Annotated in this window: 52 protein-coding genes; 18 read left to right on the forward strand and 34 right to left on the reverse strand. The window is 69.0% G+C overall.

Annotation, left to right across the window (positions count from 1 at the left end; all coding sequences use genetic code 11):
- Positions 1-317 precede the first annotated feature (317 nt).
- From purF to H7F49_RS11090, 3 genes are all read left to right on the forward strand, one after another.
- The gene (purF, locus tag H7F49_RS11080) at positions 318-1,808 is read left to right on the forward strand and encodes an amidophosphoribosyltransferase (RefSeq protein ID WP_235982094.1); all 1,491 of its coding nucleotides are present in this window, start codon (positions 318-320) and stop codon (positions 1,806-1,808) included.
- Positions 1,809-1,812: 4 nt separating this feature from the next.
- Positions 1,813-2,535 (forward strand): SDR family NAD(P)-dependent oxidoreductase, encoded by a 723-nt coding sequence (locus tag H7F49_RS11085; RefSeq protein ID WP_185683671.1) that lies wholly within the window; start codon positions 1,813-1,815, stop codon positions 2,533-2,535.
- Between the two features lie 91 nt (positions 2,536-2,626).
- On the forward strand, positions 2,627-2,980 hold the full coding sequence (locus H7F49_RS11090) for a PilZ domain-containing protein (protein WP_185683672.1): 354 nt from the start codon (positions 2,627-2,629) through the stop codon (positions 2,978-2,980).
- A 376-nt stretch (positions 2,981-3,356) separates the two neighbouring features.
- Here H7F49_RS11090 and H7F49_RS11095 read toward each other — a convergent pair whose 3' ends face one another.
- The 3 genes from H7F49_RS11095 to H7F49_RS11105 form a co-directional block, all read right to left on the reverse strand.
- Positions 3,357-4,727 (reverse strand): cryptochrome/photolyase family protein, encoded by a 1,371-nt coding sequence (locus tag H7F49_RS11095; protein ID WP_185683673.1) that lies wholly within the window; start codon positions 4,725-4,727, stop codon positions 3,357-3,359.
- Positions 4,728-4,808: 81 nt separating this feature from the next.
- Entirely contained in the window at positions 4,809-5,864 is a 1,056-nt protein-coding gene (locus tag H7F49_RS11100) for a 2-oxoacid:ferredoxin oxidoreductase subunit beta (protein WP_185683674.1), read from the reverse strand.
- An 11-nt stretch (positions 5,865-5,875) separates the two neighbouring features.
- On the reverse strand, positions 5,876-7,762 hold the full coding sequence (locus H7F49_RS11105) for a 2-oxoacid:acceptor oxidoreductase subunit alpha (protein WP_185683675.1): 1,887 nt from the start codon (positions 7,760-7,762) through the stop codon (positions 5,876-5,878).
- 285 nt (positions 7,763-8,047) lie between these two features.
- On the opposite strand from H7F49_RS11105, the gene H7F49_RS11110 reads away from it, so the two are divergent.
- Entirely contained in the window at positions 8,048-8,542 is a 495-nt protein-coding gene (locus H7F49_RS11110) for an RNA pyrophosphohydrolase (protein ID WP_185683676.1), read from the forward strand.
- Between the two features lie 7 nt (positions 8,543-8,549).
- On the opposite strand, the gene H7F49_RS11115 is transcribed toward H7F49_RS11110, so the two are convergent.
- The 5 genes from H7F49_RS11115 to H7F49_RS11135 form a co-directional block, all read right to left on the reverse strand.
- A complete protein-coding gene (locus H7F49_RS11115) occupies positions 8,550-9,053 on the reverse strand; it encodes a tetratricopeptide repeat protein (protein WP_235982095.1) in 504 nt (167 codons plus the stop codon).
- An 84-nt stretch (positions 9,054-9,137) separates the two neighbouring features.
- On the reverse strand, positions 9,138-10,310 hold the full coding sequence (locus H7F49_RS11120; RefSeq protein ID WP_185683678.1) for an RsmB/NOP family class I SAM-dependent RNA methyltransferase: 1,173 nt from the start codon (positions 10,308-10,310) through the stop codon (positions 9,138-9,140).
- Between the two features lie 174 nt (positions 10,311-10,484).
- Positions 10,485-11,942 carry an IMP dehydrogenase gene (gene guaB, locus H7F49_RS11125; protein ID WP_185683721.1) on the reverse strand — a complete coding sequence of 486 codons (1,458 nt, stop codon included), beginning with the start codon at positions 11,940-11,942 and terminating at the stop codon, positions 10,485-10,487.
- A 149-nt stretch (positions 11,943-12,091) separates the two neighbouring features.
- Entirely contained in the window at positions 12,092-13,603 is a 1,512-nt protein-coding gene (locus tag H7F49_RS11130; protein ID WP_235982096.1) for a M20/M25/M40 family metallo-hydrolase, read from the reverse strand.
- Between the two features lie 176 nt (positions 13,604-13,779).
- Positions 13,780-14,535: a 3-hydroxybutyrate dehydrogenase gene (locus H7F49_RS11135; RefSeq protein ID WP_185683679.1), complete on the reverse strand. Its 756-nt coding sequence runs from the start codon at positions 14,533-14,535 to the stop codon at positions 13,780-13,782.
- Between the two features lie 119 nt (positions 14,536-14,654).
- On the opposite strand from H7F49_RS11135, the gene ypfJ reads away from it, so the two are divergent.
- Both ypfJ and H7F49_RS11145 read left to right on the forward strand, forming a co-directional pair.
- The gene (gene ypfJ, locus H7F49_RS11140; RefSeq protein WP_185683680.1) at positions 14,655-15,599 is read left to right on the forward strand and encodes a KPN_02809 family neutral zinc metallopeptidase; all 945 of its coding nucleotides are present in this window, start codon (positions 14,655-14,657) and stop codon (positions 15,597-15,599) included.
- Positions 15,600-15,658: 59 nt separating this feature from the next.
- A complete protein-coding gene (locus H7F49_RS11145; RefSeq protein ID WP_185683681.1) occupies positions 15,659-16,255 on the forward strand; it encodes a hypothetical protein in 597 nt (198 codons plus the stop codon).
- Positions 16,256-16,610: 355 nt separating this feature from the next.
- Here the strand turns inward: H7F49_RS11145 and H7F49_RS11150 are convergent, their stop codons facing one another.
- The 6 genes from H7F49_RS11150 to sdhC form a co-directional block, all read right to left on the reverse strand.
- A complete protein-coding gene (locus tag H7F49_RS11150; protein WP_185683682.1) occupies positions 16,611-18,131 on the reverse strand; it encodes a M48 family metalloprotease in 1,521 nt (506 codons plus the stop codon).
- A gap of 200 nt (positions 18,132-18,331) precedes the next feature.
- A complete protein-coding gene (locus tag H7F49_RS11155; protein ID WP_185683683.1) occupies positions 18,332-20,524 on the reverse strand; it encodes a xanthine dehydrogenase family protein molybdopterin-binding subunit in 2,193 nt (730 codons plus the stop codon).
- Complete coding sequence (locus tag H7F49_RS11160; protein WP_185683684.1) at positions 20,524-21,036, reverse strand: (2Fe-2S)-binding protein; 513 nt, start codon at positions 21,034-21,036, stop codon at positions 20,524-20,526. Before H7F49_RS11160 ends, H7F49_RS11155 begins: the two co-directional genes overlap by 1 nt.
- 155 nt (positions 21,037-21,191) lie before the next feature.
- On the reverse strand, positions 21,192-23,000 hold the full coding sequence (gene sdhA, locus H7F49_RS11165) for a succinate dehydrogenase flavoprotein subunit (RefSeq protein WP_185683685.1): 1,809 nt from the start codon (positions 22,998-23,000) through the stop codon (positions 21,192-21,194).
- A 2-nt stretch (positions 23,001-23,002) separates the two neighbouring features.
- Positions 23,003-23,383: a succinate dehydrogenase, hydrophobic membrane anchor protein gene (gene sdhD, locus H7F49_RS11170; RefSeq protein ID WP_185683686.1), complete on the reverse strand. Its 381-nt coding sequence runs from the start codon at positions 23,381-23,383 to the stop codon at positions 23,003-23,005.
- 11 nt (positions 23,384-23,394) lie between these two features.
- Positions 23,395-23,799: a succinate dehydrogenase, cytochrome b556 subunit gene (gene sdhC, locus H7F49_RS11175; protein WP_185683687.1), complete on the reverse strand. Its 405-nt coding sequence runs from the start codon at positions 23,797-23,799 to the stop codon at positions 23,395-23,397.
- Positions 23,800-23,973: 174 nt separating this feature from the next.
- On the opposite strand from sdhC, the gene bla reads away from it, so the two are divergent.
- The 3 genes from bla to H7F49_RS11190 all read left to right on the forward strand — a co-directional run bounded on the left by bla (position 23,974) and on the right by H7F49_RS11190 (position 27,363).
- The gene (gene bla, locus H7F49_RS11180) at positions 23,974-24,858 is read left to right on the forward strand and encodes a subclass B3 metallo-beta-lactamase (RefSeq protein WP_185683688.1); all 885 of its coding nucleotides are present in this window, start codon (positions 23,974-23,976) and stop codon (positions 24,856-24,858) included.
- A complete protein-coding gene (locus H7F49_RS11185; protein ID WP_185683689.1) occupies positions 24,855-25,778 on the forward strand; it encodes a 50S ribosomal protein L11 methyltransferase in 924 nt (307 codons plus the stop codon). Before bla ends, H7F49_RS11185 begins: the two co-directional genes overlap by 4 nt.
- A gap of 172 nt (positions 25,779-25,950) precedes the next feature.
- Positions 25,951-27,363 (forward strand): methyl-accepting chemotaxis protein, encoded by a 1,413-nt coding sequence (locus H7F49_RS11190; RefSeq protein WP_185683690.1) that lies wholly within the window; start codon positions 25,951-25,953, stop codon positions 27,361-27,363.
- On the opposite strand, the gene H7F49_RS11195 is transcribed toward H7F49_RS11190, so the two are convergent.
- The 13 genes from H7F49_RS11195 to H7F49_RS11255 all read right to left on the reverse strand — a co-directional run bounded on the left by H7F49_RS11195 (position 27,360) and on the right by H7F49_RS11255 (position 41,107).
- Positions 27,360-28,727 (reverse strand): amino acid permease, encoded by a 1,368-nt coding sequence (locus tag H7F49_RS11195; protein ID WP_185683691.1) that lies wholly within the window; start codon positions 28,725-28,727, stop codon positions 27,360-27,362. The genes H7F49_RS11190 and H7F49_RS11195 overlap by 4 nt on opposite strands.
- A gap of 139 nt (positions 28,728-28,866) precedes the next feature.
- Positions 28,867-29,589, reverse strand: coding sequence for a class I SAM-dependent methyltransferase (locus H7F49_RS11200; protein WP_235982097.1), 723 nt, complete (start codon positions 29,587-29,589; stop codon positions 28,867-28,869).
- Between the two features lie 28 nt (positions 29,590-29,617).
- Positions 29,618-31,801, reverse strand: a complete 2,184-nt coding sequence (ligA, locus tag H7F49_RS11205; RefSeq protein WP_185683724.1) for an NAD-dependent DNA ligase LigA — start codon at positions 31,799-31,801, stop codon at positions 29,618-29,620.
- A gap of 11 nt (positions 31,802-31,812) precedes the next feature.
- Positions 31,813-32,490, reverse strand: coding sequence for a GNAT family N-acetyltransferase (locus H7F49_RS11210; protein ID WP_185683692.1), 678 nt, complete (start codon positions 32,488-32,490; stop codon positions 31,813-31,815).
- 3 nt (positions 32,491-32,493) lie between these two features.
- Positions 32,494-34,158 (reverse strand): DNA repair protein RecN, encoded by a 1,665-nt coding sequence (gene recN, locus H7F49_RS11215; RefSeq protein WP_185683693.1) that lies wholly within the window; start codon positions 34,156-34,158, stop codon positions 32,494-32,496.
- 305 nt (positions 34,159-34,463) lie between these two features.
- Positions 34,464-35,009: a F0F1 ATP synthase subunit B family protein gene (locus H7F49_RS11220; protein WP_185683694.1), complete on the reverse strand. Its 546-nt coding sequence runs from the start codon at positions 35,007-35,009 to the stop codon at positions 34,464-34,466.
- Positions 35,002-35,493, reverse strand: a complete 492-nt coding sequence (locus H7F49_RS11225) for a F0F1 ATP synthase subunit B family protein (RefSeq protein ID WP_185683695.1) — start codon at positions 35,491-35,493, stop codon at positions 35,002-35,004. Before H7F49_RS11225 ends, H7F49_RS11220 begins: the two co-directional genes overlap by 8 nt.
- 92 nt (positions 35,494-35,585) lie before the next feature.
- The gene (locus H7F49_RS11230; protein ID WP_185677931.1) at positions 35,586-35,813 is read right to left on the reverse strand and encodes a F0F1 ATP synthase subunit C; all 228 of its coding nucleotides are present in this window, start codon (positions 35,811-35,813) and stop codon (positions 35,586-35,588) included.
- Between the two features lie 47 nt (positions 35,814-35,860).
- Positions 35,861-36,643, reverse strand: coding sequence for a F0F1 ATP synthase subunit A (locus H7F49_RS11235; protein WP_185683696.1), 783 nt, complete (start codon positions 36,641-36,643; stop codon positions 35,861-35,863).
- Positions 36,644-36,686: 43 nt separating this feature from the next.
- Positions 36,687-37,007, reverse strand: coding sequence for an AtpZ/AtpI family protein (locus H7F49_RS11240; RefSeq protein ID WP_328806684.1), 321 nt, complete (start codon positions 37,005-37,007; stop codon positions 36,687-36,689).
- A gap of 208 nt (positions 37,008-37,215) precedes the next feature.
- On the reverse strand, positions 37,216-37,614 hold the full coding sequence (locus tag H7F49_RS11245) for a YdbL family protein (protein WP_185683725.1): 399 nt from the start codon (positions 37,612-37,614) through the stop codon (positions 37,216-37,218).
- A 2-nt stretch (positions 37,615-37,616) separates the two neighbouring features.
- Complete coding sequence (locus H7F49_RS11250; RefSeq protein WP_235982099.1) at positions 37,617-37,874, reverse strand: YnbE family lipoprotein; 258 nt, start codon at positions 37,872-37,874, stop codon at positions 37,617-37,619.
- Between the two features lie 11 nt (positions 37,875-37,885).
- A complete protein-coding gene (locus H7F49_RS11255; protein ID WP_185683698.1) occupies positions 37,886-41,107 on the reverse strand; it encodes an intermembrane phospholipid transport protein YdbH family protein in 3,222 nt (1,073 codons plus the stop codon).
- Between the two features lie 91 nt (positions 41,108-41,198).
- On the opposite strand from H7F49_RS11255, the gene radC reads away from it, so the two are divergent.
- The 3 genes from radC (at position 41,199) to purB (ending at position 44,082) form a co-directional block, all read left to right on the forward strand.
- A complete protein-coding gene (gene radC, locus H7F49_RS11260) occupies positions 41,199-41,906 on the forward strand; it encodes a RadC family protein (RefSeq protein ID WP_185683727.1) in 708 nt (235 codons plus the stop codon).
- Between the two features lie 33 nt (positions 41,907-41,939).
- The gene (locus tag H7F49_RS11265; RefSeq protein ID WP_185683699.1) at positions 41,940-42,671 is read left to right on the forward strand and encodes an NRDE family protein; all 732 of its coding nucleotides are present in this window, start codon (positions 41,940-41,942) and stop codon (positions 42,669-42,671) included.
- 97 nt (positions 42,672-42,768) lie between these two features.
- On the forward strand, positions 42,769-44,082 hold the full coding sequence (gene purB / locus H7F49_RS11270; RefSeq protein WP_185683700.1) for an adenylosuccinate lyase: 1,314 nt from the start codon (positions 42,769-42,771) through the stop codon (positions 44,080-44,082).
- Positions 44,083-44,104: 22 nt separating this feature from the next.
- Here purB and H7F49_RS11275 read toward each other — a convergent pair whose 3' ends face one another.
- The 7 genes from H7F49_RS11275 to H7F49_RS11305 all read right to left on the reverse strand — a co-directional run bounded on the left by H7F49_RS11275 (position 44,105) and on the right by H7F49_RS11305 (position 52,700).
- Positions 44,105-45,457: an alginate export family protein gene (locus H7F49_RS11275; RefSeq protein WP_214647771.1), complete on the reverse strand. Its 1,353-nt coding sequence runs from the start codon at positions 45,455-45,457 to the stop codon at positions 44,105-44,107.
- A gap of 97 nt (positions 45,458-45,554) precedes the next feature.
- Positions 45,555-48,062, reverse strand: coding sequence for a TonB-dependent receptor (locus H7F49_RS11280; RefSeq protein ID WP_185683701.1), 2,508 nt, complete (start codon positions 48,060-48,062; stop codon positions 45,555-45,557).
- A 124-nt stretch (positions 48,063-48,186) separates the two neighbouring features.
- Positions 48,187-48,375: a YezD family protein gene (locus H7F49_RS11285; RefSeq protein ID WP_185683702.1), complete on the reverse strand. Its 189-nt coding sequence runs from the start codon at positions 48,373-48,375 to the stop codon at positions 48,187-48,189.
- 95 nt (positions 48,376-48,470) lie between these two features.
- Positions 48,471-48,926 (reverse strand): RrF2 family transcriptional regulator, encoded by a 456-nt coding sequence (locus H7F49_RS11290; protein ID WP_185683703.1) that lies wholly within the window; start codon positions 48,924-48,926, stop codon positions 48,471-48,473.
- Positions 48,927-48,983: 57 nt separating this feature from the next.
- A complete protein-coding gene (locus H7F49_RS11295; RefSeq protein WP_185683704.1) occupies positions 48,984-49,781 on the reverse strand; it encodes an outer membrane protein assembly factor BamD in 798 nt (265 codons plus the stop codon).
- Between the two features lie 64 nt (positions 49,782-49,845).
- A complete protein-coding gene (locus tag H7F49_RS11300; RefSeq protein ID WP_328806685.1) occupies positions 49,846-50,565 on the reverse strand; it encodes a DUF3142 domain-containing protein in 720 nt (239 codons plus the stop codon).
- Complete coding sequence (locus H7F49_RS11305; RefSeq protein ID WP_185683705.1) at positions 50,562-52,700, reverse strand: hypothetical protein; 2,139 nt, start codon at positions 52,698-52,700, stop codon at positions 50,562-50,564. The genes H7F49_RS11300 and H7F49_RS11305 overlap by 4 nt, the downstream gene beginning before the upstream one ends.
- Before the next feature lie 464 nt (positions 52,701-53,164).
- Here H7F49_RS11305 and H7F49_RS11310 point away from each other — a divergent pair, with 464 nt between their 5' ends.
- The 6 genes from H7F49_RS11310 (at position 53,165) to H7F49_RS11335 (ending at position 56,384) form a co-directional block, all read left to right on the forward strand.
- The gene (locus H7F49_RS11310) at positions 53,165-54,595 is read left to right on the forward strand and encodes a hypothetical protein (RefSeq protein ID WP_185683706.1); all 1,431 of its coding nucleotides are present in this window, start codon (positions 53,165-53,167) and stop codon (positions 54,593-54,595) included.
- Positions 54,596-54,606: 11 nt separating this feature from the next.
- The gene (locus H7F49_RS11315; RefSeq protein ID WP_185683707.1) at positions 54,607-54,972 is read left to right on the forward strand and encodes a bleomycin resistance protein; all 366 of its coding nucleotides are present in this window, start codon (positions 54,607-54,609) and stop codon (positions 54,970-54,972) included.
- Between the two features lie 349 nt (positions 54,973-55,321).
- Positions 55,322-55,474, forward strand: a complete 153-nt coding sequence (locus H7F49_RS11320; RefSeq protein ID WP_185683708.1) for a hypothetical protein — start codon at positions 55,322-55,324, stop codon at positions 55,472-55,474.
- 17 nt (positions 55,475-55,491) lie between these two features.
- Positions 55,492-55,692, forward strand: coding sequence for a hypothetical protein (locus H7F49_RS11325; protein WP_185683709.1), 201 nt, complete (start codon positions 55,492-55,494; stop codon positions 55,690-55,692).
- A gap of 213 nt (positions 55,693-55,905) precedes the next feature.
- Complete coding sequence (locus tag H7F49_RS11330) at positions 55,906-56,112, forward strand: cold-shock protein (RefSeq protein WP_185683710.1); 207 nt, start codon at positions 55,906-55,908, stop codon at positions 56,110-56,112.
- A gap of 68 nt (positions 56,113-56,180) precedes the next feature.
- Positions 56,181-56,384 (forward strand): hypothetical protein, encoded by a 204-nt coding sequence (locus H7F49_RS11335; RefSeq protein WP_185683711.1) that lies wholly within the window; start codon positions 56,181-56,183, stop codon positions 56,382-56,384.
- The last annotated feature ends 40 nt before the right edge of the window (positions 56,385-56,424 follow it).

Raw genomic sequence — 56,424 nt, forward strand, 5'->3', positions numbered from 1 at the left:
TTCCGGGGTGGGTGGCCACCCACCCCGGAACTTCATCGCTTCCACCAAAACGAGACACTCTCGTCCAGATACAAGGGGGCCGGTTGCTGTCCCCCTCCACCCCGCTGCCTGCGGCAGCGCGGTCCCCCTCCCCCGTTGTGCTTCGCAAAACGGGGGAGGATCTCAACGTCCGCTCTCAGGCCAAACCCGACCTCCCCGCTTCGTCCCCGCAAATGGCGGAAACCGGCCCCACCAACCCTTGCCTTTCGCGGCGTTAGGAGCCAAATGCGCGCGCAACTTGGGGACGCTTCGCAGGCCCCGGCGCCGGACCAGACTTCATGACCATGATCGACAGCTCTTCCGATGCGACCCCGTGGGACATCGACGCCGACAAGCTGGGCGAGGAGTGCGGCATCTTCGGGGTGATCGGCACCCGCGACGCCGCCCCGATGACCGCGCTGGGGCTCCATGCCCTGCAGCACCGCGGGCAGGAGGCGGTCGGCATCACCAGCTTCGACGGGCAGGAATTCTATTCCCGCCGCGGGATCGGCCATGTCGCCGCCAACTTCTCCAGCGCCGAGGCCCTGGCCGAACTGCCCGGGATCATGGCGGCGGGCCACGTGCGCTATTCCACCACCGGCGGTTCGGGGCTGCGCAACGTCCAGCCACTGTTCGCCGATCTGGCCTCGGGCGGCTTCGCCATCGCGCACAACGGCAACATCTCGAACGCGATGCACCTGAAACGCGATCTGGTGCAGAAGGGGGCGATCTTCCAGTCGACCTCGGACACCGAGGTGATCATCCACCTCGTCGCGACCAGCCGCTATCCCACCCTGCTCGACCGCTTCGTCGATGCCCTGCGGCTGGTCGAAGGCGCCTATGCCCTGATCTGCATGACCCCGGCGGGCATGATCGCCTGCCGCGATCCCATCGGCATCCGCCCGCTGGTGATGGGTCGCCTGGGCCCCAAGGGCAAGGGCGGCGCCACGGTCTTCGCCAGCGAGACGGTCGCGCTCGACGTGGTCGGGGCCGAATTCGTCCGCGAGATCGAGCCGGGCGAACTGGTCGAGGTCGATCTGGACGGCAAGGTCCGCTCGCACCGCCCCTTCGGCAATCCCTCGGCGCGGCCCTGCATCTTCGAGCACGTCTATTTCAGCCGTCCGGATTCGCGGATGGGCGGCCAGTCGGTCTATCAGGTGCGTAAGGCGATCGGCCGCGAGCTGGCGCGCGAATCGCTGGCCGATGCGGACATGGTGATCCCCGTGCCCGACAGCGGCGTGCCCGCCGCGCTGGGCTATGCCCAGGAATCGGGCCTGCCCTTCGAACTGGGCATCATCCGCTCGCACTATGTGGGGCGCACCTTCATCCAGCCGTCGGACGGCGCGCGCCATGCCGACGTCAAGCGCAAGCACAACGCCAACCGCGCGATCGTGGAGGGCAAGCGGATCGTCCTGATCGACGATTCGATCGTGCGCGGCACCACCAGCCTCAAGATCGTGCAGATGATGCGCGAGGCCGGCGCGGCCGAGGTGCACATGCGCATCGCCAGCCCGCCGACCGAGCATTCGTGCTTCTATGGCGTCGACACGCCGGAACGGTCCAAGCTGCTGGCCGCGCGGATGGACGTGAAGGCGATGGGCGAATTCATCCAGGCCGACAGTCTGGCCTTCGTGTCGATTGACGGGCTGTACCGGGCGGTCGGCCTGGCTGGCCGTGACAATGCCTGCCCGCAATTCTGCGATGCCTGCTTCAGCGGCGAGTATCCGACGCGGCTGACCGATCTGGCCGAGCGCGAAGGCCTGACCAAGCCGGTCGAGAAGGTCGCCTGAACCGATGACCGCTGCGGACAAGCCCTTCGCCGGGCAGCTTGCCCTTGTCACCGGCGCCAGCAAGGGCATCGGCGCCGCCACGGCCGAGGCCCTGGCGGCGGCCGGGGCCCATGTGATCCTGACCGCGCGCGACACCAAGGCGCTGGAGGCGGTCGAGGACCGCATTCACGCCGCCGGCGGCACCGCCACGATCGCCCCGGTGGACCTGGCCGAGGCCGACGGGATCGCCCGGCTGGCGACCGCCATCCGCAGCCGCTGGACCACGCTCGACATCCTGGTGATCAACGCCGCGATCCTGCCGCAGCTCACCGCGGTGACCCAGATCGACCAGCCCAGCCTGAACAAGGCGCTGACGGTCAACGTCCTCGCCACCCAGGCCCTGCTCGCCCACTTCGATCCGATGCTGCGCACCAGCACGAACGCGCGGGTGATCGGGCTGACCAGCACCGTCGCCACTGATCCGCGCGCCTATTGGGGGGCCTATGCCAGCACCAAGGCAGCCTTTGAGGTGCTGCTCGATTGCTACGCGCAGGAGGTGCGCAACATCTCCAAGGTCCGGGTGACCATCGTCAATCCGGGCGCGACCCGCACCGCCATGCGGGCGCGAGCCTACCCCGGTGAGGACCCGGCTTCGCTGAAGGGACCGGAAGTGGTCGCCGATCGGCTCGTGGCGCTGCTGGGCGAGGACTTCGCCAGCCCCTACCGCGAGACCATTAACCGCGCCTGACAAGCCTTTCGCAACCCACAAGTGTCACTTTTCATTCGGAAAACCCGGATGGAGGGAGGAACGCCCGGGGCTGTCAGGAAGGACCATGCGCATGACCGGCATTCCCCGCGACGTTCCCTATGACAAGGCCGCCCAGGAAGACCGCTGCTCGCCCCGGGCCAGGGTCGGTATTCCTGCCACGCTCCGCGCGTCCGGCGGGCGATCCTTCCACACCGTCGTTCATGACCTGTCGCTCGCCGGGTTCTGTGCCTCGGCAGTGAACCGGCTGGCGCCCGACACGATCTGCTGGATCACCCTGCCAGGCCTGCAATCGCTGCAATCGCGCGTGATCTGGTGGGACGCCAGCCTGGTCGGCTGCGCGTTCGAGACGCTGCTCAGCCCCTTCGTGCTCGAAAACATCGTCGCGCGCTGGCAACACGAGACCACCTTCCGCAGCGCGGTGTGATCGGGCTGAGCGGACGGCGGGGCCTGGTCCGGATCGGGTGGGGAGTGGGCGTTGGCCTGCGGCTGCGGATAGAAGGGCCAATAACCCTGCCCTATTTCCCCCAACCCCGCTCAGGCTGAGCGGGGTTGGGTGCGGAACCAGAGCGGTATTTCAAGTCCGACTTTGAACGCCAGCGGTCATTGGGGCTGGTCCACCCCGCCTCTGTCCCCGTCATCCCAGCAAAGGCTGGGATCTCTCTCCGGATAGCGCGGCTTCGAAAACGCACATGCCGCGGGAGCACAATCGCCAGAGATGCCAGCCTGCGCTGGCATGACGGGACGCGGGCGCAAAACGCCGTACCAAGCCCCCCGGTCGGGCGGCTCCCGTCAAGAGCCGCTCACTCCCCCTTGATCGCCGCGAAGGCCGCCAGTGCCCGGGCGCGACCCTCCGCATGAGCGATGATCGGGCGCGGATAGCGCGGCGGCCGGCGGACCGGATCGTGGATCTCGGCATCGGACAGGCCGGCCAGTTCGGGGACCCAGCGCCGGATGTAGTCGGCCGCCTCGAACTTGGCCGACTGGGTGAGCGGCGCCATGATCCGCACGAACATGTTGGCGTCCACCCCGCTGCCCGCGCTCCACTGCCAGTTGACGCTGTTCTGGGCATAGTCGGCATCGACCAGGGTGTCCCAGAACCACTGCTCGCCGCGCCGCCAGTCGATCAGCAGGTGCTTGATCAGGAACGAAGCCACGATCATCCGGACGCGGTTGTGCATCCAGCCGGTGTGCCACAGCTCGCGCATGCCGGCATCGACGATCGGGTAGCCCGTCTGCCCGCGCTGCCAGGCGATCAGGTCCGCCTCCGCCTCGGGCCCGGTGCGCCAGGCCAGGGCATCGAACTGGGCCTTGCCGTTGCGGCCACCATAGGCGGGGAACTGCAGGATGATGTTCTGGGCATAGTCGCGCCAGCCCAGCTCGCCCAGGAAGGTGTCGACCGATCCGCCCTGATCGGCCACGGCATGCCAGACCTGCGCGGGAGAGACTTCTCCGAAATGGAGGTGGGGTGAGAGCATCGCCGTGCCGGGCAGGGCCGGCAGGTTGCGGCGCTGTTCGTAGCGCTGCGCCCGCACGACGAACTGCGCGAGTCGCGCTCGCCCCCCCTCCTCGCCCGGCGACCACGTGTCGCTCAGGCCGCCGGACCAGTCGGGACGGGTGGGTCGGAGCTTCCAGTCCTCGAGCCGTTCGCTGGCGGGCCAGTAGGCCGGAGCCTCGAGCCTGGCGGGCGGAGCCAGCGGTGTCGGCGGCGGCAAGTGCTGCTGCAGCGCGCGCCAGAACGGGGTGTAGATCTTGTAGAGCCCCCCGCTTCCGGTGGTCACCGTGCCCGGCGGGGCGAGATAGTTGCCGTGGTGCAACTGCAGGTCGAACTGCTGCTCCACCGCCCGCTCGGCGTTGCGCCACCAGGGCTCGTAATGATGCAGGGCATGGACCGTGCGCGCGCCCGTCTCGCGCCGGATCGCCGCGAGCTCCTCGTGGCAGCGGCCCCGCCGCAGGATCAGCCGCGATCCGAGCGCCTGCAGGTCGGCCGCCAGGCTGGCCAGGCTGTGGTGCAGCCACCAGCGCGATGCGGCGCCCATCCGGCGGTGCTGGGCAATCTCGTCATCGAGGACATAGACCGGGATGACCGGCCCCTTCCGGGCAGCGGCAAGGAAAGCCGCCTGGTCGGCCAGGCGCAGATCGCGTCGGAGCCAAACGATTGAAGGCGTAGTCATCGCGTCCGGGTACCGAAACGGTTGCGCGGATTGCCAGCGGGTTTCTCCGGACCTGCCCCAAGAGACAGGTCCGGCCCGGGCTTACGCCGGATCGCCCGCGGTGCCGCTGACGGTCCAGGTCTGCCCCTTGGCCAGGAGCTTGCCGAGATCGGCCGCCTTGCCCTCGCGCGCCTGACGGTCCTGGCCCAGAACGGCGTCCTCATAGGTCGGCCGCGGATCGTCGTAGAGCACGCCCAGAGCCATCGGGAAGGGTCCGAACGGCATTTCGACCAGCATGTGGGCGATCGCCTTGTTGCGCACGTTGTGGACGATCACCCCGGCACCCTGCCAGTCACCATCGACCACATCGACAACCTTGAGCATCAGGGTTTCGAGATCGAGCGCGATCCCCTTGATCCCGCCCGACTTCTCCGATCCGAACAGCATCGGCTCGCCGTCCTTCAGCCACAACTGGCTCTGCTCGGCCCCCTTGGGCGCGGCGAAGTCGTCGAACCGGTCCTTGTTGTAGACGATGCAGTTCTGGAAGATCTCGATGAAGGCCGCGCCCTTGTGGGCATGGGCGGCCTTGAGCACGCTCGGCAGTTCCTTCGACACGTCGAAGCCGCGGGCGATGAACCGCGCCCCCGAACCCAGCGCGAAGGCGCAGGGCAGCGCCGGGTGGTCGACCGAGCCCATCGGGGTCGACGGGCTGGACGTGCCCTCACGGCTGGTCGGCGAGTACTGGCCCTTGGTCAGGCCGTAGATCTCGTTGTTGAACAGCATGATCTGGCAGTTCAGGTTTCGGCGCAGCAGGTGCATGGTGTGGTTGCCGCCGATCGACATGCCATCCCCGTCACCGGTCACCAGCCAGACATCGAGGTCCGGATTGGCCAGCTTGATCCCCGTCGCCACGGCCGGCGCGCGGCCGTGGATCGTGTGGAAGCCATAGCTTTCGATGTAGTAGGGGAAGCGGCTGGAGCAGCCGATGCCCGAAACGAACACGGTGTTGCTGGGGTCGGCGCCCAGCTCAGGCAGGGTGCGCTGCACCGCCTTGAGGATCGCATAGTCGCCGCAACCCGGGCACCAGCGCACCTCCTGGTCGGTCTCCCAGTCCTTCAGCGTGGTCTGGACCTTCGAGATGGGGGTCATGTCGTTCATGGTTGTTTCCCTCAGGCCAGCGCGGTTTCGATCGCGGCTTCGATTTCCGCGATGGTGAACGGCTGGCCGCTGGTCTTGGTCAGCGGCCGGGCATCGACCAGGAACTGGTCGCGCAGCACGGTCTTGAACTGGCCGGTGTTCATCTCGGGCACGAGCACCTTGTCATAGCCCTTGAGCAGATCGCCCAGGTTGGCGGGCATCGGCCAGATGTGGCGGACGTGGACATGGCTGACATCCAGCCCCTTGGCCCGCGCCCGGCGCACCGCCTGGATGATCGGCCCATAGGTCGATCCCCAGCCGACCACGGCGAGCTTGCCGCCCGCCTCGCCCAGAGTGACCTCCTGCGCCGGGATGCTCGCGGCGACGCCATCGACCTTCGCCTTGCGGGCATCGGTCTGCAACTGGTGCGTGGCCGGCGAGTAATCCAGATCCCCCGTGTCGGGCGCCTTCTCGATCCCGCCGATGCGGTGCATCAGACCCGCGGTGCCGGGCTTGATCCACGGCCGCACGCCGCGTTCGTCACGCTTGTAGGGCAGGACCTTGCCCCCCGCCGGATTGTTGTTTTCCTTCAGGAACGTGGCCGGAAACGGCGTGAAGCCGTCGGGGCTCGGGACCTGCCACGGCTCGGCGGCATTGGCGATGTAGCCATCGGTCAGCAGGATGACCGGGGTCATGTACTGGACCGCGATGCGGCAGGCCTCGATCGCGCATTCGAAGGCGTCGGCCGGGCTGCGCGCGGCAATCACCGGCAGCGGCGCGTCGCCGTTGCGACCATAGACCGCCTGGTAGAGGTCCGACTGCTCGGTCTTGGTCGGCAGCCCGGTGGACGGACCGCCACGCTGCGAATTGACGATGACCAGCGGCAGCTCGGTCATGATGGCCAGGCCCATCGCCTCGCCCTTGAGCGCGATGCCCGGGCCCGACGACGAGGTGACCCCCAGTTGCCCGGCATAGGACGCGCCAATCGCCGCGCAGATCGCCGCGATCTCGTCCTCGGCCTGGAAGGTGGTGACGCCAAACTCCTTGAGCTTGGCAAGGTTGTGGAGGATCGCCGAGGCCGGCGTGATCGGATAGCCGCCGAAGAACATCGGCAGGTCGGCCAGTTGCGCCCCCGCGACCAGGCCCAGGCTGACCGCCTCGGCGCCGGTGACGGTGCGGTACAGCCCGGCCGGGGTCGGCACGGGATCGAGGTGCAGCTTCTTCAGCGGCCCGGCCAGCTCGGCGGTCTCGCCATAGGCATGACCGGCGTTCAGCGCGGCGATGTTGGCATCGGCCAGCACCGGGTTCTTGCGGAACTTGTCCTTCAGCCATTCGACCAGCGGCGCACGGTCACGGTCGAACATCCACAGCGCCAGGCCGAGGGTCCACATGTTCTTGCAGCGCAGGGCTTCCTTGTTGCCCAGGCCAAACGGCTTGACCGATTCGAGCGTCAGCGCGCTGATGTCGAAGGCCATCAGGTCCCACTTCGCCAGGCTGCCGTCCTCGAGCGGGTTGACCTCGTACTTGGCCTTCTCGAGGTTGCGCTTGGTGAACTCGCCGCTGTCGGCAATGATCAGGCCGCCCGGCTTGAGCGCCTGGACATTGGTCTTCAGCGCGGCCGGATTCATCGCCACCAGCACGTCGGGCGCATCGCCGGCGGTATCGATAGTGGTCGACCCGAAGTTGATCTGGAAGGCCGAGACCCCGAACAGCGTGCCTTGCGGGGCGCGGATTTCCGCCGGAAAATCGGGAAAAGTGGCCAGATCGTTGCCGGCCAGCGCGGTGGACAGGGTGAACTGCCCGCCGGTGAGCTGCATGCCGTCGCCCGAGTCGCCGGCAAAACGCACGACGACCGCTTCGGGGGTGGCGCCATCACCCGGCCGCTGGGTGGAGTTCGGTTCGGCCAAAACAGTTGCCATTCTTGTCCTCGCAGGGGGCAATTCCCCCGATATTGCGCCTGGTTCCGGGCCCGGCTCTCGATCGTGTCGCCCTAAGCCACCGGCTCGCGCGGGCCGCAATCCAGAAAAACGTCAGGCCCACAAACCGATGCTTTCAGCCAAAGGCCGTCGCATTCGCCTAGTCAAGCCCGGAGCGTGACGGTAACGCGCATTCATGCCCCCGCACCCGGCCTATCTTGGGCCGCGTGGCGCGGAATCAAGGAACGGGCCCGACGAAGGCCCGGCCAAGCGAGAACAGGACCGCAGATGAACGATTTTTCCGCCCTGCCCTATCGTCCCTGCGTGGGCGTGATGCTGGTCAACCACACCGGGCAGGTCTTCGTCGGCAAGCGGATCGACACACGGCCCGGCACCTCCGAAGGCGACGCCTGGCAAATGCCCCAGGGCGGGATCGACGATGGCGAGGATCTGCGAACCGCCGCGCTGCGCGAGCTGTTCGAGGAAACCGGCGTCGGCGAGAGCCTCGTCACGATCATCGCCCAGACCCGCGAGGAGCTGCTTTACGACTTGCCCGACGAGCTGATGGGCAAACTGTGGGGCGGCCGCTTCCGGGGGCAGCGCCAGCACTGGGTGCTGGCCCGCTTCACCGGAAGCGATGCCGATATCGATCTGGAAGCCCACGATCCGCCGGAGTTCCGGGAGTGGAAATGGGTGGCGGCCGAACAGTTGCCCGACCTCATCGTGCCCTTCAAGAAGCGCGTCTATCGCGCTGTTGTTGAAGAGTTTCGTGAACTGATCTGAGCCGAACTCAGTTGGTCACGGTCGGGCTGGGCTTGATCGCCTCGGCCGAGACCACCTGGGCGGCACCGGCCTTGGCGATCAGACCGGCCAGCTCGCGCGTTTCCGGGCAGGCATCGCCGCACAGGCCCTGCAGCCGGGTCAGATTGCGCTTGGCCTTCTCGATCGCGCCCTTTTCCACCAGGGCGGCACCCTCACCGGAAATGGCGGTCAGGTTCTGGGGGTCGCGCTCCAGCGCCTCGCGATAGTAATGCAGCGCCTTGCCCTGCAGTCCCTGCCGCCGGGTGGCTTCGGCCAGGTCCAGCGTGATTGCCGTGGCACCCGGCTGGATCGCCAGCGCCGATTCGAAGGCATCGATCGCCGCGTTGGGATTGCCTCCGGCAAGGGCCGCCCGGCCCTGCGACACCAGCGCCGCGGCCCGCGGATCGAGCGGTTGCGGCGGCGCGGAATGGCCCACGCTGGCCGACAGGGCCAGCGCCAGGGACAGGGCAACACCGGCCGGGGCAAAGCGCATCAGATCCTCCCGCAAGTCCATCACGATGCCGCCAATCCCCCCGCGATCGCTACGGGAACAGACATGCTCATGAGCGGCTGCGTATCATAGCCGTTCCAGCCTTGCGACGAAAAACCCGTCGGTCCCGTCATGGTACGGCGTCAGCCGCACCCCGTCGCCGCGCGGGCGTCCGGCCCCCAGCGCCAGCGGCGCCGCGCGCCAGCCGGGATGGCGCACCAGAAAGCCCGAAACCTGATCGGCGCCCTCGGCATCGAGCAGCGAGCAGACCACGTGGATCAGCCGTCCCCCCGGCCGCACCAGCGCCGCGGCGACATCCAGCAGCCGGGCCTGCAGCACGGTCAGCCGCGCCAGTTCCCGCTCGTCCAACCGCCAGCGCGCTTCGGGATTGCGACGCCAGGTGCCGGTGCCGGAACAGGGGGCATCGACCAGCACGGCATCGGCCCGGCCCGCCCAGTCGGCGAGGGCCGCCGCCTCGCGCCCGCCATCGAGCAGCCGCGTGGTGGCGATGGTCACCCCGGCCCGCTCTGCCCGCGGCGGCAGGCGCGACAAGCGGGCGCGGTCGGCATCGCAGGCCAGCAGCGTGCCGCGATTGTCCATGGCCGCCGCCAGCGCCAGGGTCTTGCCGCCCGCCCCTGCGCAAAGATCGACCACGGCCTCGCCCGGCTGCGCTCCAACCGCGGCGCAGACCAGCTGCGAACCGGCATCCTGCACCTCGATCGCACCGGCCAGATAGGCTTGCCATTGTTCCACCGGGGTGCCGGGGGGAAAGCGGCGGGCGAAAGGGGCCGGAGTCGGCTCGCCGGGTTCGGGCAGCTCGGCCAGGGCCGCCTTGAGCCCGTTGATGCGGATGTCGAGCGGGGCGCGGTCCAGCAGGGCCCGCAGCTCGGGACCGTCCAGCCCGCTTGCGGTCAGGGCCTGCTCCAGCCAGACCGGAGCGACCCCGGCCGGGGCCACCGGATCGTCGGCAGCGATCGGCGCCGGGGCGTGGCGTGAGCCGTCGAACAGGATCGCCAGCGCGGGATCGTCCTGCGCCAGCCGCAGGACCGCGGCACGGCCGCTGGCGGGGATGTCTCCGCAGGCGCGAATCGCATCGTAGACGATGGCCCGGACCGCCCGCCGATCGCTGCTGCCGGCAAAGCGCCGGGTGCGGAACCATTCGGTGAACAGCCGGTCGGCCGGAGCGCCCTTGGTCCGCGCCGCGGCGATCACCGCATCGAGGATCTCGATCGCGGCCTGGACGCGCGCCTGCGGGGTCATGACGCGGCCCGCCGGAGCGCACAGGTCACAAGCAATGGGGATTGAACCATACCTGACCTCGTTCGTGTCGAGCAAAGTCGAGACAGGCCGCCCATCCGTGTCTCGACTTCGCTCGACACGAACGGATGCAGGGAAGCGCAACGGCCATTCAGGCCGTCGGCGACTCCCCCGATCTCACCCCACCTTGTAGTTCGGCGCCTCGCGGGTGATCGTCACGTCGTGGACGTGGCTTTCCTTGAGGCCGGCGTTGGTGATCCGCACGAAGCGGGCCTTGGTGCGCAGTTCGTCGATCGTGGCGCAGCCGGTGTAGCCCATGGCCGCCTTCACCCCGCCGACCAGTTGGTGGATCACGTCCTTGGCCGGCCCCTTGTAGGGCACCTGCCCCTCGATCCCCTCGGGGACCAGCTTCATCTGGTCCTTGATGTCCTGCTGGAAGTAGCGGTCCGCCGATCCGCGCGCCATCGCGCCGACCGACCCCATCCCGCGATAGGCCTTGTAGGCGCGGCCCTGGTACAGGAAGGTCTCACCCGGGGCTTCCTCGGTCCCGGCCAGCATCGAGCCGACCATGACCGACGAGGCGCCGGCGGCCAGAGCCTTGGCGGCATCGCCCGAGGTGCGCAGCCCGCCGTCGCCGATCACCGGCACCCCCCGCTCGGCCGCGGCCTCGGCCGCTTCCATGATCGCGGTAAGCTGCGGCACGCCGACGCCCGCGACGATCCGGGTGGTGCAGATCGAGCCCGGCCCGATCCCCACCTTCACGCCATCGGCCCCGGCATCGATCAGCGCGCGGGTGGCCTCGGCCGTCGCCACGTTGCCGGCGATCACCTGGGCCGAGTTGGACAGGCGCTTGACCCGCTCGACCGCCCGGGCGACGTCGCGGTTGTGGCCGTGGGCGGTGTCGATGATCACCACGTCGCATTCGGCGGCCAGCAGCGCCTCGGTGCGGGCATAGCCCTTGTCGCCCACGGTGGTCGCCGCGGCGACGCGCAGGCGGCCGGCGCCATCCTTGGTGGCATTGGGATAGGTGACCGCCTTTTCGATGTCCTTGACCGTGATCAGGCCGACGCAGGAATAGCTGTCATCCACGACCAGCAGCTTTTCGATCCGCCGCTGGTGCAGCAGGCGGCGCGCCTCGTCCTGGCTCACCCCGGCCTTGACCGTGGCCAGGTTCTCGCTGGTCATCAGTTCGCGCACCGGCTGCGACGGATTGTCGGCGAAGCGCACGTCGCGGTTGGTCAGGATGCCGCACAGCCGCCCGTTCTCCTCAACCACGGGAATCCCGCTGATGCGGTGCGCCTGCATGATCGCGCGGGCCTCGCCCAGGGTGGCCGAGGGGGCGATGGTGATCGGATTGACCACCATGCCGCTTTCGAAGCGCTTGACGGCGCGGACCGCGGCGCACTGTTCCTCGACCGACAGGTTGCGGTGGAGCACGCCGATGCCGCCGAGCTGCGCCATGACGATCGCCATGTCGGCCTCGGTCACGGTGTCCATCGCCGAGGAGATCACCGGAATGTTGAGCGCGATCTCGCGGGTCAGGCGCGTCCGGGTGTCGGCCATCGAGGGCAGGATGTCGGATTCCGCCGGACGCAGCAGCACGTCGTCGAAGGTGAGGCCGAGGGGAATGTCGATCAGTGCCACGGGATGCCTGCCAGTCTAGAGGGCCTGTTTCGGAGCCGCCCGGGGCCCCTGGGGTCGATTGTGGCGGCCCATGTAACCGCACGGGTGGCCGGGCACAAGGCGGTTGCCGACGGTTTCGGTCGCCCCTTGAGGCACGCCGCTCAACGCGCCAGAGGCACCCGGCGCGGGTCGGCGAACCACTTGCCCAGCGCGACCAGGAAGCTGACGTCCTCGGCCGCGCCGCCCAGCTCCAGCCCGGGCTTCACCACGTCGCTCGGCCGGTGATAATCGCTGTCGAAGAACCGCTCGAGCAGGGTCAGGTCGCCATAGGCGCTGGTCACCATCACGGCGGGCACGTCATGCTGGAGCAGCATCCAGCCGTCCTGGCGCTTGACGTAATCGTTGGCCTGGCTGCCGGCCACGACTGTCCGACGGTTCGCCTTGGCCACGGCCAGGATCTGCGGATCGAGCGGGGTCATCCCCCGGCCCACGATCGCGAGGGGAGTCCCCGCCGGAGCGATCGCGACCGAATCGATGTTGAAGGCAGCCACCACCTGCTTGAGCGGCAGGGGGGGATTCTCCATCAGCGCCGCCGCGCCCAGCAGGCCCAGCTCCTCGGCCGTGGTCGCGACGAAGTAGATGTCCCGCTCCGGTTGCGGGGCCCGGCTCAGCCGCCTGGCCACCTCGGTCAGCGCCGCCACGCCGCTGGCGTTGTCGACGGCCCCGTTGCAGATGGCATGTTCGGCCGGAGGCGAGGCGCATTTGCCGAAGTGATCCCAATGCGCCAGGAACATCACCGCTCCGCTGTCCGGCCGGCGCCCTTCCAGCTTGCCGATCAGGTTGTGGGTGCGGATGGTGGTCTCGCGGGTGGTGGCCTCCATCGTCGCCAGCAGATCGAGCGGGCGCGGGACGAAGGCCGGATCAGCCGCCGCCGCCTTGAGCGCGGCCAGATTGGTCCCACTGCCCAGCAGCAGGCGATCGAAGCTGTCGGCGCCGATGAAGGCCTCCAGGTCCCCTCCCGGCATATCGCTCGCCAGGGCATAGCCGGAGCGCCGGCGCCGGGCCGCAACCTGGTCGAGCGTCCGATCGCTGTCGAGCACGGTCAGCACCGCGGCGGCGCCCGCCTTGAGCAGGGCGTTCTGACGGTCGCTGTCGCGCTGCCCGCCATCGAGCAGCACGGCGACCCGTCCGGCCAGTTCGTTGCGCCCCAGCCGGTCGGTGCGGATGCCAGCGCCGACGAACAGCATCGGGGCGTTCTCGATCAGTGCCCGCTTGCCCGAGGTCAGCGTCAGCACCGCCCCGGGCGGCACATAGAGCCGCTTGCCCTTGCGCGCGAAGACGGCGGCGGAGGCGGCCGGTTCGCGGGCCACCAGGGTCACCGGCGCGAACCACGGGTGCCCGGGATCGTTGGTGCCGGACACCAGGCCGATGTCGAACCATTGCTTGCCCAGGTAACGCAGCGTCTTGGCCTCGCCCTCGGTGCCGGGTTCACGGCCCTCGAACTCGTCGCTGGCAAGAACGCGGATATGGGCCAGGAGCGCCGCCTCGAGCGCCGTGTCACGGCGCGGCGGGGGCGCGGCCGCAGCGAATTCAGGCGCAGGGGCCAGGATCAGGGCGGCCGCCAGCACGCCCCACCGGGCCACACGCTTCATCGCTGCACCCACACGCTTCATCGCCCCTTTTGTGAACGACAACGCTTTGGGGGACAAGGTTTCCCCCAGAAAATGCGCAACCGTTGCATCAAAGTGACGCCTGCCCCTGCGGACAGGGTTGAGGGTCCGATCAGCCCCGGAGAACAGCGCGTGCGGAGGGGTGGTCGGGGCGGTGCCCGTTGGTCATTGGCTGTCGGTCATTGGGCCGTCCAGCCCCCGTCCATCGAGATGTTCGATCCGGTGATCTGCTGCGCCGCATCGCGGCACAGGAACACCGCCAGTTCGCCCAGATCGGACGGCTTGGCGAAGTCCTTGGTGGGCTGGCGTTCCAGCAGGACCTCGCTGATCACCTGCTCGCGCGTCATGTTGCGGGCGGCCATCGTATCGGGAATCTGGTTCTCCACCAGCGGGGTCCAGACATAGCCCGGGCTGATGCAGTTCGCGGTGATCCTGGTCAGCGCCAGTTCGAGCGCCAGGGTCTTGGTCAGGCCCGCCAGACCGTGCTTGGCCGCGACATAGGCCGACTTGTAGGGCGATGCGGTCAGCGAGTGGGCGCTGGCGATGTTGATGATCCGTCCCCAGTTCTGCGCCTTCATGTGCGGGATCGCCAGGCGGCAGGCATCGAAGGCGGCGGTCAGGTTCAGCGCGATGATCTGGTCCCACTTGGCCACCGGGAAGTCCTCGACCGGGGCGACGTGCTGCATCCCGGCATTGTTGACCAGGATGTCGACCGCGCCGGCGGCCGCCATCATCGCTTCGACCCCGGACCGCTGCGACAGGTCGGCGGCGACGTGGCTGGCCTGCAGTTCGTCGCACAACTGCGCGATCAGCTCGGGCGCGCCGAACCCCGACAGCACCACATCCGCCCCCTCCGCGCGCAGGGCGCGGGCAATGGCCAGGCCGATGCCCGAAGTGGATCCGGTGACAAGGGCCCGCTTGCCGGCAAGAAACATGATCGACTCCCGTACGTTGATCGGCCAAGCTGGCCGGGTGGTGAGCGGCAACTGGAGGCCATCTGGACCGCGGCGGGCCGCCCTGTCCAGCACGATGTTGCGCTGCAACGAGGGGAACGATGAGGCTCGACGATTTCGATCCGGACGCCATCGACGTGGAGGATCAGCGCGGCGGCAATTTCGGCGGTATGGGGGGCGGACTGCCCCTGGGCATCGGCGGTGGCCAGCTGGGCTGTGGCACCCTGGTGATCGTGGTGATCGCGGCGCTGGTGTTCGGGGTGAACCCGCTGCAACTGGTGGGTTCGCTGGACCAGGGTGGCGGTACCCAGGTGGGCGGTGCGCTGCCCGGGCAGGTGGCCGGACAGCAGGGCCTGCCGGGCGAAACCCGCCGGGCCGGAACCACCGTCACCGAAATATGCTCGGTCGACGAGGCCAGCCGCGACAGCTGCCAGGCGCTGAGCTCGCTCAACAAGACCTGGGAACCGATCTTTCGCGCCGGGAACCTGCCGTTCCAGCGGCCCCGGCTGGTGTTCTATTCGCAGAACGGCCGATCGGGCTGCGGCGCGGCGCAGAGCGCGATGGGGCCGTTCTATTGCCCATCCGACAACGGCATCTACCTCGACACCGATTTCTACCGCGAGCTGGAGCAGCGCTTCGGGGCCAGCGGGGACTTCGCGCGCGACTATGTGATCGCCCATGAGTACGGCCACCACATCCAGAACCTCCTGGGTCTGTCGGAGCAGGTCCACCGGCTGCAGCAGCGCGCCGGTGACGAGGCCACGGCCAACCGCCTGTCGGTCCGGCTCGAACTGCAGGCCGATTGCTACGCCGGGGTCTGGGCGGCGAAGAACGCCAGCCGGATCGAGCCGGGCGACTTGCAGGAAGGCCTGACCGCGGCGCACCAGATCGGCGACGACACCCTGATGAAGGGCGCAGGGCGGCGGCCGATGGAGGACGCCTTCACCCACGGATCGAGCGCGCAACGCATGGAATGGCTGAAGCGCGGGATCGAATCCGGCAACGAAGATGCCTGCGACACCTTCGCCGACCTGAAGCGGCGGTAGGGCGGAACCGTCCCCGCGATCGAACGTAGCCCTCGCGCGGCCAGTCGAAAGGGACAGAGATGCAACGAGGATGGCTGATCGGACTGGCCCTGGCAGTGCTCTCCAGCCCGCCGCTGCACGCGCAGGACACCGCGCCCGGCAAGGCGCCCGAACAGGACGACAGGCCCTCCCGTCCGGTGACCGACCGCGATCCCAACGCGGTCGACGTGATGGCCACCCCGGTCAGCGACCTCAATCTGCGCAAGGGCGAAATCCCGCCGATCCTGCTCGCCGCCCAGGAGGCCCCCTACTCGCTGGCAGGCTTGCGCCATTGCGCCGAACTCGGCGCCGAGGTCCGCCGCTTCGATGCGGTGCTGGGCGATGACTTCGACGTGGCCGAAGCGGCCAACCGCAAGCTCAGCGCGGGCAAGGTCGCCCAGTCGGTGGTCGGCTCGTTCATCCCCTTCCGCGGCCTGATCCGCGAGATATCGGGTGCGAACGAGAGCGAACGGCGCCTGCAGTACGCGATCTATGCCGGGAGCGCCCGGCGGGCATTCCTCAAGGGCGTGGGATTGCAGCGGGGTTGCCCATGGCCCGCCCGCCCCGCGACGCCAGCCGTGATCGCGCGGGTCCGGGCTGCGGCCGAGGCGGCGAAGGACAAGCCCAAGACGCCCTGAACGTCGAGGGCGCATCAGGGGTTGGTGGACCACCGACAAGGGTGGGGAGAGGCCATGGGGCCCACGGGGACCCGGCCTGCCAGGCCCGTGCTGACCCGTAGAAGATCATCGTCGTCCCGGGCTTGACCCGGGACAGGGCTGTTCTTTCCCCACCGTTGCCCCGCAAGCCCTGCCCCGGCTCAAGGCCGGGGCGACGATAGAAGGGCGTAGCCTGATGTCCGTGTAGGGTGGGGAGCTGCCGTTCTTCGATCCTCCCCTGTTTCATCCGCAGGATGCAACGGGGGAGGATCGGAAGGTCCAAAATCATTCAAAAAGCCGCCGTTGGAACTGCCCCCCGCCCCTTTTCGGGACCCCGTCAGTACTTGCCCGGGGCGCCCCAGACCACCAGCTTGACCCGTCGGCCCGCCGGCAGGGTGGTGACCCCGGCGGGGATGCCGTTGAGCACGCGGAAGCGGTCCTCGCGCGCATCGTCGAACGCCATGCGGGCGGAGAGCGACCCGACCGTGTCCGCCTTGCCCACCGTGACGACCTGGATCACCCGCGGACGCACCGCGGCCGCTTCGGCGGCGGTCATCCGGCGAAAGCTCTGCACCAGCGGCGCCAGGTTGCCGAGACCCGCCCCGCGCGGCGCGATCACGGTGAAGGTGTAGGCCGTGTTGGCCGAGGCGGCGATCGCGACCACCGTCGCGTCGACCGCCTGATTGCCCGAACTGGCCCCCAGGGTGGCGGTGGCGGCGGTCATGCCGTTGATGGTGGTGCGCTGCGGGGTGACGTTGACCCGGGCATTGGCCTGCCCGGTCAGCGCCGCGAACCCCTTGGTCACCAGGGCATCGAGGTTGCCATCGAAGCGTCCGCCGGTGAAGCTGGCCTGGCCGCCCTGCCCGGTGGTGGGGGTGATGGTCACGGCCTCGGCCCCGTTGTTCATGCCGTAGCCGACCGGGGCGGTGAACTGGATGCGATCCGCCGGATAGCGGAACACCTGGCCTTCGATCACGCCCTGGGCCGGGTCGTCACCATAGATCATGCCATTGAGCGCCAGCAGGAAGGCATCGCCATTGCGCAGCCCCCCGCTGGCCGTCTGCTGCCGCGCCCGCTGGAGCGACCGGGCGACGCGCGCGGCGGGATCGGGGTGGGACATGGCCCAACCGGGAGTGGTCCGGCTCTGCCCGGTGAGCCGGGCGTCGAGGCTGGTCTGGGCCGCCAGCGAGGCGAGGATGTCCGAGCTTGCCGTGGCGTCGTACCCGGCCTTGCGGGCGTAAACCACGCCGAGATCATCGGCCTCGAACTCGTCCTGCCGCGAATGGGACATGACATTGCCGACCACCAGCCGCTGGATGCCGACCTGCCCCAGTTGCCCGCCGATCTGGCCGAGCGCACCGTTGCCCAGCACCGCCCCGAGCAGCGTCTGCCCCAGGGTGCCGAGCAGCACGCTGCGTTGGGTCACCTTCTGGCGCCGGTCGGTGTGGCGGGCCGCGATGTGGCCGGTCTCGTGCCCCAGCACGAAGGCCAGCTCGGCCTCGTTGTTCATCAGCGCCAGCAGCCCGCGCGTGGTGTAGACATAGCCGCCCGGGACGGCAAAGGCGTTGGGCACGCCCGAATTGAGCAGCTTGAAGCTGAAATCGCGTTCCACCCCGGCAATGCCGGACTGCTGCGCCACCTTCAGCCCGATCTGCTTGACCAACTGGGCCTGCGGACCGGAATAGGGCCCGCCGTATTCCGCGGTCAGGTCCGGATCGGCCTGGGCCCCGGTCTGCTTGTCCGCCGCGGAAATCGACTGCGGCCCGGGGACGGCAATGGTGCCGCCCGACGACTGGGCCATGGCGGGGGCTGCCAGGGCCAGGGCCGCAACGGCCGCGAGCCAGGTGGGGTGCTTCATCCTCGTCTTCTCCCCGACAGAGCCCGGATGCCGGGCCTTTGGCGGGAATATAGGCAGGGGTCCGGCCGGTTCCACTCAAATTCGCGGAGACATTTCGATCCGCCGGGGAGCACAGGCGCTCCCCATCCCTCGTCATGCCAGCGCAGGCGGGCATGACGGGGATCGAGCATGGCAGGCTCAGTACCCGGCCAGATTGAGGGCTAGGCTTTGGCCTGATCCCGGATCGGCAGGGTGCGGACGCGCTTGCCGGTCAGAGCGAACAGGGCGTTGACCAGGGCCGGAGTGGCCGGAGGCACGCCCGGCTCGCCGATCCCGCCCATCGGGGCTCCGCTTTCGATAAAGTGGACATCGATCACGGTTGGCGCCTCGGCCAGGCGCAGGATCGGGTAGTCGGCAAAGTTCGACTGCACCACCGCGCCCTTGTCGAGCGTGATCTCCTCGGCGATCGCGGTCGACAGCGCCTGGATGATCCCGCCCTGGATCTGCGCCTCGGCGTTGCGGGGGTTTACCGTGGTCCCGCAATCGACCACCGCCGTGACCTTGCGGACCAGCGGCAGACCATCCTCGCGCAGCCCGGCCTCGACCACTTCCGCCACGATCGTGCCGAAGCACTCGACCAGGGCGATGCCGCGTGCCGTCCCGGCCGGCAGCGGCGATCCCCAGCCGGCGCGGCGGGCCGCCTCATCCAGCACCTTCGCCTGGCGCGATCCATCGGCCAGGTGCTTGCGGCGGAAGCGGTAGGGGTCCTCACCGGCGGCATGGGCCAGCTCATCCATGAAGCTTTCGGTCCAGTAGCCGAACTGGTTCGAATTGACCGAGCGGAACGGGCCGTCGATCTGGTTGGTCTTGTACTTGAAGTGGCGCCGTTCGGTCGCTGGAACCTGATAGACGAACCCCACCTCGCCCTCGACGTTTTCGCCCTGGACATAGTCGGTGCGCAACGCCGCGATGCGGCCATCCTTCAGCGCCGCGGTCAACCGGGCCGAGGACTGGACGCGGTACGAGCCGTGCTGCAGCTCCTGCTCGCGGCTCCAGATGAGCTTGACCGGCCACGGGCACTGGCTCGCCACCTTCACCACCTGGTCGATGATCTCGCACTGGTCCGGAAAGCGCCGGCCGAAGCCGCCGCCCATGATCGTGGTGTGGACGGTCACGGCCTCTTCCGGCAGCCCGGCCGCCTTCGCCGCCATCTGCCGGGTGCGGAGCGGGTCCTGCAGCCCGGCCCAGATGTCCAGCCGATCGCCCTGGCGGTGCGCAGTCAGCGCAAACGGCTCCATCATCGCGTGGTGCAGGTAGGGCACGCGATAGTCGGCGGTGATGACCTTGGCCGCCTTGTCCTCAAGCGCGGCGGCAACATCCCCGGCCTTGCTGACCTTGTCGGGCTTGTTCGCGTCGCGCAGCCGATCCTGGGCGGCGAAAATCCCCGGCGAGTTGAGCCCGCCATGACCGCCATCGGAAAACTGGGGAGCCAGCGCGCGGACGCCCTTCAGCGCGGGCCAGTAGCCCTTGCCGACCACCACCACGGCATCGTCCAGCCGGATGACCTTTTCCACCCCGGCCACGGCCAGCGCGGGCTTGTCATCCACCCCGGTCAGCTTGCCGCCCCGCACCGGGGCCATGGCCAGGGTCGCGACCCGCATGTCCGGGAGCTTCACGTCCATGCCATAGACCGCCGATCCGTCGACCTTGCCCGGAATGTCGCGCCGCGGCGGGGACTGGCCCACCGCCTTGCCGGCGCGGGCCGGCAGGGGTTCCGGTTCGGACCACAGCGTCCGCTGCGCCGCAGCCTCGGCGATCTCGCCGATCCGCAGCGACCGGCCGCTGGCCGCATGGCTGGCGCGCCCGCCGGCCAGGACGATGTCGCCTTCGCCCACCTTGAGCCGTTCGGCCGCCTCTTCGATCAGGAGCTTGCGGGCCCCGGCCGCGGCACGGGCCAGGGTCAGCCGGCCGGTGAAGCGGATCGCCGATGATCCGCCGGTCATCTGCATTGGCATCGCCCGCGCCGCGAAACCGAGCAGCGAGGCCGGGAGCGACTTGAAGATCGCTCCGAACGCGTCGGCCCCGAACCCCTCGATGATCCCCGGATTGGCGAAACCGGGCATGGCCGGCGCCTGCTCGACCACCACCTGGGCCGGATCGATGCCAAGCTCCTCGGCCACGATCTGGGCCTGGGCCGTGTGCGAGCCCTGGCCGAAGTCGATGGTCGGCGAATAGAGCGTCACCGTATCGTCGGGCGCGATCTTGAGGAAGGCGGCAAAGCCCCCTTCCCCGGGCTTGACCGTGGCGCTTTGCGCATCGGCCAGGGCCTTGCTGCCGCTCCACTTGAGCCCGAACACACCGGCTCCGGCCAGGGCCATCGAGCCGAACAGGAAAACCCTGCGCTTGATCCCCATCACGCGGCTCCCTGGGCTTGTGCGGCCGGCTGGCCGGGCGCAGCCTGATTTGTGGCGGCCTGAATCGTGGCGGCATGGATCGCAGCGCGGATCCGGGGATAGGTGCCGCAGCGGCAGATGTTGGTCATGGCCTCGTCGATCTGGGCATCGCTGGGCTTGCCGGTGCGGCCAATCAGGGCCACTGCCGCCATGATCTGGCCGGACTGGCAATAGCCGCACTGCGGCACCTGCTGGTCGATCCAGGCCTGCTGGACCGCATGGAGCGTGCCGTCCGCGCCTTTGAGCCCTTCGATCGTGGTGATCGCCTTGCCGGCCGCATCTCCGATCGGCAGCGAGCACGAGCGGACCGGTTCGCCATCGACATGCATCGTGCAGGCCCCGCAGGCCGCGATTCCGCAGCCGAACTTGCTGCCCGTCAGCCCAAGCTCCTCGCGCACCGCCCACAGCAGCGGCGTATCCGGCTCACCCTGGAACGTGACCTTGCGGCCGTTGACCGTCGCTTCGATCGGCATGCCGGCATTCCCCTCCACGCAGGCCTTAAGCGGCCCGTTGACTGACCCTAGGACATGGGCAGGGAACGGAGCAAGTGACCATGCAGGCGGCCGATACGACAAAGGGCCGGAGCGTCGCCGCCCCGGCCCTTGTTGATTGTCCTGTGCGGACGGCGTCAGTACACGCGCTTCTTCGGCTTGATGTACTCGACATCGTCGGTCAGCGTGAACTCGTGGACCGGGCGATAATCGATCTTTACCGCGCCGCCCTGGCCGCCCCAGCCTTCGAACCAGGTGGCGGTGTGCTTCATCCACTCGGCATCGTTGCGGTCGGGGAAGTCCTCGTGCGCATGGGCGCCGCGGCTTTCCTTGCGGTTGTGCGCGCTGTGCAGGGTCACGGTCGCCTGGCTGATCAGGTTGTCGAGCTCGAGCGTCTCGATCAGGTCCGAGTTCCAGATCAGCGAGCGGTCGGTCACCTTGATGTCCTGCATCCGCTGATAGGTCTGGGCCAGCTTGTCCTTGCCCTCGGCCATCAGCTCGTCGGTGCGGAACACGGCGGCGTGGAGGCTCATCGTGCGCTGCATCTCGGTGCGGATTTCGGCGGTCGACGAGCCCCCCTTGGCGTGGCGGAAGTGATCCAGCCGCGACAGGGCCATATCCGCCGAGTCCTTGGGCAGTTCGTTGTGCGCGGTGCCCGGCTTGATGATCTCCTTCAGGCGATGCCCGGCGGCGCGGCCGAACACCACAAGGTCGATCAGCGAGTTCGAGCCCAGGCGGTTGGCGCCATGGACCGACACGCAGGCTGCCTCGCCCACCGCGAACAGGCCGGGGACGACCGTTTCCGGATTGCCGTCGGCCCCGATGGTCACGACCTCGCCCATGTAGTTCGTGGGGATGCCGCCCATGTTGTAGTGGACGGTCGGCACCACCGGCAGCGGCTGGCGGGTCAGGTCCACGCCGGCGAAGATCTTGCCGCTTTCGGTGATGCCCGGCAGACGCTCGGCCAGCACCTTGGGATCGATGTGATCGAGGTGCAGGAAGATGTGGTCCTTGTGCGGGCCGACGCCGCGGCCTTCGCGGATTTCCATCGCCATCGAGCGCGAGACGACGTCGCGGCTGGCGAGATCCTTGGCCGAGGGGGCATAGCGCTCCATGAAGCGCTCGCCCTCGGAGTTGGTCAGATAACCGCCCTCGCCGCGCGCACCTTCGGTGATCAGCACGCCCGCGCCGTAGATCCCGGTCGGGTGGAACTGCACGAACTCCATGTCCTGCAGCGGCAGGCCGGCGCGCAGCACCATGCCGCCACCGTCGCCGGTGCAGGTGTGGGCCGAAGTGGCGGTGTAGTAGCAGCGGCCATAGCCGCCGGTCGCCAGGACCACGGCGTGCGACTTGAAGCGGTGGATCGAGCCGTCATCGAGGCAGATCGCGATCACGCCGCGGCACTGGCCGTTTTCCATGATCAGGTCGATCGCGAAGTATTCGATGAAGAAGTCCGCCGCGTACTTCAGGCTCTGCTGGTACAGGGCGTGCAGCATGGCATGGCCGGTGCGGTCGGCCGCGGCGCAGGTGCGCTGCACCGGCGGGCCTTCGCCCATGTTCTGCATGTGGCCGCCGAACGGACGCTGGTAGATCGTGCCATCGGCGTTGCGGCTGAACGGCACGCCGGCATGCTCCAGCTCGTAGACCGCCTGGGGCGCCTCGCGCACCATGTATTCGATCGCGTCCTGGTCACCCAGCCAGTCCGACCCCTTGACGGTGTCGTACATGTGCCAGGTCCAGTGGTCCGGCGTGTTGTTGCACAGCGAGGCGGCGATCCCGCCCTGCGCCGCGACCGTGTGCGAGCGGGTCGGGAACACCTTGGTGATGCAGGCGGTCCGCAGTCCGGCCTCGGCCGAGCCCATGGTGGCGCGCAGGCCCGAACCGCCGGCGCCGACGACCACCGTGTCATAGGTGTGGTCGATGATCTTGTAGGCAGGGGCGGTCATTATCAGGCTCCGAGCGCGAGACGGACGATGGAGAGGACGCCGAAGGCGGCACCGGCGAAGGCGGCCAGATCGAGCGCCAGCAGGAAGATCAGCTTGCTGCCGTGTTCGTGCTGGTAATCCTCGATGACCACCCGCAGGCCGGCGCGGGCGTGCCAGAAGTTGACGATCACGAACAGGACCATGGCGGTTGCCGGGACGGGCTTGGAAATCCAGGCCTTGACCGTCAGGTAGTTGTAGGCGGGCAGCAGCAGCAGCGAGACGAGCAGATAGATCGAGACGAGCAGGCTGGCGAGGCCGGTGAAGCGTTCCTGCAGCCAGGTGCTCGCGCCGCTGTGCGCCGAGCCCAGGCCGCGGACGCGGCCGATCGAGGTTCCGTTACCCATGACGAGGTTCCTTAGCGCGCGAGGATGATGGCCCAGGTGCCGATGGTCAGCAGGATCGAGAAGACGATCGTCAGGACCGACCAGCGGGCGTTGGTCTCCAGCTCGTACCCCGCGCCGATGTCGAGCACATAGTGGCGAAGGCCGGTGGCGGTGTGCTGCCAGAAGGCCCAGGTCAGACCGATCAGCACGAGCTGGCCGACCGGGTGGACCATGCATTTGACGAACTGGGCATAGGTCTCGGGCCCGCTGGCCAGAGCGCCGAGCCAGTAAAGCAGGACGGCCAGGCCGAGGAGCGACAGGCCGGATCCGGTGACGCGGTGCAGGATCGAGACGAGCATTGCCGGGCCCCAGCGCCAGATCTGCAGGTGGGGCGAAAGCGGACGGTTGCGGGTGCCAACCTTGTTCGCACTGGCCATCTTCGCGGTATTCCTCAAGTTGTTCCGGCTTTTCGCCGGTGACAGGCGGTGGGCTGCCCCCGTCCGCGCGTTCCCCCTTAGTGATTCCGCGCTGCGGTGCAAGCACAAGCGGCGGTCACCCGTACCAATGCGCAGGTGCTTTGCCTTGCGCCCGCTTGGCCCTATGGACAAGCCATGCCCCTGCCTTTCGCAACTCTCCCTGTCCTGCTGCTTGCCGCCACGCCCGTCGCTCCTGCCGCTCCCGTTCCGCCCACGGTCCCGCAAGCCTGCGCCGGCCGCGATGGCTGGAGCGAACCCACTGTGCCGCAAAGGATTTTCGCGAATGTCTGGTATGTCGGAACCTGCGGCATCAGCGCGATCCTGATCACCTCGGCCCAGGGCCATGTGGTGATCGACGGTGGTCCGCGCGATGCTGGCGGGCTGATTGCCGCCAGCATCGTCAAGGCCGGTTTCCGCCTCGGCGATGTCCGCTGGATCCTGTCCAGCCACGAACACCATGATCACGCCGGCGGGATTGCCGAACTGCAGCGCCTGACCGGAGCGAAAGTGGCCGCGACCGCGCCCAACGCCGCGGTGCTCGAAACCGGGGTCCCGGCTCCCCAGGATCCCCAGTCCGGCGATCTCACGCCTTTCCCGGCGGTACGGGTCCGCCGGGTGCTGCGCGATGGCGAGGTGCTGCATCTGGGTCCGATCGCGATCAAGGCCCATGCCACGCCGGGTCATTCCCCCGGTTCGACCAGTTGGACCTGGCGCGCCTGCGAGGGGCGGACCTGCCATGCCATGGCCTATGCCGATTCCATTTCGGCGGTGGCCGCCCCGGGTTACCGCTTCACCGATCATCCCGACTATGTCGCCGGCTTCCGCAAGGCGCTCGCCCGGGTCGCCTCGCTGCCCTGCGATCTGGTGATCACCCCTCACCCGTCGGCCAGCAACCTGTTCGACCGGCTGGCCGGCAAGGCCCCGCTGGCCGAAACCGGCGCTTGTCGACGCTATGCCTCGCAGGGGTTTGCCGGGCTCCAGGCCCGACTCGCCAGCGAAGCCAAGGAGGCCCGCCCGTGAGCTGGAAGATCACCGCGTTCGCTCCGCGACCCGTGGTCGAGGCGGCCCTGATCGCGCACGAGGACGTGTTCGACTGGGACCCCGATATCGTCATTTCCGGCAGCGAAGTGGCCGAGGACCAGCCCGAGGACTGGCGTCTGGAGGCCTGGCTGCCCCGCCGGCCGACCCGGGCGGACCGCGCCGCGGTGGCCGGCCTCTTCGCGGGCGATGTCCCTGACCTGACCGTCGAGAAGCTGCCCGAGACCGACTGGCTCACCCTGTCGCAGCAAGGGGTTCAGCCGATCCGCGCCGGCCGGTTCCACGTCCACACCCCCGAACATCCCGCTGCGGACGAACCGGGGCTGCGCGATTTTGTCATTCCCGCCAGCCAGGCCTTCGGGACCGGCCAGCATGCCACCACCTCGGGCTGCCTGACCATGCTGACCGAAATGCGGCGGCGCGGCGTGATCGTGCGCAATTGCGCCGATATCGGCACCGGCACCGGCCTGCTGGCCTTTGCCGCGCTGGACCTCTGGCCGCGGGCCCTGGCCACCGCCAGCGACATCGACCACGTCTGCACCGGCGTGGTGATCGACAACGCGGGCGCCAACGGCGTGCCGCTCGGCGCCGGGTCGGGCCAGCTGACGATGCTGATCGCGGATGGCATGGATCACCCCTTGCTGACTGCGCGGGGCCCCTATGACCTGATCATCGCCAATATCCTGGCCGGGCCGCTGATCAGCCTGGCGCCCGACTTCGGCCGGCACCTCGTCCCTGGCGGCCACCTGTTGCTGGCCGGCCTGCTCGAAACGCAGGAAGCCCAGGTCCGCTCGGCCTGCCGGGCCGCCGGACTGCGCCTGGCCGCACGGCTGGTCCGGGGCGACTGGTCGATCCTGTGGCTGCGCAAGCGGACCGACTGGCGCAGGCCGAGGGGGCGATAGCCTGCGATCCGGGCAACCGCCGCGTCCACTTTCGGCGACCACCCTGCCTCAACGGGCATGTTGACAAAATCAATTTCGGGAAACGCCGCTTAGGGCGTTCTGCATAGAGTCGGTGCAACCGAATGCATTGATTCTCAACCTAGAGCGGCCTCGTCCAAAAAGGAAGTTGGCGATGCTGCGGTGGTTCGAACGCGATGCTCCGATCCGGGTGAAGTTCCGGTTCATGCTGGCGGTTCACGGCAGTCTGTCCGCCCTGGGCCTGCTGGCCACCGTGGCCGCCGCGCGATCACCCGGAGCTCTGTGGCCCATCGGGGTCTCGGCCCTGGTCCTGCTGGCGACGCTCACCCTGGTTCCGCTGTTCAGCCGCCTTGTCTGCACGCCCTATGTGGACACGGTGGTCCGCATGGAGGCTCTGGCCGGGGGCGACATCGACAGCCCGGTGCTTTACACCCAGCATCACGATTGCGTCGGCCGAATGACCAAGGCCATGGCCGTGTTTGCGCACAACGTCCGGTCCATTCGCGAATCGGAAGCCGCCCTCGAACGGATCGTCAGCACCATGCGCCAAGGGCTGCAGCACCTGGCCAGCAAGGACCTGTCGATCACCCTGAACGAACCGCTGGCACCGGAGTACGACCAGCTGCGCCAGGACTTCAATCGCGCCACGGCGGCGCTGCGCGAAACCATCGGCGCGGTGCTTGACGCGGCTTACGATATCCATGCCAGCGCCTCGGAAATCCGCGCCGCCACTGACGATCTGTCGACCCGCACCGAACAGAATGCCGCGGCCATCGAAGGCACCACCCGCGCGATGAGCGAGGTGAGCACCGGCGTTCAGACCAACGCCGAGTCCGCGGCCGAGGTCAACCGCTCGGTCAGCCAGGTCCATGGCGAGGCCAGCGAAGGCGGCCGCGTGGTCGATCGGGCGGTCGATGCGATGCAGGCCATCCACACCTCCGCCCAGGAGATCTCCAAGATCGTCGGCGTGATCGACGGGATCGCCTTCCAGACCAACCTGCTGGCACTCAATGCCGGGGTCGAAGCCGCGCGGGCCGGGGAAGCCGGCAAGGGTTTCGCCGTCGTGGCCAACGAGGTCCGCGCCCTCGCCCAGCGCTCGGCCGACGCCGCGCAAGAGATCAAGGCCCTGATCAGCCGTTCGAACAGCCAGGTCGAGCAAGGCGTGGCCCTGGTCGGAGAGACTGGCTCGGCCCTGGCCAAGATCGTGGATCGCATCGGCCAGGTGCGCGGCAGCGTCCAGTCGATCGCCGATACCGCTGGCCGCCAGGCGACAAACCTGTCCCAGGTCAACGGCTCGATCGGCGAGATGGACCGCATGACCCAGCAGAACGCCGCCATGGTCGAACAGAGCACCGCTGCCGCGCGCGGGCTGGCGGATCGCGCCGACGAACTCACCCGGCTGGTCAACGCCTTTCGCACCGGCCATGCCCCGCAAGCCGCCGCGCGGCATGCCACCCCCGCGCCGCGCGTTCCGTCATCGCAAGCCGCCCGGCCGGCGTCCCGGCCGGCCGTGGCCGGCAACCTGGCCCTCGCCGAGGCGCCGCAGGATGACTGGTCCGCCTTCTAACGGCGGCCCGGCCGGCCCCGCACGGCGTAGATCGCTCCGCCCAGGAGATTCCAGATCAGGCAGGCGATCAGGGTCTTGGTCGGCAGGCTGATGAACAGGTAGAGGCACCCCGCGACGGCCCCGCAGCCGACCAGGATGCCCCCCGGCACCCGGAACGGCCGGTCGGCCTCGGGCTGCCGGCGGCGCAGCGTGATCAGGCAGATGCCCACCGCGGCAAAGGCGATCAGCGTCCCGGCATTGGCCAGGGCGGCGATCTCCGAGATCGGCAGGATGCCGGCCAGCACCGCCACGATCACGGCGGTCAGCGTGGTCACCCGCGTCGGGGTTCCGCGCGCGCCGAGCCGGGCCAGCGAGGTGGGCAGGAAGCCGTCACGCGCCATGGCGAGGAAGATCCGGCTCTGGCCATAGAGGAAGCCGAGCAGCACGGTGGGCAAGGCGATGATCGCGGCAATCGCGACCACCCGCGCCACCCCTTCGCGGCCCATCTGGCGCAGGATCAGCGCCAGCGGCTCGGGGCTCTGGGCAAAGTCGGCGAAGGGCCGCGCGCCAATCGCCGCGGCGGCCACCAGCACGTAAACCAGCGTGCAGATCGCCAGCGAACCCAGGATCCCGATCACCAGATCGCGTCCGGGATTGTGCGCCTCCTCGGCGGCCGTGGAAATGGCGTCGAAGCCGTAGAAGGCAAAGAAGATGATCGCCGCGGCGGCCATCACGCCGCGCTCGACCCCGTCCGGGCCCAGATGCTTGCTGAAGCCATAGGGCATGAACGGGGTCAGGTGCGAGGCATCGAACGCGGGTAGTGCCACCAGGACGAACAGGCTGAGCGTCAGGATCTTGACCACGACCAGCACGGTGTTGATCCGCGCGCTTTCCCGCGTGCCCAGCGCCAGCATGCCCGCCACCACGGCGATGATCAGGATCGCCGGCAGGTTGACGATCCCGCCCAGCTCCGGCCCCTTCACCAGCGCGCCCGGAACGCCGACCGCCTCGAGCAGCGGGGCGGCATAGCCGGACCAGCCGACCGCGACGGTCGAGACGACCAGCGAATACTCCAGGATCAGGCTCCAGCCGACGATCCAGCCGATGCCCGGACCCAGCACCTTGTGGCTGTAGCTGTAGGCGCTGCCCGCTGCGGGCATCATCGCCGAGAGTTCGGCATAGGCGAGCGCCGCGCAGGCGCAGATCGCTCCGGCGATGGCGAAGGACAGGAGCACCGCCGGCCCCGCCCGATCCGCGCCGACCCCGATCAGCGTCAGAATGCCCGTGCCGACGATCGAGCCGACCCCCAGCGCGATCAGGTGCGGCCAGGACAGGCTGCGGGTCAGCGGGGCATGAGGAGATGCGGTCGGTTCGGTCGGGATCATATGGGCTTCCTGGGATCGCTGGGGCGGCGATACTTGCCGCAAGATCGCCGCTCCGCAATGGCCCGGCGCGGGTTAGCCACGGTCGGATCGGGTCCCGCCCGACCCGGTCCTGCGGGCCGGGCGAAAGGCAAGCCGGGCCCTAGCCGGCCGGCTTGCGGAAGCGCAGGACCATCTGGTCGGTCGCGTCGTGCAGCTTGAACACCGGCAGGGTGTGATCGTCCTCGACCCGGCGCAGCGCCATCGATTCGTCGTCCATGACGAAGCCGGCCCTGAGCACGCCGCTGATGACTGCCGCCTCGTCGATGCGGTGCAGGGTGCCGGCCTCGCTTGTCCCGGTGCCCGCCGCGCCGCGATGGTCAACCACCAGGTAGGTCCCGCCGGGCTTGAGCGCGGCAAACGCCGCCTTGTTCGTGGCATCGGCGTTGCCGCCGCGCAGGTAGAGATCGTGATAGTTCTGGCTGGTCCAGATCATGTCGAGCTTTTCCGGGGCGGCGATGGCATCGCCCCGCACCAGCCTGACGTTGGGATAGGCCTTAAGTATCGGATCGAAGCGCTCGGTCATGCGGCTCGGGCCGGTGCCGGGCAGCCAGGCATAGACCGTCCCGCGCGGCCCCACGGCCCTGGCGAACAGGCGCGAGAAGTACCCGGTCCCGGGCAGCAGCTCACCGATCTTCATGCCGGGACGGATCTGGGCGAAGGCCAGCATCTCGGCGGGCTTGCGCGCCGCATCGCGGGCCGTGTCATCGGCCGGACGGGCCTTGTCCGCCACGGCCGCAGCGATCGGGGCCGCCGGCTTGGCCAGCGCCGGAGCGGTTAGCGCCAGCGCCACGGCGCCGGTCAGGATCTTTGCCATCACACGCATGCCCAGTCTCCTCGTTTGGCGGACCACCCTAGCCCGCGCTTCGCACAATCTCCGCCCAGCCGGCCTCGTCGATCACGGGAATGCCCAGCGCCTCGGCCTGCTTGAGCTTCGATCCGGCACCCGGCCCCGCCACGACCAGATCGGTCTTGGCCGACACCGACCCGGCCGCCCGCGCCCCCAGCGCCTCGGCCTGGGCCTTGGCCTCGTCGCGGCTCATCGTCTCGAGCTTGCCGGTGAAGACCACGGTCTTGCCTGCCACCGGGCTGTCCTTGGTTTCGACCACGTAGTCCGGGGGAGAGACCTCCGAAAGCAGGTCGTCCCACACCGCCACGTTGTGGGGTTCATGGAAGAAATCGCCCAGCGCCTCGACCACGACGGGGCCGACCCCTTCGATACCAAGGAGTTCGGCGCGGGCTTCCTCCCCGGAACGGGGAGGGGAACCACCCGCAGGGTGGTGGAGGGGCAGGCTGTCGGCGGGCATAACCTCGCCCCCGAACCCAAGCTCTCCCTGCCCGCCACGGTGCCCCTCCACCGGCTCCGCCGGTCCCCCTCCCCGTTCCGGGGAGGAAGCAAGCGCCGCCACGGCTCGCAGCGCTGGCAGGGTGACGAAGCGCTTCATCAGGTCCCGCGCCGTCACCGCGCCGACATGGCGGATGCCCAGTCCGAACAGCAGCCGGGCGGCATCGGGGCTGCGCTTGGCCTCGATCGCTGCCAACAGGTTGTCCACAGACTTGTCCTTCCACCCCTCGCGCCCGACGATCTCGTCGCGGCGGCGGCGCAGGCGGAAGATGTCGGCCGGGCTTTCCAGCCAGCCCAGCGTGAAGAATTCGGCGATGGTCTTTTCGCCCAGCCCCTCGATGTCGAGCGCCGCCCGGCTGACAAAGTGGCGCAGCCGCTCGGTCCGCTGGGCCGGGCAGACCAGCCCGCCGGTGCAGCGCACATCCACCTCGCCCTCCTCGGCCACCGCTTCGGACCCGCATTCGGGGCAGTGGTCGGGAAAGGCATAGGGATCGCCGGGCGCCTCGCGGGTCAGGTTCTCGACCACCTGGGGGATGACGTCGCCGGCGCGCTGCAGCACCACCCGGTCGCCCACCCGCACGCCTAGCCGGGCGATCTCGTCGCGGTTGTGCAGGGTGACGTTGGTCACGGTCACCCCGCCGACCGAGACCGGCCGCAGCCGCCCGACCGGGGTCAGCTTGCCGGTGCGGCCAACCTGGATGTCGATCGCCTCCACCGTGGTCTCGGCGCGTTCGGCCGGGAACTTGTGCGCCAGGCCCCAGCGCGGCGCCTTGGCGACGAAACCCAGACGACCTTGCCATTCCAGGCTGTCGACCTTGTAGACCACGCCGTCGATGTCATAGGGCAGGTCGGCCCGCTGGTGGGCGATCGCGGCATAGTGCGCCAGCGCCGTCGCGGCATCCGGACACCGCACCAGCAGCGGCGACACCGGCACGCCCCAGCCCGCGATCCGCTGCATCATCGCGTACTGGGAGGTCTCTGGCACGGCGGAGGCCGCGCCCCAGCCGTGCGCGAGGAAGCGTAAAGGCCGACTGGCGGTGACCCGGGCATCCTTCTGCCGCAGCGATCCCGCCGCGGCATTGCGCGGGTTGGCGAAGAGCTTGTCGCCCTTGTCCTCCTGCGCGGCGTTGAGCGCGAGGAAATCGGCCTTGGCCATGTAGACCTCGCCGCGGATCTCGAACAGGTCGGGGACCTCGCCGGTCAGCATCTGGGGAATGTCGGCAATGTGGGCGACATTGCCGGTCACGTCCTCGCCCACCTGCCCGTCGCCGCGCGTCGCCGCGCGGACCAGCCGGCCCTGCTCATAGCGCAGCGAACAGGACAGGCCGTCGATCTTGTCCTCGGCGGTCAGGGCCACCGGGGCATCCTCGGGCAGGTTCAGGAACCGCCGCACCCGCGCCACGAAGTCGGTTACGTCCTCGTCGCTGAAGGCGTTGTCCAGGCTCATCATCCGCACCTCGTGCGTGACCTTGGACAAGGGCGAGGCCGACACCTCATGACCGACCTGACGCGACGGGCTGTCAGGCCGGATCAGGTGGGGAAAGGCGGCCTCCAGCGCGGCATTGCGGCGGACCAGCGCGTCATAGTCGGCGTCAGAGATTTCGGGCGCATCCTCCGCATGGTAGCGCCGATTGTGGTGGGCGATCTGCCGGGCAAGCCGCATCAGCTCGTTCGCGGCCTCGGCCTCGCTCATGTCCGCCGGATTCACTCTGCCTTCCCCAAAACCGTGACCATCATGTCGCGCCGGATGCGAAAGCCCAGCGATTCGTACAACCGGATCGCCCCGGCATTGCCGGCATAGCTGTGCAGGAAGGGCCGATCGCCGCGCGCGGCGAAGCCCGCCATGACCCGTCGGATCAGCCGTGCCGCCAGCCCCTGCCCACGATACTGCGGCCAGGCGCAGACCCCGCTGACCTCGGCCAGTCCGGCCTGCGGCTGCATCCGCTCGCCGGCCATCGCCGCCAGCCCGCCATCGCGATGGACCCCATAGAACGGGCCGTAACGCCGCGTCGCCGGGCCCCAGGGACCGGGCCGGGTCGCTTGCGCCAGCGCCGCCATGGCGTCCGCGTCCTCCTCGCCGAGCACCGCGATGTCCGGGTCGGCCTCCAGGCCCGGACCCGGGCCATCGGCGATCATCTGGACCAGCGGGGCCTCGCGGATGACCCGCAGACCCGGCGGCGCGGCCAGCGCATCGGGCTGCACGATCCACAGCTCACCGCCATCGTCGATCAGGGCCGCAAGATCGCGTTCCGCCCCCGGTGCCGCCGCGGCGAACGGACCGAAGGCCGGATCGATCCGCAGCGCCCCGCCATGCCGGCGGGCGAGATGGGCCTGGCGACCGGTCAGGCTGTGCCACACCGGAAAATCGAGCGCATCGTTCACCGCTCAGGCCTGCTCGAGCAGGCGATCCGCCTGGGCGCGGGCCTCGGGAGTCACCTCGGCGCCAGACAGCATCCGGGCAATCTCCTCCTGCCGCCCGGCCGCATCGAGCAGGGCGACCGAGGTGCGCGTGACGGTCCCCTCGCTCGACTTCTCGATGAAGTAGTGCCGGTTGCCGCGCGCGGCGACCTGCGGACTGTGCGTGACGGCCAACAGCTGGCCACCCGCCGCCAGACGGGCCAGCCGCTCGCCGATCGCGCTGGCCACCGCACCGCCGACCCCGCGGTCGATCTCGTCGAAGATGACCGTCGCCGCCCCGCCTTCCTCGGCCAGGGCAACCTTCAGTGCCAGGATGAAGCGCGACAGTTCGCCGCCGCTGGCGATCTTGCCGAGCGGAGCGAAATCGGCACCGGGGTTGGTGGCGATCAGGAATTCGACCGCGTCCATGCCCCCGGGACCCCAGCGATCTTCGGGCAGGCGCAGCACCTGGGTGCGGAAGCGCGCGGCGTCCAGCCGGAGGGGCGCAAGCTCGGCCGCCACGGCGCGATCCAGCCGCTGCGCCGCTTCGACCCGCATGACCGACAGCGCCTCGGCCCGGGCCTGGTACTCAAGCTGGGCTTCCTGCGCGCTGGCCGCCAGAGCGGCGATCTCGCCCTCGCCGCCTTCGATCGCGTCGAGCTGGGCCCGCATCACCTGCATCCGGTCGGGCAGATCGTCCACCGCGCAGCCATGCTTGCGCGCGGCGGCGCGCAGATCGAACAGGCGCGTCTCGATCCGGTCGAGCGCGGCGGGATCGTGGGCCAGCGCCTCGGCGGCGGCCGAAAGACGATCCTCGGCTTCCCCGGCCTCGACCACGGCACGGTCCAGCGCGGCCAGCGCCTCGGCCAGCAGCGGGTGCTCGGCAGCGATCCGGTCGAGCCGCCGCGCCGCGCCGCGCAGTTGGGCCAGCGCCGAATCCGATCCGAGCCACAAGTGCTGAAGCTCGGCCAGATCCCCGGCGAGCTTTTCGCCCTTCTGCATCGTGGCCCGGGCCAGTGCGAGCTCGTCCTCCTCCCCGGCAACGGGTGCAAGGGCCGTCAGCTCGGCCAGGTGCGCCAGCAGCAAGTCCTGGTCAGCCGCCGCCTGGGCCACCCGCGCCCGCAAGGCGGACAGCCGGTCCTCCGCCATGCGCCAGGTGCGCCAGGCGGCCTCGACCCCGGCCACGTCCGCCCGGGCGTAGCGATCGAGCAGGGCGCGGTGTCCCCGCGGATTGACCAGGCCGCGATCGTCATGCTGGCCATGCAATTCGACCAGAAACGCCGCGATATCGCGCAACAGGGCCACGCCCACCGGCTGGTCGTTGAGGAAGGCCTTGCTGCCGCCATCGGGCTTGAGCTGGCGCCGGACGATCAGTGGTTCGCCGGGCTCCAACTCGACCTCGGCCTCGGCCAGCGCGGCGCGGATGCCCTCGGGCAGGACCTCGAACTCGAAACTGGCCGAAACCGATGCCTTGTCCTCGCCCGCCCGCACCAGCCCGCTGTCGGCGCGGTTGCCCAGCACCAGGCCGAGCGCATCGAGCAGGATGGATTTGCCCGCGCCGGTCTCGCCGGTCAGCACGCCCAGCCCGCGCCCGAACTCCAGGTCGAGCGCCTCGATCAGGACGATGTTGCGGATCGCAAGTCGGGTCAGCATCGGCAGGCCATATGTTCGCGCGCTGTTCTAGCGAAGGCAAGCGGCGAGGTCACGCCATTGCGCCGCGGCGATCACCAGTTTTTTGTTCGCGCAGAGGCACAGAGGCGCAGAGATCTTCCGCGTGCCCCCCCCCCCCGCGAAGCGGGCGCAACAACCGGTGCGATCCAATGCGCAGTTTGAACAAGAGCGCGGCGCTGCCGCTGCCGCGACCTCTTTGCGCCTCCGCGCCTCTGCGCCTCTGCGCGAACCTGAACAAAAAACCCCCGCCGAAGCGGGGGCTTTTGCATAACCAATGACGTCCCGGATCAGATCCCGGCGATCGCCTGATCGACCAGCGCCTTGTCGGCCCCGGCATCGTGGCGGGCCTTGATCAGCGAACCGGCCGCAGCGGTCGCGGCCGCAGCCGCGCGGGCGCGCAGGTCCTGGACGGCCGCCAGTTCGGCGGCGGCGATCTTCTCGCCCGCCATCTTTTCCCGCCTGGCGATCAGGTCGGTCGTGTCCGCCTCGGCCTTCTTGACGATGGCTTCGGCCTCGTGCCGGGCATGGTCGAGCATCTCGGCCGCCTCGCGTTCGGCATTGGCGATCTTGTCGGCATACTCCTGGCGGAGCGCCTCGGCCTCGGCCCGCAACTGCTTGGCCTCGTCGAGCTGATGGCGGATTTCCGCGATCGACTTGTCGAGCCCCGACGTGATCACGCCGGGAACCTTCTTCCACAGCATGACGAGGATCAGCGTGGTCATCGCCAGGGCGACGAACCAGCCGGCGCCGAGCCCGGCCACGGTCGGTTCGGCGGCTTCGTGGCCGCCAGCATGCTCGGCAGCGGCGGCGAGCAGGGCAATCAGATCAGCCATGGAGCGCTTCCTTCACCGCGCCGCGCGCCGTGGCGGCATCGACGGTCAGGCCTGCCAGCCGGGCAACGATGTCCCCGGCCGCCTCGGCCGCGACGGCCTCGATCTCATCCAGCGCGCCGGCCCGGGCCGCCGCGATGCGCGCCTCGGCCTCGGCCAGGCGGGCATCGATGCCCTGCCCTGCCACCGCCAGCCGCGCTTCGGCCGCCTTGGCCGCTTCGGCCTTAGCCGCGGCGATGGTCGCCTGGGCCTCGGCACGCTGACGATTGGCCTGGGTGCGCCAGGCCTCTTCCTGGGCGTCTGCCGCCTTCCGCGCGGCATCCGCCGCAGCCAGATCCGCGGCGATCTGCTTGTCGCGCGCATCGACCGTCGCCATGACCTTGGGCACCATGCCCCGGCCGACGACGAAGAAGACAAGGCCGAAGAACACCAGCAGCCAGAAGATCTGGCTGGAATAGGTGGTGGCCAGCTGAGCTATCTGAGGCATTGCACAGGTCCCGGGCTGGAACGGGTCGACCCGGGGCGGAGCGTCCGGTGAAGGAGCGCCGCCGCCCGCGGGCGGTCAGTCGGTCGAATTCGTCAGGCGACGAAGACGAGGATCATCGCGACGACGAACGACAGCAGGCCCAGAAGTTCCGCGGCGGCGAAGCCGATGAACAGGCGGCCCTGCTGGCCGTCGGCAGCGCCCGGATTGCGCAGCGCGCCTTCCAGGAACTTCGCGAAGACGTTGCCCACACCGAGCGAGGCCAGGCCAGCGCCGATTGCGGCCAGGCCAGCACCGAGAAGCTTTGCGCTCTGAGCGTCCATGTCAAAAACTCCTTGTTCTTATTCCGTTAGGGAATGTGTTTGAGAAATCAGTGGAGGTTCTCAGCGTCGTTCAGATAGACGCAGGTGAGAAGGGCGAAAACGTAAGCCTGGATCCCGGCGACCAGCAGCTCGAGCGCGCAGATACCAACCATCAGCACGAAGCTGGGCAGCGCGGCGATGCCGAAGGTGAGCGCGCCGCCGTTGGTGCCCGAGATGACGAAGCCGGACAGCACTTCCAGCAGGACGTGGCCGGCCATCATGGCGACGAACAGACGCAGGCCGAGCGAGAACGGGCGCACCATGAACGAGATCAGCTCGATCGGGAAAATGATCGGGATCATCAGCACGGGCGTGCCGTGGGGCACGAACAGCGAGAAGAAGTGCAGGCCGTGCTTGGCGAAGCCGACCACCAGCACGATCGAGAAGCTCATGATCGCGAGCACCCCGGTCACCGTGAAGTGGCTGGTCGGGGTGAACGGGTGAAGGCCGACCAGGGCCAGCGGGAGCAGGCCGAGCAGGTTGGCGAACAGGATGAACATGAACAGCGAGAACACGTAGGGCAGGTACTTGCGCCCGTTGGCCCCGATGTTCGAGCGCAGCAGATCGTCGACGAAGCCGGTGAAGCTTTCCACCGCCATCTGCCAGCGACCGGGAACGACCGCCTGCTTCGCGCCGCCACCGATGAACACCATCAGGACAAGGGCGGTGATCGCCATCCACAGCGCCGAATTGGTGAAAGCGATGTTGTAGCCCGCGATCGCCAGATGATCGGTGCCGAACAACGGCTCGATCGTGAACTGGTGTACCGGATCGACCTTGCCTTCCGCCACTTTCCGTAACCCCGTGTTCGACCAAAAATCTTTGCCAATCAACCTATTCAGGCGGACGGCTGGCAATTCGGATGATGTTCCGGAAGGCCACGACGCCCCCCATGCACAACATCACGAGGAGCCCCTGGTGCCGTGTCGTGCCCAGGGCCTGGTCCACGACCCAGCCGATGAACGCGCCACCTGCAAGCCCCCCCACCAGCTCACCCAGCACCCGGTTGCCCATGCGATAGTTCGCGTCGGACTCCGTCTTGACCGGGGCATTGCGCTGTTCTTCCCGCTCGCGCGCGGCCTTCAGCCGCTGCTCGAGCGCGTCGATCCGCGCGTCTTCGCCGATGGACTTCTCTTCGGGTGTTTCGTCGGTCACGCCTTGCTCCGCGGTCTGTGGTGCTCGGCACGCCCAACGGTCACCCGCCGAGAGCGCCGCCCCCTTAGGCGGGCGGTTAAACCGAGTCAACCGCATCGGCTTTGTCCTTTGGTATGCCGTCCCGGCCCCATGGCCGCCAAACAGCAACCCCGCCGGAGCGGGGTCGCGGCGGGGTCACGGCAAGGGCGGCCGCGCGGGCCGGCGAAGCTCAGGGACAGCGCGGATCGCGTTGCGGCGGGGCGCTGGTCCGGGTCGCCCACGAACCGTCGGGCGCCTGGTACTTCTCGCCGGGCGCTGTCCGGGCAATGGCCTGGCAACCGGCGGTGAAGGCATACTCCTCGACCGTGGCGTGCTGGGCCTGGGCCTGCTGGGCGTAGACCGCCTTGCGCTTGATGTTGAGGTCCTCGACCAGGGCCTTCAGATCCCCGCTCGGCGGGACGACGAAGCCGAGGTAGCCGTCCATCCGCTCACCCACCTGCCCGGCGGCGCGGGCGGCGGCATAGGCCGGGTCGCGCTGGGCGAGCGCCGGGGCCGCGACCAGGGCGGCGCCGAGCGTGGCGGCCAGGACCGCGACGGAGACAGAGCGGCGAAACAGGGTGGCGGCCATCATCAGAAAATCTCCGGGTTCTTCTCGATCGTCTTGTCCGCATCCGCGGCCAGGCGGTAGACCACCTCCTGCTGGATGTTGATGTTGAGTTCGATGACGATCGGCTTGTCGGGCGCATTCACCGAAATGCACCCCCCCGTCGCCAGCGATCCCGCCACCAGCATTCCTGCCGCCAGCATCACCTTATGGCCCCGAACCCGGCCCCGCTTGCTTCGTCCCTGCATCGGCAGCGTTTTCGCAAGCGAAGCGCGATCGGTCAATTCACGAGGGATTATGGCTTGGTCTCGCTGACTGGGGGCTGAATGCCGGGCGCCACGGGCCTGGCCTGGGCCGGACGCGACAGGGGACGCCCCTGCGCATCGACCAGGCCCAGGCTGCGCGGGTCCTTGATGTAGGCCGGATCGTACATCGCCTTGACCGAGGTGATCAGGCTGTAGAACGGCGCGCGCAGGTTGACGTTGAACTGCAATGGCAGGCGGGCCAGGCGGCGGGTGAGGATGTTCTGCCGCGTCCCGTCGCCCTGCTTGACCCCGTCGAACCGGACGCGGGTGACGATCTCGCCCTCCAGCGCTCCGTCCATCGCGATCCGCATCGCGCGATAATCGAGCGACTTCAGCGCATCGAAGGCGAAATTGGCGATCGGCGACAGGTCCTTGTAGGTCAGGGCCCCGACATAGGACAGGTTGCCGCCCGGCGGGCGCGAGACCAGCAGTCCGCCCTCGATCCGCCCCCCGTTCTCGTCGAACACCAGCGGCAGGCTGCCGTCGAAGGATCCGTTGGCGGAGAGGTTGCTCAACTCCATCCGCTCGATGAAGTGCGCGGCATCGAGCCCGGCAATGTCGATCACGAAGCGCCGCGTCTCGGCCACGCCGAATCGCAGTTCGGTGGGTCGCAGCGCGATCGCCCCGCCCAGGAACGGCCAGCGCGCGCCCTCGATCGCCACGACCGAGCCGGGCTTGAGCTGGAACCGCATCTCGCCGTCGAGCGCCTCGATCCCCGGGTTGATCGAAGCGATGGTGATCCGCTGGTGCGGCGCGGTGACCAGGCCGAGCAGATCGGTGAACTCCACCTCGCCGCGGATGCCCTTGGCGGGGCCGAACGCGGCGGCCAGGTCCAGCGCCGCGGTGCGGAACCGGCCGGTGCTGCGCAGGCGATCCCCGGCCCAGTCGATCCGCCCCTCGCCTTCGACCGTTCCGCTGACATTGGCGACCACGCCCAGCAACTGGCGGGTCAGTTGATCGGGCTGGAGCGCCTTGTCGAAGGTCAGCCTGGCCACGTCCAGGTCGGCATGGCCCCGGGCCGTCGCCAGATCATGGACCAGCGCGACGCGGGTCACGTCGCGACGCGATTCTGGCTCGCTCAGGCGGGCGCTCGCGGTGATGCGGTTGTCGGCCAGGGTCAGGCTGGCGCCGGCGGCCTGCAAGGGCTCGAACCGGGGGACCCGCTCACGGTCTTCCAGCCTGAACTGGGCATCATCGATGGTCAGCCGGCCACCAGCGTAGCGCCAGGTCCCCGCTGCCTCGCGCAGGTCAAGCGGAACGGCGGCCAGCCGCACGTCGGCCCCGGCGAAGGTCCCGGCGGGATCGCCCGACAGCCGGGCCTTGAGATCGGCAATGCGGAAGTGGCTGGCCGTCGCCGCCGGGCCGAGCGTGATATCGAGCGCGCTGACGAACAGCCCGCCCGGTTCGGCATAGCCCGCCGCTCCGCTGGAGATCCGCAACGGCGTGCCGCCCAGCCGTCCGGCGAGGTCGAGCGAGGGCGTTCCCACCGCCAGCCGCAGTCCCCGGCCATCGTCCCGCACGATCGCCCCGCCGGCGACCGGGCACAGCCTCAGGCCGGGACCATCCAGCGCCAGATCCGCGATCGCCAGGGTGGTGAACGTCACCTTGGTGCAGGCCGGCCACAGCGCGAGGCGCCCGCGCGCATCGCGCCGTCCCGCGATGGGCACGGTCAGACCGGTCACCTGCCCGCCGGGCAGGGCGCCGCTGGCCTGCACGGCCCCGGCAAAGGCCAGGGCGCCGCTGCGATCCTGCTCCACGATCAGACGCGGCACCGCCAGCCGGGCCGAGCCCGCCCGATAGTCGGCCATGGTCAGGCTGATCCGGGTGCGGCCCCGCAGGCCCGGTTCCAGCCGGGCGCTGATTTGCGGCAAGTCACGCCCGGCCGTCACCAGATTGCCAGCCAGCCGCGCGGGCCCCTGCCCGATTCCCAACTGCAGCCGTGACAGCGCCAGCAGGGTCGTGCCGCTGCCGCCGGTCAGCCGCCCCTGCGGCACCACCAGGTTCAAACCTAGCGCCCCGGCGCGCAGCACGTAGTGCGCGCGCAGATGGCTGCCGCGCTCCTCGCGCGCGAGCGCCGTGCGCATCTGCCGCAGCAAGGGCGCGGCCAGCGTCTCGGCCCCACCCTGCTCCAGCGCCCCGAGCCGCCGGCGCAGCTCCGCGCCCGCCCGCACGCCCCCGGCATCCAGCGTGCCTTCCACCTCGACGCGATCGAGCGCGCCGCGGCTGCGCAGGACCCCGGACAGCGCGAGCGTTCCGGCGGCGGCCTGGGCCTGCTCCAGACCACGCCCGATGAGGTCATAACGGGCGGTCAGACCAGCGCCGCGATAGGTGGCATCGATCGCGCCGTTCCAGCCAATCGCCCGAACATCACCGGCAGCCATGGCCCTGGTCTGCAGCGTGATCCGCCCCGATCCGCCATAGAGCGACCGGTCCCCGCGCAGCGCCAGCCCCATGGTCACGTCCCGGGCCGCCAGCCCCCCCCGGTCCGGACAGGACACCCCGCCCAGCCGGAGCGGCCCGTCCAGGGCCGGGCGGGCCCGCTCGATGCGGACCTGGCCGAACAGACTGGCCCGCTCAAGCGTGCAGCCACCCGCCCGAAGCTGCGGGGCGACAAGCCCGAGATGGCCGACGAAACCGTCGCGCAGTCCGCCCTGCCCTTCGAACGAGACCCCGATCGGCCCATGGTCACCCAGCAGCCGCGCCCGTCCGTCCTGCACCGTGAGGTTGAGCGCGGGAAGCTGCGGTGGCTGGCCGTCCGAGGGTCCGAAGAGGAGCGGATCGAGCACCCCGAAGCTGATCCGGTTCCCCTGCCAGGTTCCGTAAATCCGGGGCCGGGTGAGGCGCACCGCGCCGATCCGCGGGCCACCAAGCCCGAACGACAGGACAACCTCGGCTCGCGGAATCACCAGATCGGGATCGGCCGGATGGCCGATCACCACATCGCGCAGCACCTGCCGCGTGGGGCCGATCGATTCGATCCGATAGGTGGCCGGCAGCTTGAGGTCGCGCAACTGGCTGGCGATGACGCCATCGGCGATACGCTCCCGCGCCAGCCAGACGGTGCCCAGACCGGCGAGGATCAGCAACCCGGCCGAGGCCATCCAGCGCCACCGGCGCGAGGTCGATCCCGCGGGCCATTCAGCCGCGCCCGGTTCGGGCTCGATCGGCACGGCGCGGGGCGCGGGGGGATCGTCGGCGGCGGCCTCGCTCATCGTCCTACCCTTGCGCTCTCGCCTGCGGAAAGGCAATGCTGCCGGTTCGGGTCGCACGCTCCCCAGGAGGACCGTATTGACCTCTCCCGACATGTTCGACGACGATCCCGATGCCCCGCCGGCAGCCCAAACCGGCTCGGCCGGCCATCGCGGGCGGCTCCGGGCCCGGCTGCTGGCCGGCGGGATCGATGCCTTGGGCGACCATGAGATTATCGAGCTGCTGCTGATGGGCGCGATCCCGCGGCGCGATGTCAAGCCGCTGGCCCGCAGCCTGCTGCAACGCTTCGGCTCGCTGGCGGCGGTGCTCAACGCTGATCCCCGGGCCTTGCAGCACCACCCGGGCATGGGCGAGGCCAGCGCCGCCGCCCTGCGGATCGTGGCCATCGCCGCCCGGCGCCAGGCGCGCGAGCAGGTCCGCGCCAGTCCGGTGCTCAGCTCGTGGCAGGCGCTGATCGACTACCTGACCATCGACATGGCCCATCTGACGGTGGAACGGGTTCGCATTCTCTATCTCGACACCCGCAACATGCTGATTCTCGACGATCATGTCGGCGATGGGTCACTCGACGAAGCGGCGATCCATCCGCGCGAGGTGATCCGCCGGGCGCTCGACATCGGCGCTGCGGCGCTGATCCTGGTGCACAACCACCCGTCCGGATCGCCCGAGCCGAGCCGGGCGGATATCCAGATCACCCATCGCATCGCCGAGGCCGGGCGGCTGCTGGGGATCACCGTTCACGATCACGTGATCGTCGCCCGCGGCGGCCATGTCTCGCTCCGCGCCAAGGGTCTGATATAGGGAGCCGATGAGCGAATCCGGAAAGCCGGCCTGATGTGCCTTGCCGCCCTGGCCCATCAGGCCCACCCGCGATGGCGGCTGGTGATCGCGGCCAACCGGGACGAATTCCACGCCCGCCCCGCCGCTCCGCTGGCCCGCTGGACCGATGGCAGCGGGATCATCGGCGGGCGCGACCTGTCCGCCGGAGGGACCTGGCTGGGCCTGACCGAGGCCGGGCGGCTGGCGCTGGTGACCAATTACCGCGTGCCCGGCTTTCCCCGCCCCGAGCGTCCGTCACGCGGGGGGCTGGTCACCGCGGTGCTGGGCGGGGCGGACCCGGCTGCGGCCGGGCTCGCCGCGATGAATCCCTGCACGCTGCTGACGGTCGACCCGGCCGGGGCCTGCATCCACGGCAACCATCCCCAGCCCCAGGCCAACCCGCTGACGCCGGGGGTCCATGGCCTGTCGAACGGGCCGATCAGCCCGCCCTGGGCCAAGACCCGCCGGGTGATGGACGCGCTGGAACGCTGGCTCAGGCAGGCCGCCACCGGCGATCCCGCCCCGCTGTTCGCCGCCCTGGCCGACCGCACGCCGACCGCCGCCACCTGGGACGAGGGCGGCCCGGAGCCCCGCCTGTCCAGCGTGTTCATCGCCGATCCGGACTATGGCACGCGGTGTTCCACCGTCGTGCTGGTCGACCGGGATGGGCAAGGCACCATCTGCGAGCAGCGGTTTGATGCGGACGGCCGCCCCGCAGGGACGGAAACCATCGCCTTTCGCTGGTGAAAGCGGCCCGCCCCCTGTCCCGGGGCCTTGCCATTCGCCGCCCTGCGCCCTAGCGGCCCGCAGCAGCACCGCGCCCTTGTCCGCCAGGAGTCGAACCATGGTCCCCCGTTACGCCCGCCCCGCGATGACCGCGATCTGGGAACCGGAAGCGCGCTACCGGATCTGGTTCGAGATCGAGGCCCATGCCACCGAGAAGCTGGGTGAACTGGGCGTGGTTCCGCCCAGCGGGGCCAAGGCGCTGTGGGACTGGTGGGCGACCAACCCGGCGATCGACGTCGCCGCGATCGACGCGATCGAGGCGGTGACCAAGCATGACGTCATCGCCTTCCTCGACTGGGTAGCGCAGCAGGTCGGTCCAGAGGCGCGCTTCATGCACCAGGGCATGACCAGCTCCGACGTGCTCGACACCACCCTGGCCGTGCAACTGATGCGCGCCGCCGATATCCTGCTGGACGATCTGGATGCCCTGCTCGCCGCGATCAAGCGCCGGGCGCTGGAGCACAAGTACACCCCCACCATCGGCCGCAGCCACGGCATCCATGCCGAACCGACCACCTTCGGCAAGAAGCTGGCCGAGGCCTATGCCGAATTCAGCCGCTGCAAGACCCGCCTGATCGCCGCGCGCGCCGAGGTGGCGACCTGCGCGATCTCCGGCGCGGTCGGCACCTTCGCCAATATCGATCCTTCGGTGGAAGAGTATGTGGCCGAGAAGCTGGGCCTGGCGGTGGAGCCCGTTTCGACCCAGGTGATCCCGCGTGACCGGCACGCGATGTTCTTTGCCACGCTGGGGGTGATCGCCAGCTCGATCGAGCGGCTGGCGGTCGAGATCCGCCACCTGCAGCGCACCGAGGTGCTCGAGGCCGAGGAATACTTCTCGCCCGGCCAGAAGGGGTCGAGCGCGATGCCGCACAAGCGCAACCCGGTCCTGACCGAGAATCTGACCGGGCTGGCCCGCATGGTCCGCTCGGCCGTGGTTCCGGCGCTGGAGAACGTGGCGCTGTGGCACGAACGCGACATCTCGCACTCTTCGGTCGAGCGCTTCATCGGCCCCGACGCCACGATCACGCTCGACTTCGCGCTCGCCCGCCTCACCTCGGTGGTCGACAAGCTGCTGGTCTATCCCGAGCGGATGCAGAAGAACCTCGACAAGATGGGGGGCCTGGTCCACTCGCAGCGGGTCCTGCTGGCCCTCACCCAGGCCGGGCTGGAGCGCGACGCGGCCTACCGGCTGGTCCAGCGCAACGCCATGAAGGTGTGGGAATCGGACGGCCAGCTCAACCTGATGGAACTTCTCAAGAATGATCCGGAAGTGACTGCTGCACTTACGATTGAGCAGATCGAAGACAAGTTCAACCTGGACTATCACTTCAAGGCGATCGACACGATCTTCGCCCGGGTGTTCGGCGAATAGGGCTCGTTCGCGCGCGTCCCGCTCAGAAGCTCAAGGTCAGGTTCAGGCTGCCATAGCGCGTGGTCGCCCCGGGCGGGGCGTTGGGGGCCGTGCGCAGGAAGCGCCCCTTGGCGAGCAGCACGGTGGTGATCTCGAACCGCCAGCGCTGCGGCACCAGCCACCAGCGGATGCGCCCGTCGAACTGGTGCCCGGCCCAGGTCCCCGAGGCGCCGCTGACGTCACGCACGCCGGTCGAGGAGAACGCATCGCGGCGGTCGGCCAGCCATAGCGCGCGATAGCCGAGAAAGGCATCGACCCGCTTCGACGGCGTCACCTCCACCCGGATCCCGGGCGAGACGACATTGCTGCGGACGATCGCGTTGTAGAGCCCGGCCGGGGCGAGATCGGCCCGGCGCATGCCGTAGAGCGTGTCGAAGCGGCCATAGGAGCCCCCCGGCCCATCGCCGCTCGCCCGGTCGAACTCCAGTTGCACGTGCGGCTGCCACGGCCCGGTGAAGCTGTAGCCGACATGGGCCCGCACGAAACTGGCGCTGACCGACTGGCGCGGGGCACCCGCCGCCGCCGTGGCGCTGATCGAGCCCCACTGGTAGATACCCTCCAGCCCCCACTCCACCGCGCCGGGGCGCGGCTCGCGGACCAGGCGCAGGCTCAGCGTATCGAGCGAGCGGTCGCGACTCGGCCGCCCGGGAACATCGCGCTCGCCGAGGTGGAGGAAGGCGATCTCGCGCAGCAGCGGCGAGCCCTTGCGCTGCTGCGCCAGGAACCCGCCCCACAGCACCGTGTCGAAGCTTTCCTTGTCCAGCGCGAAGCGGTTGGCGCGCAGCCCCGGCCCGTCGTCGGGCAGGCGCAGCAGCGGCAGGGCATAGAACACCGTGGCCTTGATCCCCGAGGGCGTGGCGATATCTCCGCGCAGGCCGGTGAAGGCGGTGATCGTGTTGCGATAGTCGTCGATCGCCACCAGCCGGCGGGACCCCAGCGAGAGGCCGAGCCGCCCGGCCTGGACGCTGGCCGTGCTGCCCGGCCCGAACACCGGCCCCAGATCGGCCTGGACATAGGCAATCACCGGCTCGAGCGTGTTGACCTCGCCCGTGCCCAGCGGCGTGCCCGGGTTGGCGCCCCCCACACGGCTGTCGTGCAGTTCGCCGACCAGGTGCAGCCAGTCGCGCTGCCAGGCGGCGCGGATCTGGGTGCGGCTTTCGTAGAGGACGTCGTGGCTGTTGGCTCCGGTGCGGGCCTGCCCGTCGATGGCATCCAGGCGCAGGCGGATCGTGCCGGTCACGGTCAGGCCGTCATGGCCGGTCTCCGCCCGCAACGGCGCCCCCGCTGTGCCGGCCAGGGCCCCGAGCCCGGCCAGCGCGATCGCACTCCAACGCATGGGTCCCCCTTCTGCCCACCCCCGGGCAGCCCCGCGACAATAGCATGACGGGGCCCGTGCGCACACAGGCCCCTCAGGTTTCAGGCGTATGACACCGTCAGAACGAGACCTTGATCGTCCCGCCGAAGGTGCGGGGATCGCCCGGCTGGCCGGCGATCAGCCCGACATTGCCCGGCGCGACCTGCAGCAGGTCCATGAAGTTGGTGTCGAAGGCGTTGCGCACCCAGGCGAAGACGTCGAGCCCTTCCCCCCGGAAGCCGGCGCGGACGTTGGTCAGGGCATAGGCATCGACCACGGTGTAGCGCGACGGGGAAGCGTTCGAGTTCCAGCTCGACCGGTAGTTGCCGTCGACCCCGAAGTAGATCTGCCCGTCCTTCTCGAGCAGCTTGGCCGGCACGTTGTATTCCGCCCCATAGGAGAAGGCCCACTTCGATACGCCCGGCAGCGCCTGGCCCGAGATGTCGCAGGCGCGAGGGCTGGGCGAACCGGGCACCCCGGCCAGCGACAGGTCCGGCGTCACCCCCACCGCATAGAAGGTGCCGCCAGCGAGTTCCGGCGGGCACGGCGCGTTGGTGAAGCGCTTGTACTTGGCGTCGGTGTAGGCGCCGTTGGCATAGGCGGTGAACCGGTCGCTGGCGACGATCTTGAAATCGGCCTCGATCCCCTGCGAACGGACCTTCTCGGCATTGGCCAGATAACCGCGCACCGTGCCGAACTGGCCGCCATTCACCGTCGCCTGGAAGTCCTTGATGTCGGTGATGAAGGCGCTGAGGTTGAAGGTCGCGCGGCGGTCGAGGAACTGGGTCTTCAGGCCAGCCTCGAAGTGCAGGACCGATTCCGGGCGGACCGTGCTGGTGCTGAGGTCCGGCTGGTTGTTGGCGTCAAGCGGGAGACCGTTCTGGTTGATGCCCAGGGTCTTGAAGCTCTTGGCGAAGGTCACATAGCCCAGCACGTCGCGGGCGAACTTGTAGTTGACGTTGAAGTCATAGGTGAAGTTCCAGGCGCTGGCCGAGGGCGTGGTCAACTGCGGCTGGTAGACCCCGCACTGCGCGGTCAGCACGGCGTTCCCGGCGGTCGCCGTGGGGGCGCAACTGGGGATCACCACGCCGGCTCCGGTGGTCACCACGCGCTGGTAGAACCCTTCCTTCTTGTCGTAGTTCAGGCGCACGCCGGGCTGGATGGTCAGCTCGGGAGTCAGCTTCCAGCTGGCCTGGCCGAACAGCGCGGCGCTGTCGCTCTTGAGGTACTGGGTGTTGGTCGCGGTCAGCCCGGCCAGCGTCGCCGGGATGTTGGCCACATTGGTCGGCGAAGTGGACGGCGACAGGCTCCACAGCGCGGCGTCAGTGCCCTGCTGCTCGGTGCCCTGGGTGTCGATCCGCTGCTTGAACCCGAACAGACCGACCACGAAATCGATCGTGTCGCCCGAGTAATTGTAGCGGAACTCCTGGCTGTACTGGTTCTGCTGCGACGGGTTCTGCGACTTGGCGACGATCGACAGACCGGTGAAGTCGCGATCGTTCTCGGGCTTCCAGTCCCAGAAGCGCCAGGCCGTGATCGAGGTCAGGCTGCCCGCGCCCAGCTCCCAGTTGGCCTTGAGCGAGACGCCGCCGATCTTGTTGCCGGCGTTCAGGTTGGAATCGAGATCGGTCAGGCGATCGTACGGATTGGTGCTGGGCACGGCATAGTTGCGCCCGGGATTGGCCGCGTTGATCGCCGCGACACGGGCGGCGTACTGGCGGTTGAGCGCGCGCTGGGTCAGCCCGGTGCGGACATAGACCGTGCCGCAGCATTCCGGATCCTGCGCGCTGTAATCGCCCGAGAGGGTCAGCGAGAGCGTGTCGCTCGGTTTCCACAGCAACTGCGCGCGCAGGCCGATGTTGTCCTGCGCGTTGATGAACTGACGGCTCGTGACGTTGTAGATCGTGCCGCGGCGGCTGGTGACGGCGCCGGCCAGCCGGATCGCGACGGTGTCCGACAGCGGACCGGACACGGCCGCCTTGCCCTGCTTGAAGTTGAGGTTGCCCACGGTCAGCTCGGCCCGCCCCTCATAAGTGAAGGTCGGCTGGTTGCTGGTGATGTTGATCGCCCCGGCGGTGGTGTTCTTGCCGTAAAGCGTCCCCTGCGGCCCGCGCAGCACCTCGACCTGGGCGATATCGAGGAAGTCGAAGGTCGCGGCGGCGACGCGCGCGTTGTAGACGTCATCCACATAGATGCCCACGCCCTGCTCGAAGCCGTCGCTGGTCAGCCCGAACGGCGCCCCCAGCCCGCGGATGTTGACCGAGGTGTTGCGCGGGTTGGAGGTGTAGACCTGCAACGTCGGCGCCAACTGCTGCAGGCGCACGATGTTGAAGTTGCCGGTCGATTCGACGCTGTCCGCCTTGATCACCGAAATCGCCAGCGGCACGGCCTGGGCGGCCTCCTGGCGGCGGCGGGCGGTGACGATGATGACGTCGCCGCGCGCGCCCGTCGCGTCATCGTCGACCTGGGCGGCGGCAGGCTCGCCCGGGGCAACGGCATCGGCGGCGAGCGCGGCTTCGGGCAGAAGGGTCAGGCCGGCGGCCAGGGCGGTGGCGGCCAGCAGGCCGGAACGGACGAACGTATGCATGATCCAATCCTTGCGTAAGGGAATGGATGCATCCGGAGGCCCGGTCTGCATCGAAAGGGTCCGGCGGAACGCGGCCGGGACGCGGGGTAAGACCTTGCGGACAGCCGGTGCCCGGCAGGTCCGGTCAGGTGAAGCGCTGGCGCTCGGTCACTTCGAGCTGGACCACCCGGCCATCGTGGATGGTCAGACCGATCGTGCCGTAGCGCAGCCGGGCAATCGCCTTGGCGACCGCATCGAGCGCAATGCTTGCCACCTGATCGGCCGGCGGCGTCTCGCGCGGCGGCAGGGGCTGCGGATGATTCGGGTTGGCCATGACAGGGTGCCTCCTTCGGGCTCCCCGTTTAACTCTACCTAATCAGTAGACAACTGTAGGATCGCTTGCCGGTGGCAAAGCTGAGGTTTGTCGGCTCAGTCCGCCAAGGCCGGGGCCGGATCGTCCGCGAAGGGCGGCTCGACCTCGATCGGATCGGCCAGGGTCATCCGGTCGAGCATGGCCGCCATCTCGTCGCGCAGGGTCAGCATCAGCCCGCGCAGGCGGCATTCCACCTCCGGCAGGCAATTGGTGCAGTGTTCGTGCGCATTGCGGCTGGCGCAGGGCACCAGGGCCAGGCTGCCGCGGGTCAGGCGGATGATGTCGCCATAGCGGATGTCGACCGGCGGCAGGGCGAGCTCATAGCCGCCATCGCGGCCGCGATGCGAGATCACCAGACCTTCGCGGACCAGCTCGGCCAGGATCACGGTCAGGAACTTGCGCGGGATGTTCTGCGCTTCGGCCACGGCGTCCAGCCGCACCGCCCCCTGCTGCCAGTGATCGGCCAGGTGCTGCAGCGCGCGGATCGTGTAGCGGGTCTTCTGCGAGAGCATGGGTCACCATGTGCCCTCGCCCGGCGGGAAGTCAACCGTACCGGTAGAAATGCCCGGTCAGGCGGCCGACGAATCCGGCGCGTACTTCTGCATCAGCGCAAAGGCGCGCTGATACCATTCGTCGCCGGGGTAATTGCGGCCGAGCACCGCCGCCGCCTTGCGCGCCTCGTCGGGCAGGCCGAGCGACAGATAGCTCTCGGTCAGGCGGAAAAGCGCCTCAGGCGTGTGGCTGGTGGTCTGGTACTTGTCGACCACGGTGCGGAAGCGCAGCGAGGCCGCCAGCCACTTGCCCTCGCGCTGGTAGGCCCGGCCGATGGTCATTTCCTTGCCCGCCAGGTGATCGTTGATCAGGTCGAGCTTGAGCCGCGCATCGGCGGCATAGCGGGTGTTGGGGTAGCGCCGCATCAGCTCGTTCATCGAGGCGAGCGCCTGGGCCGTGGCCTTCTGGTCACGCGTGACGTCGCTGATCTGCTCGTACTGGCTGATCGCGATCAGGTAATAGGCGTAAGGCGCGTCCTTGTTGCCCGGGTGGATCGACAGGAACCGCTGCGCCGCCTGGATCGCCTTGATGTAATCGCGCGCCGCATAATAGCTGAAGGCGCTCATCAACTGGGCGCGACGGGCCCAGGGCGAATAGGGATGCTGCCGCTCGACCTCGTCGAACAGGGCCGCCGCTTCCTTCACCCGGCCCCGGTCGAGCCGGTCCTTGGCGGCGAGGTACAGCGTATCGACGTCGCGCGCGACATAGGCCGTGTCGCGCGTCTTGCCGCCCCGGCCGCCGCACCCGGTGGTGAGCAGCAGGGCCGTGGTGGCGACGGCGAAAACGGCGAGCTTGAACGGCGAACGGGTCTGCATGGCGTCAGGCTATAGCCAGCGCGGGGATGAACGCCAAGTGAAAGGACAGCACCCATCCCCCGCCCTACCGGCGTTGAGGCGCCAGCAGGAACTCCACGGTCCCCCGGTAGAGCGGATCACGCCGCAGAGCGGCCGGTTCACGCCACCGGCCATCGGCCACGATCCCGACCCGGTAGGGCAGGTGCAGCCGCCCCAGCCCCGCCAGATAGCGGTCGTAACCCGGAATCGTGCGCCGCCCCTGGTAGGTCTGGACCACGATCTCGTCGACGACACCAACGAGCCCGTCCAGATCGGCGCGAGCGCCGTTCGCGCTCCAGTCGAGCAGCCCGGTAACCGACAGCCGCGTGCCGGGAGGCAGGCGGCGGCGCAGATCGGCGAGGAACATCCGGTAGCCGGCCAGCCCGCGGGTCGCGGCATCGAAATCGATCTGCACGCTGATCACCCGATTGCCGGCCGCGCGCCATTGCCGCAGCAGCCGCTGCAACTGGGCGTGGGTCTCCTCATCCCAGTCGAGCCGCTCGGTGCGGACCACCAGCCACAGGTCGGGGCCCGCGATGCGTGGCACCGCGCGGAGCGGCACGAGCCGGCCGGGCTGGCCGTGCCGCACCTCCCCCGCCAGCAGGTAGACCGTTTCGGCTTGCGCCAGCCCGGACGGCGCCGGCACCCCCGCCCAGAGGAAATAGGCCCCGCCCTGCCCTCCGGCCAAGGGATCGGGCCCGCAACCGGCCAGCACAAGGCCCGCCGCCAGGGCCAGCCTTCGTCCAGGCTGAGCACGCCGGATCACCAGTAATAGGACAACTTGCGGGCCCAGCGGCTCTGGGGATAGTCCCGCTTCAAGCGCAGGAACCAGGCCTTGCGCTGGCTTACCGGGACCTCCGCTCCGCCGCAGCCGTTGTAACCGCTGGGAGCATAGCAGTTGACGGCACGGTACAAGGCATAGGCCTTGTCATCGGCGCCCGCCGCCGGATCGGCCATGACCTGGGCATAGATCGTGCCCCGGCTCAACGGCTTGCCGGGGAACAGGCTGGGCGTGCCGCCCAGTTCGTCGGACGGCGGCGCGACATCGGGCTGGGAGAACCCATCGAAACCGTTGAGACGCCAGAACTCGCCAAGGCACAGCTGTGCGCGCGGGTTGGCCGGACTCCGGGCGAGCGTCGCCACCGTGGCGGTCAGGGCCGGACAGGCATAGTCCGGGCCGGTGGTCTCGCCCGCGGTGAACAGCCCGACCGGAATCGCCTCCGCCGCGATCAGGTCCCACAGTCCGCCCTTGGCATCGGCTCCGGCGGGCACCAGCCCCCGGCTGGCCAGGAATCCGGCGTAGTCGCCACGGCTGAGCTGCTTGTAAAGCAGGGTGAACAGGGCAAGGTCGCGTTCGTGCCCGGGCCGGTCGGCGGCTAGCGCCGCTCCCCGCAGCAACGCCGGACCGGCGGAATGGAGCAGCAGGATCTCGCGAACGGTCCGGTCGGTGATGGGCGAGCCCGGCGCGAAGACCTCGCCCAGCTTGCCGCGGCGCTCAAGGTTCATCGCCAGGGCCAGCTCGACCGTGGGGCGCTGCCACAGACCGGTCGCGCCGCCCAGCAGGTCGCGCCAGAACCCGGCCTCGTTGGGATCGCGCAGGGCGGCCAGCGCCAGTCCACGCAGGACCTGGCGGCTGAAGGCCAGCGGACCGTAGCCCGGCTGGCGGGCGTCATCGGGCAGCAGCCGCAGCACCTGCTTCATGTCCTTCTGCACGGCAAAGGCATGACTGGCCTGCAGGTACTGGAACAGGTCTGGCCGGGCCGCGAAGCGGGGCGCCTGGGCCTGCAGCTCCATCAGGGTCAGCCCATTGTCCAGCGGGGCGCGGCCGCTGCCCGCATCCTGGGTGTACTGCCGCATCCGCATCAGGTCCCACACGGCGAGCAGCACCGGCCCCTCGATCGCGCTGCCGGCATCCTTCGCGAACAGCAGCTTGGCGTCGATCTCCTGGACCAGGCGTCCCGCATCCTCGTGATCCGGTGCGACCGAGCCGAGCAGCGCGGTGTAGAGCCGGGCCAGCGCGGCGTTATCCCCCTCGAGCCAGACCGTGCGACGCACCAGCCCTCTCGCGGAATCCGCATAGAGCCCCTGGGGATGGGTGGCGATGTAGCCCAGAAACCCGCCACGGGCCCGCAACAGGGTCACCCGATCCACCTTCTCGGGCCCGGCGAAATCGCCCCACTCGCCAAAGGCACCCGCCATGGCCGCGTTGAGATCGGTCCGCGCCACCATGTAAAGCGCCGCCTCGGCCAGCCAGGGATCGGCCGGCACCTTGCTGCCCTTGGCCGGCAGCAGTCCCGCGAAGCCCTCCCGCGCTTCGGCCCAATGCCCGGCGTAAAAGGCATCGGCGGCCTGGAGATAGGCCAGGAACGCCCGGCCCGGGGCCGACGCGATTCCCTCGGGCCAGGGCGCCTTGGGGGCATCGCTGGCCTCGCAGGTCGCCTTGAGCCGCGCCCGCGCCGCGACCAGCGCGGTGCCTTCCGCCCCGGGCAGCCCCTTGTTGGCCCGGACCGCCCGTTCGAAATCGCTGTCGCCCGAACCCAGGCTGACGCAGACCGAGGCCCAACCGCCATAGCCCGCTCCTCCGTCGGGCCAGTAACCGGCCTGCAGCCGGTCCCAGTCGAAGAAGGTGTTGCCCATGTCCTGCCAGGGATAGTCGGGCTTGGGGTAGACCCTGGGCCCGGCCCCCGCCGGGAGACGGTCGCGCAGCAGGAGCAGCAGGTTCACGCGGGTGTCGTTGCCCGGGGCCAGATAGATCCGGTCGCCGCAGTCCGACCCGGACGAAGCCAGGATCCAACTGGGACTGCAGGAGTAGTCGGAGCTGGCCTGGCTCATCCCCGCTGGCACCAGCGCGGCGAAAATGGTCGCGACCGTGGCGAGCAGGCGGTTGGCGTGGCGCGGCATGGCATCTCCCCCGGAACGGATAGAACATGCGCGGGAGACGCGGCGGCTGGCAATGGGCATCGTGATTGTTTCACCCCATCTTGCCGTTCCCTCATGGTTGCTCCAGCGACAAACGGTTGGGCAAAGACCGGACGTGGCCATGGGACAGGGGCATCGACGGGCAAACCGGCCCGGCCGGCACCCGGGTGGCCCCTGCGTCTCGGCGCCGACCGATTGGTGGTGTGTTCCGGGAAACGGCCACCGTTGCCGGGACCAGCCAGGCCCAGAACCGAACGACAACAGCGCATCGGTCCGGACGCGAAGAAAGCCAAGGTAGAGGCCCACCGTTGCCCGAGCTTGGCCCGCACGAGCGCATTCCAGGCATTTGCACTTGCGAACCCGGTGGAGCGCCCGCAGACTCGCCCGGGTTGCTCGAAACCGGGGCAAACCGAATCCGGACCACCCAGGCTGAGACCCATAGGCTCATGATCTCCATTCCGCTGGTTTATCTGATTTTTGCCGCAGGTTCGGTTGCATTCCTGCTCACCCGAAAGGCGGTCCAGGCCGCCAGGGCCAGATCCTATGCCGCCGTGATCTATCTGGGTGGCCTCGCCCTGCTCCCGGCCGAAGCCTATTACGACATCGATCCTAACGTGGCGGTGCCGTTGTGGATCATGGGCGTACTGATCCCAACCCCATTCTTCATGCTCCACAAGGCTTGGATTGTGGCCCTAACGGCCTTGGTCGCGGCAGCCTGGTGCGATTTCCCCCGTCTGCTGACCTTCCGTCCGAAAATGGTCGATCTTCCTGTTGTGCTGTTCTGCCTGTGGCCCCTGGCACAGGCGGTCCTATTTGTCCCTGACCCCGATCCGCCAACGCTTCGGATTGTGATGTTGCTGATCGGCAACTGGGCGGTGCCATGGTTCCTGGGACGCATCTACTTCTCGCGGGCCGAGGACCGGGTTGTGCTGATCGATGCACTGATCCTCTTTTCGCTCCTGCTGCTGCCGGTCAGCCTGATCGAAACGGTCAGCCCGCTCCGGGTCCATCAGCTGCTTTACGGGCCGCACCCTTTCGACGCGGACGGCGTGACGCGTTATTGGGGCTATCGTCCCATGGCCTTTTTCGAGCACGGCAATCAGTACGGGATCTGGATTGCGGCAGCCGCGGTTGCGGCGTGGTGGCGGGCCCGGTTCTCTGTCGGCCCCGCGTCTCGGGGGGGGCAGTGGGTTCTGGCGGCAATCCTGATCGCCATGACCGTGAGTGCCCAGTCTGTAGGGGCGATCTGCCTGATGGTCCTGGCAATAGCCTGGCTGGAGGTTGCACCCTGGCTTGAGCGACACAACGGCATCTACAGGCTGGGCCTGCTATCCTTGACCGGCGGTGCCGGACTGGTCCTCGAGGGCACAGTGTCCCTCACCAGCTTTGGCGTGACCGCCGATCGCATCGCAAGGCTGTTCGGGTTCCTTGAAGGAATCGGCCGTTACTCACTCGAATGGCGGATCAACCGGGCGATCGCCAATCTGCCTCAGGTCCAGTCGTTCTTGGTAACCGGCAGAGGTCGATGGGACTGGTACACGACCTTCCGGCCCTGGGACCTGACCCTCATGATCGTCGGCTTTTTCGGTCTTATCGGGCTGACATTGGTCGTGCTGATGATCGTCGCCGCAGTCTACCGACCATCGTCGATCGCACCGGCACCGAGGCAATCGTCCCGCTACGTCGCGCTGGCGCTGATCGGGATGACCATCTTTGATGCGCTCATGAACACCTATGTTTTTCTCCCGGCGCTGGTGCTGCTGGGCTCGCTCCCCCGGAAAGCCACCCCTGAACAGGCCGGAGCCGGTCGACCCGCGGCGCGACGATCGGGCCATTCAGGGCCGGTCGCACCGGCGCTTGACCGTTCCAACTCATAAGGAACCCGCCAATGGCCGATCATGCCACCCCCAACCTGCCCTCGCGTGACTTCACCGCGACGGCCGCATTCTTTGCCGCGCTGGGCTTTGGCGAGAGCTGGCGGGACGCAGGGTGGATGATCCTCGAACGCGGGGGGCTGACCCTGGAGTTCTTTCCCTACCCCGATCTCGATCCCGCGCAGAGTTCGTTCGGCTGCTGCCTGCGGCTCGACGATGTGGCGGCGTTCTGCGCGGTCATCGAGGCGGCCGGAGTGCCCGAGACGACCGTCGGCTGGCCGCGGTTCCATCGTCCCCGGCGCGAGGCCTGGGGCGGCTGGGTCGGCGCGCTGATCGATCCCGACGGGACGCTGTTGCGGCTGGTGCAGGAGCCCGACTGAGCGCGATCGGCAGCGCTATTGCTTGGAGCGCAATAGTACTTGCAATTTTGTTTCAACCATGTATATGACAATTACCCATCGTCGAATGCGACGAAACCTGGCCGCGCCTGCCGCGCCCGTTCGTTTCCTTTCATCCCTCAGGGTTCCGCGCCGGGATTCGCCCGTGCGCGGGCAATAGCTTACCCCCGGCCGCCCCTAGCGAGGCAGGCCGGAACCCCGGGACTGTCGAACCGTAGACGGCGCCAGACGCCGCTTCTGTCCGGGCCGCAGCGCTGCATGACCATCCCGGTCATGCCCGCTCCGACCCGTCCCGTTTTGATTGGGCAGCACGCCTGCCCCAGAGGACTTCATGAACACCAGTTATGCCGGCACCGCCCGGTGCCATCCGACCCACTCACGCCCGATCACGGCGTATCGTTCCACCCATGAACGCCCCGAGGGCGCCATGTCGCTCCTGCCCGTCACCGAGCTGCGCCGTCTGGTTGCAGCGATGGTCGATTGAGCGGGACAGACCAGCGCATGGACCTCAACCTCGAATATGCCGCGCATCAGCACGCGCTGATGCAGGCCGAGGCCGCCGGGACATCGGTGGCCCGGCAGGATCACCTGCTGCGGGCCGATCGGATCGCCCGGCGCATCACCCTGTTCCAGGACCGGCTCGGCGCTGCCGCGGCCTGCGCCTGGAGCACCCTCCATCTGGCGGCCTCCGGGCATGCCTGATCATCCCGCCCCGGCACACGGCCGGTGCGGCCCGCTTGCTCTCGTTGATCTTTCGACGGGGCTCGACGCCTTTCCCGATCCGATCGGGCCAACAGCAACAGGGCCTCGGCTCGGTGGCTGCAAGACGACGACCTCCTTTCATTTGACGACTGGACGCACGACCCCGCCGGCACTCCCGCCGGTGGACACTTCGTTTCTTGAAAGGAAACGCGCATGACTATCGGAACCGTAAAATTCTTCAACGAAGACAAGGGCTATGGCTTCATCCAGCCGGATGATGGCGGCAAGGACAGCTTCGTTCACATCTCGGCCGTCCAGGCCGCCGGCATGGCCACCCTGCAGAAGGACCAGCGCGTCTCCTACGTGGTGGAAGCCGGTCGCAACGGCAAGGAATCGGCGGTCAACATCGCCAGCGCCTGATTCACACGCCCGGGCTGGCACCCCTGCGGTGCCGCCCGGGCTGTCCTCCTCTCCGCGGAGTGCCTGCCATGACCCTGAGCTACGAATTCGTCATCGCCCGTGCCGAACAGGCGACGCGCGAGGCCGATGAAGCCCAACTGTCCAATGTGCGCGACCGGGCCCTGCGCTCGGCTGCGGCCTGGCAGGTGATGGCCGACCGCATCGTCAAGCACGCCGAGGAACGCGCCGAGGCGCTGCGGGCCAAGCAGGTGGAGCAATCGGCCGCCGGCTGAGCCGAGCGCGGACCGAGACGGACTACATTCTCCCGAGACA

The organism is Novosphingobium aerophilum (assembly GCF_014230305.1).
GTDB classification, from domain to species: Bacteria; Pseudomonadota; Alphaproteobacteria; order Sphingomonadales; family Sphingomonadaceae; genus Novosphingobium; species Novosphingobium aerophilum.

Bases quoted from the DNA above. Each gene is read 5' to 3' on its own strand.
- purF (WP_235982094.1), top strand. From the start codon at position 318: ATGACCATGATCGACAGCTCTTCCGATGCGACCCCGTGGGACATCGAC.
- H7F49_RS11085 (WP_185683671.1), top strand. From the start codon at position 1,813: ATGACCGCTGCGGACAAGCCCTTCGCCGGGCAGCTTGCCCTTGTCACC.
- H7F49_RS11090 (WP_185683672.1), top strand. From the start codon at position 2,627: ATGACCGGCATTCCCCGCGACGTTCCCTATGACAAGGCCGCCCAGGAA.
- H7F49_RS11095 (WP_185683673.1), bottom strand. From the start codon at position 4,727: ATGACTACGCCTTCAATCGTTTGGCTCCGACGCGATCTGCGCCTGGCC.
- H7F49_RS11100 (WP_185683674.1), bottom strand. From the start codon at position 5,864: ATGAACGACATGACCCCCATCTCGAAGGTCCAGACCACGCTGAAGGAC.
- H7F49_RS11105 (WP_185683675.1), bottom strand. From the start codon at position 7,762: ATGGCAACTGTTTTGGCCGAACCGAACTCCACCCAGCGGCCGGGTGAT.
- H7F49_RS11110 (WP_185683676.1), top strand. From the start codon at position 8,048: ATGAACGATTTTTCCGCCCTGCCCTATCGTCCCTGCGTGGGCGTGATG.
- H7F49_RS11115 (WP_235982095.1), bottom strand. From the start codon at position 9,053: ATGCGCTTTGCCCCGGCCGGTGTTGCCCTGTCCCTGGCGCTGGCCCTG.
- H7F49_RS11120 (WP_185683678.1), bottom strand. From the start codon at position 10,310: ATGACCCCGCAGGCGCGCGTCCAGGCCGCGATCGAGATCCTCGATGCG.
- H7F49_RS11130 (WP_235982096.1), bottom strand. From the start codon at position 13,603: ATGAAGCGTGTGGGTGCAGCGATGAAGCGTGTGGCCCGGTGGGGCGTG.
- H7F49_RS11135 (WP_185683679.1), bottom strand. From the start codon at position 14,535: ATGTTTCTTGCCGGCAAGCGGGCCCTTGTCACCGGATCCACTTCGGGC.
- ypfJ (WP_185683680.1), top strand. From the start codon at position 14,655: ATGAGGCTCGACGATTTCGATCCGGACGCCATCGACGTGGAGGATCAG.
- H7F49_RS11145 (WP_185683681.1), top strand. From the start codon at position 15,659: ATGCAACGAGGATGGCTGATCGGACTGGCCCTGGCAGTGCTCTCCAGC.
- H7F49_RS11150 (WP_185683682.1), bottom strand. From the start codon at position 18,131: ATGAAGCACCCCACCTGGCTCGCGGCCGTTGCGGCCCTGGCCCTGGCA.
- H7F49_RS11155 (WP_185683683.1), bottom strand. From the start codon at position 20,524: ATGGGGATCAAGCGCAGGGTTTTCCTGTTCGGCTCGATGGCCCTGGCC.
- H7F49_RS11160 (WP_185683684.1), bottom strand. From the start codon at position 21,036: ATGCCGATCGAAGCGACGGTCAACGGCCGCAAGGTCACGTTCCAGGGT.
- sdhA (WP_185683685.1), bottom strand. From the start codon at position 23,000: ATGACCGCCCCTGCCTACAAGATCATCGACCACACCTATGACACGGTG.
- sdhD (WP_185683686.1), bottom strand. From the start codon at position 23,383: ATGGGTAACGGAACCTCGATCGGCCGCGTCCGCGGCCTGGGCTCGGCG.
- sdhC (WP_185683687.1), bottom strand. From the start codon at position 23,799: ATGGCCAGTGCGAACAAGGTTGGCACCCGCAACCGTCCGCTTTCGCCC.
- bla (WP_185683688.1), top strand. From the start codon at position 23,974: ATGCCCCTGCCTTTCGCAACTCTCCCTGTCCTGCTGCTTGCCGCCACG.
- H7F49_RS11190 (WP_185683690.1), top strand. From the start codon at position 25,951: ATGCTGCGGTGGTTCGAACGCGATGCTCCGATCCGGGTGAAGTTCCGG.
- H7F49_RS11195 (WP_185683691.1), bottom strand. From the start codon at position 28,727: ATGATCCCGACCGAACCGACCGCATCTCCTCATGCCCCGCTGACCCGC.
- H7F49_RS11200 (WP_235982097.1), bottom strand. From the start codon at position 29,589: ATGCGTGTGATGGCAAAGATCCTGACCGGCGCCGTGGCGCTGGCGCTA.
- ligA (WP_185683724.1), bottom strand. From the start codon at position 31,801: ATGAGCGAGGCCGAGGCCGCGAACGAGCTGATGCGGCTTGCCCGGCAG.
- recN (WP_185683693.1), bottom strand. From the start codon at position 34,158: ATGCTGACCCGACTTGCGATCCGCAACATCGTCCTGATCGAGGCGCTC.
- H7F49_RS11220 (WP_185683694.1), bottom strand. From the start codon at position 35,009: ATGGCTGATCTGATTGCCCTGCTCGCCGCCGCTGCCGAGCATGCTGGC.
- H7F49_RS11225 (WP_185683695.1), bottom strand. From the start codon at position 35,493: ATGCCTCAGATAGCTCAGCTGGCCACCACCTATTCCAGCCAGATCTTC.
- H7F49_RS11230 (WP_185677931.1), bottom strand. From the start codon at position 35,813: ATGGACGCTCAGAGCGCAAAGCTTCTCGGTGCTGGCCTGGCCGCAATC.
- H7F49_RS11245 (WP_185683725.1), bottom strand. From the start codon at position 37,614: ATGGCCGCCACCCTGTTTCGCCGCTCTGTCTCCGTCGCGGTCCTGGCC.
- H7F49_RS11255 (WP_185683698.1), bottom strand. From the start codon at position 41,107: ATGAGCGAGGCCGCCGCCGACGATCCCCCCGCGCCCCGCGCCGTGCCG.
- radC (WP_185683727.1), top strand. From the start codon at position 41,199: ATGTTCGACGACGATCCCGATGCCCCGCCGGCAGCCCAAACCGGCTCG.
- H7F49_RS11265 (WP_185683699.1), top strand. From the start codon at position 41,940: ATGTGCCTTGCCGCCCTGGCCCATCAGGCCCACCCGCGATGGCGGCTG.
- purB (WP_185683700.1), top strand. From the start codon at position 42,769: ATGGTCCCCCGTTACGCCCGCCCCGCGATGACCGCGATCTGGGAACCG.
- H7F49_RS11275 (WP_214647771.1), bottom strand. From the start codon at position 45,457: ATGCGTTGGAGTGCGATCGCGCTGGCCGGGCTCGGGGCCCTGGCCGGC.
- H7F49_RS11280 (WP_185683701.1), bottom strand. From the start codon at position 48,062: ATGCATACGTTCGTCCGTTCCGGCCTGCTGGCCGCCACCGCCCTGGCC.
- H7F49_RS11285 (WP_185683702.1), bottom strand. From the start codon at position 48,375: ATGGCCAACCCGAATCATCCGCAGCCCCTGCCGCCGCGCGAGACGCCG.
- H7F49_RS11290 (WP_185683703.1), bottom strand. From the start codon at position 48,926: ATGCTCTCGCAGAAGACCCGCTACACGATCCGCGCGCTGCAGCACCTG.
- H7F49_RS11295 (WP_185683704.1), bottom strand. From the start codon at position 49,781: ATGCAGACCCGTTCGCCGTTCAAGCTCGCCGTTTTCGCCGTCGCCACC.
- H7F49_RS11305 (WP_185683705.1), bottom strand. From the start codon at position 52,700: ATGCCGCGCCACGCCAACCGCCTGCTCGCCACGGTCGCGACCATTTTC.
- H7F49_RS11310 (WP_185683706.1), top strand. From the start codon at position 53,165: ATGATCTCCATTCCGCTGGTTTATCTGATTTTTGCCGCAGGTTCGGTT.
- H7F49_RS11315 (WP_185683707.1), top strand. From the start codon at position 54,607: ATGGCCGATCATGCCACCCCCAACCTGCCCTCGCGTGACTTCACCGCG.
- H7F49_RS11320 (WP_185683708.1), top strand. From the start codon at position 55,322: ATGAACACCAGTTATGCCGGCACCGCCCGGTGCCATCCGACCCACTCA.
- H7F49_RS11325 (WP_185683709.1), top strand. From the start codon at position 55,492: ATGGACCTCAACCTCGAATATGCCGCGCATCAGCACGCGCTGATGCAG.
- H7F49_RS11330 (WP_185683710.1), top strand. From the start codon at position 55,906: ATGACTATCGGAACCGTAAAATTCTTCAACGAAGACAAGGGCTATGGC.
- H7F49_RS11335 (WP_185683711.1), top strand. From the start codon at position 56,181: ATGACCCTGAGCTACGAATTCGTCATCGCCCGTGCCGAACAGGCGACG.